The sequence below is a fragment of the Salinibacter sp. 10B genome, assembly GCF_002954405.1.
Lineage (GTDB): Bacteria > Bacteroidota > Rhodothermia > Rhodothermales > Salinibacteraceae > Salinibacter.
The window spans coordinates 1,050,332-1,108,002 of the sequence record NZ_MQWC01000004.1; the positions used below are offsets into that span (position 1 = coordinate 1,050,332).

The 57,671-nt window shown below is 61.0% G+C and carries 54 protein-coding genes and 1 other RNA gene (1 of these 55 cut by a window edge); 22 read left to right on the forward strand and 33 right to left on the reverse strand.

The genetic code is table 11. The features are described 5' to 3' along the window. Positions 1-84: 84 nt before the first annotated feature. A complete protein-coding gene (locus BSZ35_RS04615; protein ID WP_105011350.1) occupies positions 85-729 on the forward strand; it encodes a CoA pyrophosphatase in 645 nt (214 codons plus the stop codon). A 153-nt stretch (positions 730-882) separates the two neighbouring features. Here the strand turns inward: BSZ35_RS04615 and otsB are convergent, their stop codons facing one another. The 5 genes from otsB to BSZ35_RS04640 all read right to left on the reverse strand — a co-directional run bounded on the left by otsB (position 883) and on the right by BSZ35_RS04640 (position 5,699). Beyond that, entirely contained in the window at positions 883-1,581 is a 699-nt protein-coding gene (otsB, locus tag BSZ35_RS04620; RefSeq protein ID WP_105011351.1) for a trehalose-phosphatase, read from the reverse strand. Between the two features lie 37 nt (positions 1,582-1,618). Then, positions 1,619-2,983 carry a trehalose-6-phosphate synthase gene (locus tag BSZ35_RS04625; protein ID WP_105011352.1) on the reverse strand — a complete coding sequence of 455 codons (1,365 nt, stop codon included), beginning with the start codon at positions 2,981-2,983 and terminating at the stop codon, positions 1,619-1,621. 342 nt (positions 2,984-3,325) lie between these two features. Continuing rightward, a complete protein-coding gene (locus BSZ35_RS04630; protein WP_105011353.1) occupies positions 3,326-4,261 on the reverse strand; it encodes a glycerophosphodiester phosphodiesterase family protein in 936 nt (311 codons plus the stop codon). Positions 4,262-4,405: 144 nt separating this feature from the next. Beyond that, entirely contained in the window at positions 4,406-4,825 is a 420-nt protein-coding gene (locus tag BSZ35_RS04635; protein ID WP_105011354.1) for a hypothetical protein, read from the reverse strand. 58 nt (positions 4,826-4,883) lie between these two features. Next, positions 4,884-5,699, reverse strand: coding sequence for a ParA family protein (locus tag BSZ35_RS04640; RefSeq protein ID WP_181149180.1), 816 nt, complete (start codon positions 5,697-5,699; stop codon positions 4,884-4,886). A 522-nt stretch (positions 5,700-6,221) separates the two neighbouring features. On the opposite strand from BSZ35_RS04640, the gene BSZ35_RS04645 reads away from it, so the two are divergent. Next, the gene (locus tag BSZ35_RS04645; protein ID WP_105011356.1) at positions 6,222-6,830 is read left to right on the forward strand and encodes a hypothetical protein; all 609 of its coding nucleotides are present in this window, start codon (positions 6,222-6,224) and stop codon (positions 6,828-6,830) included. 1,022 nt (positions 6,831-7,852) lie between these two features. Here the strand turns inward: BSZ35_RS04645 and BSZ35_RS04655 are convergent. Next, entirely contained in the window at positions 7,853-8,161 is a 309-nt protein-coding gene (locus BSZ35_RS04655) for a hypothetical protein (protein WP_105011358.1), read from the reverse strand. Between the two features lie 596 nt (positions 8,162-8,757). Here BSZ35_RS04655 and BSZ35_RS04660 point away from each other — a divergent pair. Beyond that, the gene (locus BSZ35_RS04660) at positions 8,758-9,279 is read left to right on the forward strand and encodes a hypothetical protein (RefSeq protein ID WP_105013719.1); all 522 of its coding nucleotides are present in this window, start codon (positions 8,758-8,760) and stop codon (positions 9,277-9,279) included. 9 nt (positions 9,280-9,288) lie between these two features. After that, the gene (locus BSZ35_RS04665) at positions 9,289-9,834 is read left to right on the forward strand and encodes an RNA 2'-phosphotransferase (protein WP_105011359.1); all 546 of its coding nucleotides are present in this window, start codon (positions 9,289-9,291) and stop codon (positions 9,832-9,834) included. Between the two features lie 146 nt (positions 9,835-9,980). Here the strand turns inward: BSZ35_RS04665 and BSZ35_RS04670 are convergent, their stop codons facing one another. Then, on the reverse strand, positions 9,981-10,364 hold the full coding sequence (locus BSZ35_RS04670; RefSeq protein WP_105011360.1) for a DUF2237 domain-containing protein: 384 nt from the start codon (positions 10,362-10,364) through the stop codon (positions 9,981-9,983). A gap of 204 nt (positions 10,365-10,568) precedes the next feature. Between BSZ35_RS04670 and BSZ35_RS04675 the strand changes: the two genes are divergently transcribed. From BSZ35_RS04675 to rnpB, 5 genes are all read left to right on the forward strand, one after another. After that, a complete protein-coding gene (locus BSZ35_RS04675) occupies positions 10,569-11,696 on the forward strand; it encodes an ATP-dependent 6-phosphofructokinase (protein WP_105011361.1) in 1,128 nt (375 codons plus the stop codon). Between the two features lie 45 nt (positions 11,697-11,741). Beyond that, entirely contained in the window at positions 11,742-12,659 is a 918-nt protein-coding gene (locus BSZ35_RS04680) for an NAD-dependent epimerase/dehydratase family protein (RefSeq protein WP_105011362.1), read from the forward strand. Between the two features lie 90 nt (positions 12,660-12,749). Then, a complete protein-coding gene (locus BSZ35_RS04685; RefSeq protein WP_105011363.1) occupies positions 12,750-13,883 on the forward strand; it encodes a Nif3-like dinuclear metal center hexameric protein in 1,134 nt (377 codons plus the stop codon). Positions 13,884-14,173: 290 nt separating this feature from the next. After that, positions 14,174-14,950 (forward strand): hypothetical protein, encoded by a 777-nt coding sequence (locus tag BSZ35_RS04690; protein WP_105011364.1) that lies wholly within the window; start codon positions 14,174-14,176, stop codon positions 14,948-14,950. A 107-nt stretch (positions 14,951-15,057) separates the two neighbouring features. Further along, positions 15,058-15,579: RNase P RNA component class A (gene rnpB, locus BSZ35_RS04695), an RNA gene on the forward strand. Between the two features lie 296 nt (positions 15,580-15,875). Here rnpB and secG read toward each other — a convergent pair. From secG to BSZ35_RS04715, 4 genes are all read right to left on the reverse strand, one after another. Beyond that, positions 15,876-16,253, reverse strand: coding sequence for a preprotein translocase subunit SecG (gene secG / locus BSZ35_RS04700; RefSeq protein ID WP_258096074.1), 378 nt, complete (start codon positions 16,251-16,253; stop codon positions 15,876-15,878). Between the two features lie 78 nt (positions 16,254-16,331). Beyond that, positions 16,332-16,889 (reverse strand): NUDIX hydrolase, encoded by a 558-nt coding sequence (locus BSZ35_RS04705; protein WP_105011366.1) that lies wholly within the window; start codon positions 16,887-16,889, stop codon positions 16,332-16,334. Between the two features lie 146 nt (positions 16,890-17,035). Next, positions 17,036-17,752 (reverse strand): RsmE family RNA methyltransferase, encoded by a 717-nt coding sequence (locus BSZ35_RS04710; RefSeq protein ID WP_105011367.1) that lies wholly within the window; start codon positions 17,750-17,752, stop codon positions 17,036-17,038. Between the two features lie 234 nt (positions 17,753-17,986). Continuing rightward, a complete protein-coding gene (locus BSZ35_RS04715; RefSeq protein WP_105011368.1) occupies positions 17,987-19,777 on the reverse strand; it encodes a BamA/TamA family outer membrane protein in 1,791 nt (596 codons plus the stop codon). 21 nt (positions 19,778-19,798) lie between these two features. Between BSZ35_RS04715 and BSZ35_RS04720 the strand changes: the two genes are divergently transcribed. Continuing rightward, positions 19,799-20,161 carry a hypothetical protein gene (locus BSZ35_RS04720; RefSeq protein WP_105011369.1) on the forward strand — a complete coding sequence of 121 codons (363 nt, stop codon included), beginning with the start codon at positions 19,799-19,801 and terminating at the stop codon, positions 20,159-20,161. Between the two features lie 188 nt (positions 20,162-20,349). Then, positions 20,350-21,468, forward strand: a complete 1,119-nt coding sequence (gene mutY, locus BSZ35_RS04725; protein WP_258096075.1) for an A/G-specific adenine glycosylase — start codon at positions 20,350-20,352, stop codon at positions 21,466-21,468. 6 nt (positions 21,469-21,474) lie between these two features. Here the strand turns inward: mutY and BSZ35_RS04730 are convergent, their stop codons facing one another. The 21 genes from BSZ35_RS04730 to BSZ35_RS04830 all read right to left on the reverse strand — a co-directional run bounded on the left by BSZ35_RS04730 (position 21,475) and on the right by BSZ35_RS04830 (position 46,296). Beyond that, positions 21,475-21,984: a hypothetical protein gene (locus BSZ35_RS04730; RefSeq protein ID WP_105011370.1), complete on the reverse strand. Its 510-nt coding sequence runs from the start codon at positions 21,982-21,984 to the stop codon at positions 21,475-21,477. Between the two features lie 161 nt (positions 21,985-22,145). Beyond that, entirely contained in the window at positions 22,146-22,607 is a 462-nt protein-coding gene (locus BSZ35_RS04735) for a DUF2085 domain-containing protein (protein ID WP_258096076.1), read from the reverse strand. Between the two features lie 30 nt (positions 22,608-22,637). Further along, entirely contained in the window at positions 22,638-23,438 is an 801-nt protein-coding gene (locus BSZ35_RS04740; RefSeq protein WP_219846585.1) for a metal ABC transporter permease, read from the reverse strand. 9 nt (positions 23,439-23,447) lie between these two features. Next, positions 23,448-24,194 carry a metal ABC transporter ATP-binding protein gene (locus tag BSZ35_RS04745; protein WP_105013722.1) on the reverse strand — a complete coding sequence of 249 codons (747 nt, stop codon included), beginning with the start codon at positions 24,192-24,194 and terminating at the stop codon, positions 23,448-23,450. 246 nt (positions 24,195-24,440) lie between these two features. Then, on the reverse strand, positions 24,441-25,319 hold the full coding sequence (locus BSZ35_RS04750; protein ID WP_105011372.1) for a metal ABC transporter substrate-binding protein: 879 nt from the start codon (positions 25,317-25,319) through the stop codon (positions 24,441-24,443). A 44-nt stretch (positions 25,320-25,363) separates the two neighbouring features. Beyond that, positions 25,364-26,056: a class I SAM-dependent methyltransferase gene (locus BSZ35_RS04755; protein ID WP_105011373.1), complete on the reverse strand. Its 693-nt coding sequence runs from the start codon at positions 26,054-26,056 to the stop codon at positions 25,364-25,366. A 104-nt stretch (positions 26,057-26,160) separates the two neighbouring features. Next, a complete protein-coding gene (gene def / locus BSZ35_RS04760; RefSeq protein WP_105013723.1) occupies positions 26,161-26,748 on the reverse strand; it encodes a peptide deformylase in 588 nt (195 codons plus the stop codon). A gap of 194 nt (positions 26,749-26,942) precedes the next feature. Continuing rightward, on the reverse strand, positions 26,943-27,287 hold the full coding sequence (locus BSZ35_RS04765; RefSeq protein WP_105011374.1) for a phosphomannose isomerase type II C-terminal cupin domain: 345 nt from the start codon (positions 27,285-27,287) through the stop codon (positions 26,943-26,945). A 102-nt stretch (positions 27,288-27,389) separates the two neighbouring features. Further along, positions 27,390-29,354 carry a Na+/H+ antiporter NhaC family protein gene (locus BSZ35_RS04770; RefSeq protein WP_105011375.1) on the reverse strand — a complete coding sequence of 655 codons (1,965 nt, stop codon included), beginning with the start codon at positions 29,352-29,354 and terminating at the stop codon, positions 27,390-27,392. A 390-nt stretch (positions 29,355-29,744) separates the two neighbouring features. Further along, a complete protein-coding gene (gene upp / locus BSZ35_RS04775) occupies positions 29,745-30,377 on the reverse strand; it encodes a uracil phosphoribosyltransferase (RefSeq protein ID WP_105011376.1) in 633 nt (210 codons plus the stop codon). Between the two features lie 63 nt (positions 30,378-30,440). Beyond that, a complete protein-coding gene (locus BSZ35_RS04780) occupies positions 30,441-32,273 on the reverse strand; it encodes a sodium:alanine symporter family protein (protein ID WP_105011377.1) in 1,833 nt (610 codons plus the stop codon). A gap of 267 nt (positions 32,274-32,540) precedes the next feature. After that, positions 32,541-33,485 (reverse strand): hypothetical protein, encoded by a 945-nt coding sequence (locus tag BSZ35_RS04785; protein ID WP_258096077.1) that lies wholly within the window; start codon positions 33,483-33,485, stop codon positions 32,541-32,543. A gap of 120 nt (positions 33,486-33,605) precedes the next feature. Next, positions 33,606-34,289, reverse strand: coding sequence for an ATP-binding cassette domain-containing protein (locus tag BSZ35_RS04790; RefSeq protein ID WP_105011378.1), 684 nt, complete (start codon positions 34,287-34,289; stop codon positions 33,606-33,608). Positions 34,290-34,479: 190 nt separating this feature from the next. Then, a complete protein-coding gene (locus BSZ35_RS04795; RefSeq protein ID WP_105011379.1) occupies positions 34,480-35,235 on the reverse strand; it encodes a class I SAM-dependent methyltransferase in 756 nt (251 codons plus the stop codon). Between the two features lie 48 nt (positions 35,236-35,283). Further along, entirely contained in the window at positions 35,284-36,354 is a 1,071-nt protein-coding gene (gene pdxA, locus BSZ35_RS04800) for a 4-hydroxythreonine-4-phosphate dehydrogenase PdxA (RefSeq protein WP_105011380.1), read from the reverse strand. Positions 36,355-36,406: 52 nt separating this feature from the next. Next, positions 36,407-37,915 (reverse strand): leucyl aminopeptidase, encoded by a 1,509-nt coding sequence (locus tag BSZ35_RS04805; protein ID WP_105011381.1) that lies wholly within the window; start codon positions 37,913-37,915, stop codon positions 36,407-36,409. Positions 37,916-38,192: 277 nt separating this feature from the next. After that, positions 38,193-39,260, reverse strand: a complete 1,068-nt coding sequence (locus tag BSZ35_RS04810; protein ID WP_105011382.1) for a bifunctional oligoribonuclease/PAP phosphatase NrnA — start codon at positions 39,258-39,260, stop codon at positions 38,193-38,195. Positions 39,261-39,460: 200 nt separating this feature from the next. Next, positions 39,461-41,005 carry an asparagine--tRNA ligase gene (locus BSZ35_RS04815; RefSeq protein ID WP_105011383.1) on the reverse strand — a complete coding sequence of 515 codons (1,545 nt, stop codon included), beginning with the start codon at positions 41,003-41,005 and terminating at the stop codon, positions 39,461-39,463. A 268-nt stretch (positions 41,006-41,273) separates the two neighbouring features. Further along, positions 41,274-42,083: a hypothetical protein gene (locus BSZ35_RS04820; RefSeq protein ID WP_105011384.1), complete on the reverse strand. Its 810-nt coding sequence runs from the start codon at positions 42,081-42,083 to the stop codon at positions 41,274-41,276. Between the two features lie 1,587 nt (positions 42,084-43,670). After that, positions 43,671-45,797 (reverse strand): methionine--tRNA ligase, encoded by a 2,127-nt coding sequence (gene metG / locus BSZ35_RS04825; RefSeq protein WP_105011385.1) that lies wholly within the window; start codon positions 45,795-45,797, stop codon positions 43,671-43,673. Between the two features lie 172 nt (positions 45,798-45,969). After that, the gene (locus BSZ35_RS04830) at positions 45,970-46,296 is read right to left on the reverse strand and encodes a hypothetical protein (RefSeq protein WP_258096078.1); all 327 of its coding nucleotides are present in this window, start codon (positions 46,294-46,296) and stop codon (positions 45,970-45,972) included. 322 nt (positions 46,297-46,618) lie between these two features. Between BSZ35_RS04830 and hisB the strand changes: the two genes are divergently transcribed. From hisB to BSZ35_RS04860, 6 genes are all read left to right on the forward strand, one after another. Next, positions 46,619-47,227 carry an imidazoleglycerol-phosphate dehydratase HisB gene (gene hisB / locus BSZ35_RS04835; RefSeq protein WP_105011387.1) on the forward strand — a complete coding sequence of 203 codons (609 nt, stop codon included), beginning with the start codon at positions 46,619-46,621 and terminating at the stop codon, positions 47,225-47,227. A gap of 90 nt (positions 47,228-47,317) precedes the next feature. Continuing rightward, positions 47,318-48,136 carry a pyrroline-5-carboxylate reductase gene (gene proC / locus BSZ35_RS04840; protein ID WP_105011388.1) on the forward strand — a complete coding sequence of 273 codons (819 nt, stop codon included), beginning with the start codon at positions 47,318-47,320 and terminating at the stop codon, positions 48,134-48,136. Positions 48,137-48,232: 96 nt separating this feature from the next. Continuing rightward, the gene (hisH, locus tag BSZ35_RS04845; RefSeq protein ID WP_105011389.1) at positions 48,233-48,880 is read left to right on the forward strand and encodes an imidazole glycerol phosphate synthase subunit HisH; all 648 of its coding nucleotides are present in this window, start codon (positions 48,233-48,235) and stop codon (positions 48,878-48,880) included. Between the two features lie 43 nt (positions 48,881-48,923). Further along, the gene (hisA, locus tag BSZ35_RS04850; protein ID WP_105011390.1) at positions 48,924-49,709 is read left to right on the forward strand and encodes a 1-(5-phosphoribosyl)-5-[(5-phosphoribosylamino)methylideneamino]imidazole-4-carboxamide isomerase; all 786 of its coding nucleotides are present in this window, start codon (positions 48,924-48,926) and stop codon (positions 49,707-49,709) included. Between the two features lie 73 nt (positions 49,710-49,782). Then, a complete protein-coding gene (hisF, locus tag BSZ35_RS04855; RefSeq protein WP_105011391.1) occupies positions 49,783-50,577 on the forward strand; it encodes an imidazole glycerol phosphate synthase subunit HisF in 795 nt (264 codons plus the stop codon). Continuing rightward, complete coding sequence (locus BSZ35_RS04860; protein WP_105011392.1) at positions 50,570-50,878, forward strand: ABC transporter permease; 309 nt, start codon at positions 50,570-50,572, stop codon at positions 50,876-50,878. The genes hisF and BSZ35_RS04860 overlap by 8 nt, the downstream gene beginning before the upstream one ends. Before the next feature lie 10 nt (positions 50,879-50,888). Here the strand turns inward: BSZ35_RS04860 and BSZ35_RS04865 are convergent, their stop codons facing one another. Beyond that, positions 50,889-51,359, reverse strand: a complete 471-nt coding sequence (locus BSZ35_RS04865) for a putative molybdenum carrier protein (RefSeq protein ID WP_105011393.1) — start codon at positions 51,357-51,359, stop codon at positions 50,889-50,891. A gap of 221 nt (positions 51,360-51,580) precedes the next feature. Here BSZ35_RS04865 and thpR point away from each other — a divergent pair, with 221 nt between their 5' ends. The 5 genes from thpR to BSZ35_RS04890 all read left to right on the forward strand — a co-directional run. After that, positions 51,581-52,129 carry an RNA 2',3'-cyclic phosphodiesterase gene (gene thpR / locus BSZ35_RS04870; RefSeq protein ID WP_105011394.1) on the forward strand — a complete coding sequence of 183 codons (549 nt, stop codon included), beginning with the start codon at positions 51,581-51,583 and terminating at the stop codon, positions 52,127-52,129. A gap of 94 nt (positions 52,130-52,223) precedes the next feature. Next, on the forward strand, positions 52,224-52,883 hold the full coding sequence (locus BSZ35_RS04875; RefSeq protein WP_105011395.1) for an outer membrane lipoprotein carrier protein LolA: 660 nt from the start codon (positions 52,224-52,226) through the stop codon (positions 52,881-52,883). 110 nt (positions 52,884-52,993) lie between these two features. Further along, positions 52,994-54,100: a lysylphosphatidylglycerol synthase transmembrane domain-containing protein gene (locus tag BSZ35_RS04880; protein WP_105011396.1), complete on the forward strand. Its 1,107-nt coding sequence runs from the start codon at positions 52,994-52,996 to the stop codon at positions 54,098-54,100. Between the two features lie 384 nt (positions 54,101-54,484). Further along, positions 54,485-54,907, forward strand: a complete 423-nt coding sequence (locus BSZ35_RS04885) for a hypothetical protein (RefSeq protein WP_219846586.1) — start codon at positions 54,485-54,487, stop codon at positions 54,905-54,907. Between the two features lie 289 nt (positions 54,908-55,196). Continuing rightward, positions 55,197-57,671 carry the 5' portion of a PAS domain S-box protein gene (locus BSZ35_RS04890; RefSeq protein ID WP_105011397.1) on the forward strand. It continues 810 nt past the right edge of the window, so 2,475 of the gene's 3,285 nt are visible here — the first part of the coding sequence; its start codon is at positions 55,197-55,199; its stop codon lies beyond the right edge, outside the window.

Here is a 57,671-nt window from a genome sequence, read left to right on the forward strand (position 1 = left end):
CTCGGCCGGGCCTTCCCGGTCGAGGGCTTTTTTTGATAGGGGAGACGGAACTTCCACTGAGGCCGCTCCTTTTCGCGAAATGCTATGTCCGATGTCCCTACCCGTCTTCGAGAGGCCCTGACTGCCCGTCTGGCCGACCCGCTTCCCGGCCACGCGGCGCACCGGACGATGGCCCCTGATCTTTCCCCGCGTCGGAATGCACTGTCGGTCGACGGGCAAGACTGCCGCACGGCCGGCGTCCTCGTGCTCCTGCACCCGCAGGACGACGAGTGGGTCCTCGTACTCACTGTTCGGCGCGAGGAGCTTCCCGATCACGGGGGGCAAATTTCCTTTCCCGGGGGACAGATGGAGAGCAACGAGACGCTCGACGAAACGGCCCTGCGGGAAGCGCAGGAGGAAGTGGGACTGGATCCGTCATCGGCAACCCTGCTCGGTCCACTCACCCCGCTCTATATTCCGCCGTCCAACTTCTGCGTGCACCCCTTCTTGGGCATGGTGGATCATGCCCCTGTTCTCGCCCCGACCGATCGGGAAGTGGGACAGGTGCTGCGGGCCTCGCTGCCCAGATTACTGAACCCCGCCACGCGTACCGTCGAGCCGTGGACGCTCCATGGGCAGACGGTGGACGTGCCGTACTACGACGTCAACGGACACACCGTGTGGGGGGCGACTGCCATGATGCTGGCGGAGGCACTGGCCGTGATCCGAGACGTGTGGACCTCAGAGTGAGCTCCAGCAGATCGATGACACCGAATCGACCATCGGATTCGGAGAATGGTGGTCCGGAAGTGTGAACGCAATTCCGTGAGAACCACGTCCCTCCTCCGGATCACATCCGGGACAAGCTTTCCACAGCCCCCCAGCGACGCCTGCGTGTGGGGATCACACGTACTGCCGCAAATACTCGACGACCTCATCGGGACCGGCGAGCCGGTAGTCCGCCTGCGTCTCCTCGTCCCCAATCCGCACCGTTACGGCGTCGCGGGTCATCGCCTGAAGAGCCTCGAACGCATCTTCGTCCGTCGTGTCGTCGCCGAGGTACACCGGCGTGTGGTCGGGGTACTGCTCGGCAATCCGACGCACGGCCGTCCCCTTCGTAAGATGTTCCGGTCGCACCTCCACCACCTTCTTTCCCCAAATGGCATCGAGCATCGCCGGCATCGCATCCAGCCAGGTCGAGAGTCGGTCCAGGGCCTCGTCCTCATCGCGAACGGCCCGGTAATGCACCGCGAAGGCTTGGTCTTTTTCCTCGATGTCGAGCCCGTTGATCGATGGGACGGAGCGCCGGAGCTCACGGAGCGCCTGGGCCGCCTCCTCCGACATGAGCTGTTGCACTTCTCCCCCCACCGTCCCCTCCTGTGCCCCATGAAGACCGATCGCATTCAACGGCTGATCGAGAAACGAAGATAACGCCCGAAGATCGCGCCCCGTGACGATCCACACCGGAAAGCGGGCGTCGAGCTGGCGAAGCAGGGCCGGCACGTCCGGGTGTGGCATCGCCGCGTCCGGGTCCTCCACGATCGGTGCAAGGGTGCCGTCGTAGTCGAGGAAAAATAACGGGTGGTCGACAACGGGAGGCATGAAACAACGCTGGTTCGACGAAAGGAGCCAACGGGAGTTATTCCGCGAGTGCGGACAGGAAATTGTCGGCCCAGTTGTGTACGTCGAGCTTGTCGATGGTCTGCTTAAGTCCCTTGAGGCGCTCTTTCTTCTCCTCGGCCGGCATTTCAAGGGCCACCTTGATGGCGTCGGCCAGGCCGCCCTGATCGTACGGATTCACCTGTAGGGCTTCGGGCAGGAGATAGGCCGCCCCCGTAAGCTCTGAGAGGATTAGCACCCCATCCTGCGTAGCCGTCACAAATTCCTGTGTGACGACGTTCATGCCGTCGCGCAGGGGCGTAATGAGCGCCGCGTCCGCCGCCCGATAAAAAGCGCAAAGCTCGTACTGCGTGTACGTGCGGTAGCGATAGTTCACGGGCACCCAGCTTTCCCGGGCAAAGCGTCCATTGATGCGCCCCACGACCTCGTCGACCTCCCGGCGAATCTGCTGGTACGACTCCAGTTCCGTCCGGCTCGGAGTGGCAATCTGAAAGAAGCTCACGTTGCCGTGATACTCCGGATTCTCTTCGAGGAACTGCTCGAAGGCAAGCATCCGGGAGTGAATGCCCTTCGTGTAGTCGAGGCGGTCGATGCCAATGACGACATTGTCGGTGCCCAGACGCTCCCGAAATTTCTGCGCCTCCTGCTCGATGGACGGATCATGGGCCATTTCCTTGAACCGATCCACCTCAATGCCGATCGGATGGGCCTCCACGCGGGTTTCATGTCCGTCGTAGCGGATGACGTTGCCGTCCACCTCTGCCCCCAGGAGCGTCTCCGCACTCTCAATGAAGTTGTCCACGTATTCCTCCACGTGGAAGCCGATGAGGTCGCACCCCAGCATGCCACGCAGCAATTCACGCGCCCACGGCAGAATGCGAAACACCTCCATCGCCGGCCAGGGGATGTGCCAGAAGTGGCCGATGGTGGCATTGGGCCGCTCGTCTCGGATGTGCCCCGGGGAGAGCATCTGGTGGTAGTCCTGAATCCAGATCACCTCCTCCTCTCCTCCCTCCGTTTCTTCGAGCACCGCCTCGGCAAATCGCTCATTGACGTGCCGATAGGTCTCGATAAACTCCGTCTTCAGCTCCAGGTGCTGGATCAGATAGTGCGAGAGCGGCCATAAAATCTGATTGGCCATGCCGTAGTAGTAGCCATCCAGCTCTTCGGTGCTCAACGGCACTCGTCGGACGACGAAGTCCGGATCATCAGCGGGAAACTCCTGGCGCTCCGGCAGATCGGGCTCTTCGCCCATGCCGACCCAAGTCCCACCCTGATTTTCCAGCACGGGAAGAAGAGCCGTGGTCAATCCTCCGACGGAGGTTTCCCATCCATCATCGGTCTGGCGAATGGGGACGCGGTTCGCAACAACGGTTAAGCTCAACGGTCTGTAGGGCGCGTAGTGAAAAGCAGACAGACGAGGCAACGAAGGAGCCTCGAAGATACGGATCGGACCTGACAGTGTCACGCTACGACCGTACCTTCACACAAGCATATAATTGCCGTGGAAGGATGGCAAGGGCTGTCCCCAAGAAGATCGTTCGTACCCGTAACACTCCGGTATTCTCTCTCCTCCAGAGCCGTCCTCCCAGATGAGACCCTCTATGAACCTGGACGGAGCCAGTCGCCCCTCCCCATCGTTCATACGAAGGCAGTGACAGTTTCATCAACTGTCCCTACTCGCCGGCTATCCCCCTCTGCGCTCCCGTTCCTCTCCCGTCCCCTGTTATGAATCCCCTCGCCGCTGGCGCAACACGTCCCGTCCGCGATCCGGATAGTCCGTAATGAGGCCGTCAACCCCAAGCCGCAGCAGTCGCTTCATCGCAGCGGGTTCGTTTACGGTCCACGGAATGAGTTGCACACCCCGATCGTGCGCAGCAGCGACCAGGGCCTCGTCGACGAGGCGAGCATTTGGACTGTAGATGTCGGGCACGAACGAGAGTGTCGCCAAATCCTCCTCCAGGCCGTCACTTTCCGACCACCCGACCAGTAGCGCCGTGCGGACGCTTGCGTTTTGCTCGTGCACCACCTCCAACGTGCGCGGATCGAACGACTGAATTGTAGTGCGAGGGGCCACGCCCTCGTCGTCAACCACGGCTAGCACCCGCTCGGCAAAAACGGTCGGCTTGGGATGAAACGTGCCGTCCCACTCGGACCGGCTCTTCGTCTCGATATTATAGAAGATAGGCGGCCGGTCGTGCTCAGCCACGTACGCCTCCGCCATCTGAATGACATCGCGGAGACGGGGCTTTGGGGCGGCCGTCCCTTTCTGTTCGGGAAACGACGCCAGCGTGAGACTCCCGCAATCGTAATCTGCGATCTGCTCGTAGGTCATCTCAAAGATTCGGTGGCGCCCTTTCCCGTCCTCGATTCGCCCCCCCTCCGGCGTTCGACACTTCTCTTCGCCCATCCAGGGCTCATGCGACACGACCACGACGCCATCCTTGCTGATCACCACATCCATTTCCAACGTCGTCACGCCAATCTCAAGGGCTGTCCGAAACGCTGGGATCGTGTTTTCCGGCGCCAAGCCTCGCGCTCCTCGGTGTCCCTGTAAATCAAAACCCTCGGGCGACTGGGGGGACTGCGCGTTGGTGGGCGAAAACGACATGCCAAGCACGAGCACAATACACAGAACCGCGTAGCAGAACGAGAGCCGCATAGACCTGAAGAAAAGAGACTGAGTGAAAACATCGCATCGCAGTCCCCCCTCAACTGTCCCAGCACCCGGAAACAGCTTCCCTCCTCTAGATTCCATTGACCTCCGCCCCGTTTGCTCCCGACATTGCTCGGGTTCCAAGCACGACTACGGGGCCCCAAAGTCGAAGAGCGACTGCGGGCTGTCCTGCTCCAGTATCGCAACGAACCGCTGCGCATCGGCGCGGGAGGTGGCCCGCTCCCCATTTGGCTGAGCGAGCGAAAGCTGCACGAGACGCCACCCTTCCCCTACGGCTTCGTTGAGTTCATCGAGTCCCTCCTGCGATTCCCCGCGCTGCACCACAACGATCTCTTTCCGTTCTGGTCCCGTGTCCGCGGGGCCGGACGCGTCGGAAGGAGTGTCCGATGACTCATCAGACACCCACGATGGGGCTCCGTTTTCAATCGGATCGGTGTTGTTGCCCTCATCCGAAGGTGTGTCTTCCGATTCCGAGTCGTCGCCCCCCAATAAGGGATCATCTTCCGGATCATCGAAGACACTTCCGAAAAAGTCATTGTCGTCGGCCATGGTAGGATAAATCTAAAATCGAGTGCGGAACAAGCGAGAATTGATGGATGCCTGCCGGTTACGTCCGGCGGGCCTGCTTCTTCCGAACTGTGTCGTACACCGACCCGTAGCGATCGAGTCGATCGAGCACCTCTTCAACAAGCATCTGGTACTCTTCCGCTCCCTGCGAACCGGGCGCATAGTCAAACACGGACTGGCCGTGGGTCGGTGCTTCTTCGATCGCAGCATCCTGCTGAATCTCAATATCGAACACCTTCCCACCATAATGACCGCGAACCTCGTCGATGATCGCACGCGTCTGCTCGTCATCGCGTTGCACCATGGTAATGAGGACCCCAAGCACCGGAGCGGCCTCTCCCAAGCTCATCCGTACGTTCTTTACCACTTCTCCGAGACTTACGACGCCCTCCAGCGAGAGGTATGACGGCGACACCGGAATGATGAAAGCATCGGCGGCCACGAGCGCGTTGACCGTAAGCAGAGACGTGGACGGCGCACAGTCGATCAGGATGGTATCGTAGTCCTCCTCAATGCCCGCAAGGGACTGGGTGAGCCGATTTTCGCGCCCGTCGACCGAGGAGAGTTTCGTATCGGCATCGGCGAGACGGAGCGACCCCGAGAGGACATCGACATTCCTCGTAGCGGTCCCTTGAATCACGTCCGACGGCGCCTTTTCCCCAAACAGTACGGACGCGGTTGAGGGCTCAAGGTCTTCCCGATCAACCCCGAGCGCAAGCGACGCGGATCCTTGACTGTCAAGATCGACAACGAGTACGCGGCGACCCTCACGGCCAAGACCGGCCGCCAAATTGACGGTGGTCGTGGTCTTCCCAACGCCCCCCTTGTTATTGATGATTGGAATGGTTTTGAGCATGTCGGAGAACAACAGTGGTGCGGAGAGCGAGCAGTGCAACTTCGATATGCCGGACATCAGTCCGAACTGTCCACTCTCCTCCTTCCGCAAGAACCGGACCGAACCGGTTCTCAGCTCGGACGACTGCCCGGACCTCGCCTCCTTCCTTTTCTGGCCTCCTGGGACCAGTCTTTTCCATGCCTGAATGCCCCACATGTGCATCCAAGTGTCCCCCACACTGCCACAAAATGTAACCCTTCAGGGAATTTGTATTACCGAACGCCGCCCCAGGTATTCGGTTGTCCATCTGATGAGGTGAAACAAATTAACCTACCCGCAAGATTCTAGGAGAGAATTCTCACACTACCGGTGGTATAATCTCTCTTCCGACTCACTACGTACAGAATGGTTAGCTTTTATTTCACCTGATGCCGTCCCATCCACAAACCTTGCATCGATTTTGTGGGTGCGGTAGAATCACCGGTGTAAACGCCCGATTCTTCGTGGCGGCTCACAGTTACTCCCACACGTCCCGTGCAAAACATGGCCTCCACGCATACTGTCCAGGCAAACGCCATCTCTGATAACTCTTCTGCAACCGAACTCGACATCTATGCAGGCGAGTTTGCGAAACTCGTCAACCGATACGCCCCGTCTCGAACCGACGCCCCTTCAGACTGGCTCGGGCGTCTTCCCGACGAGGCTTTTCATTACTACGACCGCGGGATATCAACTTTCGGTGGTGAAGCCCAATCCCCCATCGATCGTCGGGGGCGGCTTTACCTCGTGCATACGGCTCTCCTGTTCATGTGGATGAGCTGGGGAAAAACGACGGCACGGGAACGATTTCAGTCCGATGCCCACAAGGGCACCTGCCGAACCGCCTCTCTCATCACGCTTGAACATTACAAGCGCGGAGGCGTGCTCGCCGGGTATAAGACATACGACTGGTTTTTTCAGCCGGTCGAGGAATGGACGATCTCGCTGAACTCGTCTTCGGTGACCCTCGACGCTCTTCCTCCAGACGCCGACATACGGTCCCCTCTACAGGAAAAGAGTACCATTCGAGGGACTGTCAAGCTGCTGTCGAGGCTTCGATCGATCAAGGCGGTTCCCACCCGAAGTGCCCTCCCGATTACCGGTAAAACATGACATAGGTTGATTGTCCCCACACATCGGTCCGACCTTACGTGCAGTGAGCACAATACCGGCGAATGAGACGTGATTTGCTGGGAGAAATTGACCAGTAACCGGGAGAAATTGACCAGTAACCGGGAGAAATTGACCAGTAAATGGCGCACGCATCATCTTTCTGCCTTGTGGGCGCCCCAAAGCCTCCGCCCCAAATACGAATCAAACCTGCGTGAACTCACCTCCCTGGCGTGCTTGTTGTCCGATTGGACGCTAGTGGTGCGTCACGTTTTCCATGTCGGTAGAACGATGGGCCAGTGGACTGTATTCAGGCCGCAGAATGCCGTATTCAACACAGCGTGTTCAATTCGAAACCCGACAGCTTCAGTTTGACTGGCCACTATACGCCAATTCCTTCATCTGTCCCCCGCCTCAAACGTGCTTCGTCTCGCTTCTTGCTCCCGCCGCGTACTCTGTGCCCTTGCGGTCGGCATGAGTCTCGCAATTCTGGCTTCTCTCAGTTCCTGGATTGTCCAGATCGGATCAGCGAGCCTCCCAGTGTACCTCCTCCACCTCCCCTTCTCTCTCGGCATTCCGTATCTCTTGTTGTGGGCCCCCATGGCACTGGTCTCTGCTCCATCTCAGTATAGACGCACGTACAGTTGGGGCGCCATCATCCTCGCCCTCGGACTTTCCGCCACATGGTGCGCGTTTGCGTGGATCGATCCTCTGGCAAGCCAATCTGTTACCCAGACCGTACTCTTATTCGGATGGATGGCTGGGGGCACTGTCTACGAGGTGCTCTTGATTCTGCTCGTGGCGAGCTCGTAAGCTACGCCACGGATGAGCCCCACCAGAGCTTCTTCCGTCGCTCCCGCCCCCCCACGCCGCCCCTTCTGTCCCACGTAAAGGGTAACAGCCGCGCGTCGCTGGCAATCGGTGTGCGGTCCTGTCCCAATTCGCCTCGGCCCCTGCAATATGTCCATTGCCGATGGCTCTGGTCCCATGAGCACGCCGAGTGTTTTCGCTTTCAGCGATCGAATTTACCGCTGGACGGAGGAGTCTTCTTCCGGCATCGGCCATAGTGCACCTTCCTCGTGCTCATCCTCGACGAACGGAGGCCGCTCGACGTCTCTAGAGACCTTTCGCTCTCTCTGATTCCGGGCCAGACTTGCATGGTAGACTAAAACGAGCCCCGGCATTACGAGGAGACTCGCCAGAAGCGACCACATGAGGCTTGTGGTCCACAGTCCAGCATTGCTCGGGTTAAACATCACCCCGACAAAACTCGCTATTACCCAGGACCCGATGAAGTAAAAGGAACCGACAATAATTTTGCGTACAGTGTTCATGGCAGTAGGAGCAGTCGACAATTGAGGACTGGGGCCCGGTCGGGATAGGGTGTGCATCGGAAGAACTTTTTTTAGTCTGCTAACTCCTTCCTCTTCGCAGTCACGAGTTTCAAGCTGGAGGCCGAATCGGAAGCAAAGGGGTAAGAAAGCGGATGTTTGGAATTCGTCTCCGGTCGGCCTGCCCCAACAGACGGATAGCGCCTAGCATTACAGCCGATTACAGCGCGGGCCACGAAGGGGGACCGAAGATTTATGCGCAGATCGAAGATATCGGCCCGCTTCTCCCACCCCATGCGCCAAGTTCGCCATCGCCTGTAGGCCTCTGGCGCATTTCCCCCTGTTCCCCTCATCCATAAGTGGCCCGAGCCTCCTCCCGTCTTCCGTGAATGCCGCGATACTGTTACTCTCTGACCACGAACTGAACTCAACGCCCGCATCCCTCTACGCAGAAACCCGTCTCCGTCCTTCTGGTCCCCATCTTCCCTACTGATATGCGTCTCGGAGCCTCGATTCTGCTTTTCCTGTTTCTCTTTCCGTGCGCCCTTTCCGCCCAATCGACTGTCCTTTCTGAACCCACTCAATCGACGGAGAAGACGATGAGCCCCCTTCGCACCGCACAGCACACCCACCTCTGGCGGGTGGCAGCATGGGGAAGTGCCAACGTGCTCGGCGGCCTCGCCCTAATGTGGGGCAGCGGACGAACCACCCGGTCTGCCCGGTGGCACTTCGGTGCAATGTCGGCCGGCTGGGGTGCCGTCAACGTAGGAATTGCAGCCGCAGGCCTGCTCGGCACACCGAGCACCCCACTTCCCAATCCGGCCGCCCGGCTGGCCGCCGAGCGCCAATTCCACGACATTCTGCTCTTCAATCTGGGGTTGAACGTGGCCTATTCAGCTGTGGGGGGCACGATGCTTGGGGCTGGCTACCGGGACGTGCAAAACGCAGCACGCTGGCGCGGATTTGGGACATCGCTTATTCTGCAAGGAGTTGGTCTGATGGTACTCGATGGCATTGCATTTGTCGCCTCACGCACTCGACTGGACGCCCTCCTAGACGCCCACGTAACGGCCTCCGTCTATCCGCTTCCCTCCGGTGTTGCCCTCACACTTCAGCTCTAGCCATTTCGCATGGACGACCGACTGACCCAGAGCAGCAAATTCCTGAGCTACGTCCTCCGGCACAACCCCGACGCCCTCAACCTGGACCTCGACCCGGGCGGATGGGCCGACGTAGAGACCCTCATTGAACAGGCTCGGGCAGAAGGACGCTCCCTGAGCCGGTCCCGCATCAAACACCTGATTGCGGCGGGCGAGAAAACCCGGTTCACTCTCAGTGACGACGAATCGAAGATCCGCGCCAACTACGGACATTCGATTGCGGTGGACCTCGACCTGACGCCCACTGCTCCGCCTCCTGAACTGTATCACGGCACTGCCGAGGCCGCCCTCCCCTCCATTCGCTCAGAGGGCCTGCACCCCCAGTCCCGGCAGTACGTACACCTATCTCCAACCCCAGAGGAAGCCGAATCGGTGGGCCGGCGGCATGGCACGCCCGTGGTCCTCAGGATCAAAGCCCCTGCCCTTTCTGAGGCCGGCTTCACACTCTACCGCTCGACCGAGACGGTGTGGCTCACGCGACACGTGCCGGCTCGATTCCTTCAGGTCCCGGGATAAAATCGTCTCTGGCTCTACTCAGAATGAGCCGTGACTCGCAGTCGGAAACGCCCAACAGGGGCCCTCCTCCCTGAAATCGTACGCGCCAGCGGAGCAGGAGTCCTCCGATGCTCAACCACAAGCGACAGCATCGACCCGGGGGCCCCTTATGAGGAGGAAGCATCGACGGCGTGTGCCTCCAAATCCTCCCGCGCGAGCACCTGGAGCGCGCTCTCGTGCGTTGCCGAAAGAAGAACGGGAGGAGCCACGCCCGCCTCCAACGCCTCTTGCCAGCGAGCCGCGCAGAGGCACCACCGGTCGCCCGGCTCCAGTCCGGGAAAATTCCACTCCGGTCGGGGCGTGCTCAAATCGTTCCCCTGCGCTTTCGTAAAGCGAAGGAAGGCCTCCGTCATCTCCGCACAGACCACGTGCTGCCCGGTGTCCTCCGGTCCCGTCTCACAACGTCCCGTCCGGTAAAACCCGGTCGTAGGTTCTTGTGAGCACGGTTCGAGGGGATCTCCCAGAACGTTCTTCGGCTCCTGTACTTGCATGGTAAGTTTCGTTGAGTACGAATAACCAACACGTCGTACGAGCCAACGCTCCCCCCTTGCCCGCCGTTTCTCCTGCCCCTCGTGAGGACTGTGGCTGCCCGGAACGAATCGGGAACTGCCCTGGCCCTTGCACGAGGATGCTCCAATTCCCATCTTTCGGGAGCCCCCTTGCGTGCTCTCCTTCACTCTGACGCTACCAAACGCATGGCCAAAGATCCGTTACGCGTCGGCGTTCTCACCGGAGGAGGAGACTGCCCCGGTCTCAATGCAGCTCTCCGAGCCGTCACGAAAACCCTCATTCTTCAACACGACGCCGAAGTGGTAGGCATCCGAGACGGCTACCGAGGTCTGGTGGAGCGCAGCGTGCAGCCCCTGAGCTACCAGGACGTGGGCGGCATCCTCACCCGGGGCGGTACCATCCTTGGGGCCAGCAACAAGGCCGACCCCTTCAACTACCAACCGCGCGGCGGCGCGGACGTATCAGCTCAAGCCGTCAGCACCTGCCGTAGCCTCGACCTCAATGCCCTCGTCGCCATCGGAGGCGACGGCACCATGTCGATTGCCCACGGCCTCTCGGATCTGGGCATCAACATCGTGGGGGTTCCAAAAACCATCGACAACGACTTGGCCGGCACCGACCGCACCTTTGGCTTCGATACAGCTGTCTCGATTGCGAGTGAAGCCATCGATCGCATCCACACCACGGCCCAGAGCCACCACCGGGTCATGATTATCGAAACGATGGGCCGCTACTCGGGGTGGATTGCGCTCCATGCCGGGGTGGCCAGCGGGGCCGACGTCATCCTGATCCCTGAGATCGAATACGACGTAGAGGAGGTGGCGCAGGTCTGCTTTACCCGACAGCAAGGCGGACAGCGCTTCACGATTATAGCAATCGCGGAGGGGGCCAAACCCCAAGAGGGGGAACGGGTGGTGCGGGAGCAGGTGGATAAAACCTCGGACTCTGTCCGGCTCGGCGGAATCGGTCGCGTCCTGGCCGATGACTTAGAGGATCGGCTGGATAGTGAGGTGCGCACCACCATTCTTGGCCACATGCAACGTGGCGGAACGCCAACCGCCTATGACCGCAACCTGTCTACGGCCTTTGGGGCCCGGGCCGCCTCATTGGTCGCCCAGGAACGATACGGCCGGATGGTTGCCCTCCAAAACGGAGACTTCACGACTGTTGCCCTCGCTGACGTGGCGAACAAAACCCGCACCGTGCCTCTCGACTCCCCCCTCATCGCCTCGGCACTGGACGTAGGCACCTCGTTCGGCGTCCAGAATCTGGACGACGAGCTCCCGGATTCGGACGCGCCTGCCTCCACTTAGCGACGCTCCTCTCGGTTTGCTCTCTGCCCAATCCTGCTTCTGTTGATGCACGTTCTTCTGACCGGGGCCACCGGCTACGTCGGCTCTTACATCCTCCGTGAGCTGCTCCGACAAGGCCATACGCCGCACTGTCTGGTCCGCGGCTCGGCGGCGGACCTCGCCGTACAGGACGACGCCATCCAGGTTGTCTCGGGGGACGTGACGGACCCGGCCTCACTGGAGGGCGCCTTCGTCGACTGTGACGCCGTCATCCATCTCGTGGGCATCATCGAGGAGTCCCCTTCCCGTGGCGTCACCTTCGAACGTCTACACGTGGACGCAACTCGAAACGTCGTGGAAGCGGCCCAGGAAGCCGACATCGAGCGCTTCATCCACATGAGTGCCAATGGGGCCCGTCCCGATGCTTCGACGGGGTACCAACGCACGAAATGGGAGGCGGAGGAGATCGTCAAAACCGCCAACTTTGCCCACTGGACGATTTTCCGCCCGGCCCTTCTCTTCGGAAAACCGGACCCCGGCCGGCCCGAGTTTTCCTCCCGCCTGCTTTCCGACCTGATCCGTCCCTTCCCCATCCTTCCGGTGTTCGGTGATGGCTCCTACGAATTGCAACCCGTGCACGCCACCGAAGTCGCGGAAGCCTTTGTACAGGCTCTGCAGGTGAAGGCCGCTCACCACCAAACCTACATTGCTGCCGGGCGGGACCGCTTTTCGTACGTGGAGGTGCTCGACCGCATCGCCCAGGGCGCAGGTCTTGACCCAAAACCAAAGGCCTACGTACCGCTCGTTTTGGCCCGCTTGGGCGTCTACACCGCCGGTCGGGTCGGTCTCCTTCCCATCTCTCCCTCGCAGTTCGAGATGCTCATTGAGGGGAATACCGGGGACGAGACGGCGTTCTACAGCGACTTCGATCTTTCCGCCACGCCGTACACGCCCGAAAATCTGGCGTACCTCGAAACGATGTGAGGAGTCGCATCGCTACAATTGTCCGCCGTTAACGACCAACGGCTCATCGTCGCCTGCGTCCCTTTCTAACAGACCTCTCTACAGCTCGCCATGGCCACGTCCCCAACCATCGACGGCATCACCGAAGCCCTCGAAGCGTGGGCCCCCCCGGGGTCGGCACAGGACTACGACAACGTGGGCCTTCAGGTGGGGGATGCGAACCGGTCCGTGGATACCGGTCTTCTGGCGCTCGATGCCACCCCACAGGTGCTGGACGAGGCCAAACAGCTCGATGCCGATCTTATCGTCACCCACCATCCGTTGCTCTTCCGCCCGCTCGATGGCGTGACGGCAGATGGCTACGTCTCGAATCTTGCGCTCCGACTCGCCGAAGCTGGGGTCGGGCTCTACAGCATTCACACCAATCTCGACGCGGCCCCGGGCGGCGTTTCCTTTGCGCTGGCCGACCGTCTGGGCCTCACGGACGTCGGCTTCCTCGACGGCTACGAAGATACGCTCTACAAGCTTGCCGTCTTCGTGCCGGAAGAGGCATTCGAGAAGGTTCGGCAGACTCTGGCCAACGCTGGCGCCGGCCGCATTGGCGACTATGAGGCCTGTGCGTTCGCTGTCGAGGGAACGGGCTTCTTCAAGCCGGGGGAGGACACAACTCCCCACATTGGTGAGGCCGGAGGCGACGTGGAAGCGGCCCAGGAACGAAAGCTGGAGGTAGAGGTCGCCCGCTGGCAACTCGGCGATGTCCTGGCCGCCCTTCAGGACGCCCATCCCTATGAGGAGGTGGCCTACGACCTGTATCCGGTGCATCAGAAAAACTCGCGAGCTGGACTCGGCACGCTCGGCATGCTCGACACGCCGATGCCCCTCTCGGCCTTCCTCGACCGCGTCGCCACTCAACTAGATGCTGATAGCCTCCGCTATGCGGGCACCGACGACGCAACAATTGAGCGCGTGGCGGTGTGCGGCGGGGCGGGCAGCGACTTCATCGGAACGGCACGAGGGGCCGGTGCCGATGCGTACGTGACCGCGGACGTGAAATACCACGAGTTCTTCAACGTCCTCGATACGAACGGCGACCCCGATATGGCCCTCATTGACCCGGGCCACTACGAAACGGAGGCCCTGACCGAAGCACTGCTTCGCGACTGGCTCGCCGATCGCTTTCCAACCGTGACCTGGCACCGCACCGACACGCGGACGAGTCCCATGCAGACGTACGTTCCCTCATAAGCCTCCTCCCTGCCTCCCGTTTTGCTGCGGGGCGAGGCGGCCGGAAGCTGACGTGTGACTCCACGAGTGGCACCACCTGAGGGCCTTCTCGCGCCCCCAGCCCCGTTGTCCGTATTCCGGCAGTCCTCCTCCCACAGAAAGCTGTACGAGTGCAGACTCATCTCCCCTCCGTTGTATCTTTGCACGAAATGGAAGAATCCCCAAACGGAGGCACGAACTTTTGATCGCCCCCAAGGTAAACACTGAATGGCGTTCACCCGCGTTCGAACGACATCAATAAACAGTTATATATGCCGACGGCCCAAAAGAAACGACCCTCAGTGGAGGACCAGCTTCGTGCCCTGGTCCGGCTTCAACACATTGACAATCGAATCGACCAGATTCACAAACTCCGCGGCGACCTGCCGGAAGAAATCCAGGACCTTGAAGACGAGAAGGCCGGCCTCGAAACGCGCCTCGAGAATTACAAGGAGGAGATGCAGGAGCAGGAAGTTGCTCAGCGACAGGCCGAGCTCGACATCAAGGAGGCGGAAGGCCTGATTGAGAAGTACGAGGAGCAGCAACTCGAAGTCCGCAACAATCGGGAATTCGACGCGCTCACGAAGGAGATCGAAGGCCAGAAGGAACGCATCTCCGAGGCCGAGGAAACGATCGAAGAAGCCGAGGAAACGATCGAATCCCACGAGTCGGCCATCGAGGATACCGAGCAGCGCCTCGAAGAGCTCGAAGAAGTGCTCGATGAGAAGCGCGACAAGCTTGAAGAGGTCCGCGAAGACACCGAGGAGGAAGAGTCGAAGCTCGAGGAAATCCGCGAAGAGGCGGAAGAGCAAGTCGGCTCCCGCTACCTCAAGGCCTACTCGAAGCTCCGGGATCGCCTTCGCGATGGACGCGCCGTTGTCCCGCTCAAACGTGGCGCTGCTGCTGGCTTCGCCGTCCCGCCTCAGCGACAGGTCGAAATCCGGCAGCGAAAAAATATTGTCGCCTGCGAGCACACCGGTCGCATCATCGTCGACGAGGATCTCTACAATGAAACCGTCGACGAGATGAAAGAGAAGGTCGACCTCTAGATGTCAGCGCAGATGGCTTTCACGAGCCACTGCGCTTTTTTCAATGGAGGCATTCCTCTATAGATTGGCCCCGAACCTCGGTGCCCACTCCTGCGTTTATATAATCACGTGCAGGCCAGGTCATCGCTCCGTTGGTGCCGATGTCGGGGATTCGCCCCGACTACGTCGGCATCCGCGGTGAGGAAAGTCCGAACACCACAGGGCCCCGTGCTTCCTAACCGGAAGGCTGCATCGCCTCCGATCGTTGTCGAGGCGGTGCGGAAGGCACGTGCAACAGAGAGCAGACCCGCCCCGATCTCGGGACCTTGTCCCGACAACGGTCGGGGAAAGGGGTGAAAGGGTGTGGTAAGAGCGCACCGGCGGCTCCGGTGACGGAGCCGGCCAGGCAAACCCTACGGGGTGAAAGGCCAAGTCGCACCGTGTGCTCCTCGCTGGCTTGCCAGCGTTCAGCAGCACGAAGGTCGCCCGCCGATGATCCGGACGTCCATCCGTGACCCCGGATAACGGTGCAGGTAGGCCGCTTGAGGCGGTTGGCGACAACCGTCCCAGATAGATGATGACCTCCCCGGCGCCGACACGGCGATGCCGGCCCGGGTAGACCAAATTCGGCTTATAGGCCCGTACGTTTCGCACTAAAACGACCGACGGCCTCCTGATGGAGGCGGTCGGTCGTCTTTTTTTGTACATAGAAAAGGCGAAGCGTCAATTGGCGCTTCGCCTGACGTCTCCAATAATGGGGGATCCGGTCTTTCCCAAAAGACCGACCTCCCAGAACCCGATCTATACCGCCGGAATACTGGGGACAACAATCAACATCGAACGGCGCAAAACACCGATTTCGGACACGTAGAAGCCGCTCGCGCCAATCGAATGTTGCCCGACCTCGGCTTGACCCGGAACTCCCCCTCCCCGTGCTCAAACGCTATCAGTTTCCTCCCCCTTGCGATGCTCCTCCTCCCTGCTGCCCCCCGCCCTGGTTCGGAAGCGGTGCAGCATCTCCTCCCGGACTGGGCGGAGCCTGTTGCTGCTGTTGCTGGGCCGGGCCTTCCTGCGCCCGTTGCTGAATGACACTCTGCTGCTCATCGCTCCCGATGAAGAAGTTGGTGATCACACAGAGGGCGATAAAGAGGGCGCCCAGGGTCCACGTTGCTTTTTCAAGAACATCCGGGGCCTGTCGGGTCCCAAGCACCTGACGGGTGGCCCCGCCCTGCGCAATACCGGAGAGCCCTCCGCCCTGTCCACTCTGGAGCAGAATCACCAGAATGAGTACGGCAGCAATGAGGGCGATGAAGACGACCATCATCGAAAACATAGCGTCAGCGTCCGCTTGTAAAATTCAGTGCTCGGGAAGCAAGTACGTTCTCCTGTTATCCGCAATACACTACGAGGCATCGCCTCGTTCGTTCACGTGCGCGGCGGCATACACGAGAGCAGTAACAGTTTTCATATCTTTGATCTCGCCGTTCCGTGCCTTTGCAACGGCTTCCGCAAGCCCCATCGATACAACCTTCACGAACTCTCCCTCCGTGAGGTCCTGTTCGCCCCGCTCCAGTCCGTAAGCGGCGTACACATGAATGAGCTCATTGCTATATCCGATGCACGGATACGCCGCCCCAATTTTTTCGAACCGATCGGCCCGCCACCCGGTCTCCTCCTCCAACTCTCGCGCCGCCACATCTACCGGATCTTCGTTGGGCTCGTCGAGCTTGCCGGCCGGCACCTCCAAAAATGTGCGTCGAGGAGGAAACCGGAATTGCCGCACGAGAAGCGTCTGCCCATCGTCAAAGATCGGCACGATGGCGGACGCTCCCGGATGATCGATCCACTCACGAACTGAGGTTCTCCCGTCGGGCAGGCGCACCTCATCCCGGAACGCCTTCAGTAACACCCCATCAATCAGCTCCTCGGAAGACAACGATGTTTCAGTGAGATCGCTCATAGGCGTGGGATTCATCAACGGGAACCGGGGCTCCGAACGGGGGGCTTATCCGCGTGCTCCTCCTCTGCCCGTTTTTCACACATCGCTGACCTCATCCCTCCTCCACTTGTTTCACGAAGGTTGTCCTCCCAAATCCGGGCGCATTGCTAACACGTCTGTGCCTGCAACATTACCGCGTTCAGAGCCACAACTCCTGCCGTTTCGGCCCGCAGTCGCCGTCGCCCCAGGGTCACGTGTGTGCACCCAGCCCCAACGGCCGTATTCACCTCCTCCGGTGCGAAGCCCCCCTCCGGTCCTACGAGGGCAAGAACACTCTCCGGGGCGTCTCCCAATGCAGACAGCAACGGGGTGCCGTCGCCCCCTCCGTGACAAAGCAATCGCCCCCCAGTCCTCCTGTCCTCCAAAAGCATTTTCGGTGTCTGCGGCTCGTCAAGCTCTGGCAGCCGACTCCGACGACACTGCTTGAGCGCCGCAATCATGACCTTCCGGAGCCGATCCCTCCGGATGGACTCGCGTTCCGTGCGACGGGTGCGCAGCGGCACAATCCGCCGAACGCCCAGCTCCACGGCCTTTTCGACAAATGTCTCGAACCGACTGCGCTTTTTGAGAATTCCGAGCCCGACCGTCACGTCGACCTCGGGCTCCCCCACCTCTTGTCGCGTCTCCAAAATTCCTCCCACGACCTGCTCTGCCCCTAGATGGTCAATTCGGACGCGGTACCACCCGCCCTGCCCATCCACCACTACGATCTCATCGCCCCGCTCTGCTCGAAGGACCGATCGCACGTGCCGTGCCTCCTCCTTCGGCAACACCACGCGCGATCCCCGAATGGCCGACGGCGGTGCATAAAAATTCGTCGTCATTGCTCTACTCGTCTAAAAACGGATCTATCGACTCACCTCGTCTCCATACGTCTCTTTTTTTCCGTCTGCTAGCACTATACCAGACGTCGAGGATCAGTGTGTGCCCGATTGATTCGGACCGAGACGGACAGACCGTCGCAAAATGCCACACGGGATGCCCGTAGGTCCCATTTCGAGACAGTTTTGTTCTGAGTGCTTCAGGGCAAGTTGCATCGTCGCCTGTGGCAAGGGGAGCTACAATCCAACCGAAAGCCCAAAGTGAATGCGTCCATCGGCCGGTGTTGCCACGTCTGGATTCAGGGCATAGGTCGTTGTAATGAGTCCAATGCCCGTATCGATCTGGAGCCCGAGTCCGTAGCCCGGATACCACGCTTGGGTGGCGGATGATTCGCCCATCGCAGGCCGCTCTACATACCCCAGATCGCCGAAGGCATAAAGGTACGACCGTCGATCGAGCTGCAGCCGATACTCGAGGAGTGCACGTGCAGTCACGTTGCCGAGGAACCGATCCTCGTCGTAGCCCCGAAGCGACGTGGCCCCGCCAAACCGAAACAGATCGCTTCGATCGTACGCCCGACTGCGGAGGACGGCCCCATCGCCTCCAAGTACCAGCACTTGTCGCTCGAACAGCGGAAGAAACGCCCGAACCGTGCCTTCCAGTCGCTCCTGCCGTAGAGACGTACGCTCACGGGTCGTATCGCCCGCAGCCGTGATGCGACGGAGCATTCGCTGCTTCTGCCCCTGATCTACGTACACGTCCACCTGAAGCCCGCGGCGCGGGTTCACGTGCCGGTCGAGGGATTCGTACCGCACGCCGAGACCGTAAAACAGCGTCTGCGATCGCGGAATGTGCTGCCGACGCCCCCGGAGTTGTGCCCCGGCCGGCCCCGGCTTCACAACCTCCCGGCTGAGACGCCCCGTAAGCTCGAAATTCCGGTACAACTCATAGCCCGTGCGTAGGCCGTAGGTCCGTTCACTGTACGTCGAATCGCGCTGCTCGCCCCGAAACTGCCCCGTCACGCGAAGGGGAAGACCGAAGAGATACGGATCCGACACCGAGAGGTCGAAAATGCTCGTCTGGCCCGGCCGCCGGTCGAGGGTCAGGTCGAATCGGCGGCCGCCGCCAAACAGGTGCTCCAGCAGCAAGTGGCCACTCCCAATCAGCTGTCCTCCCTCGCGCCCCTCCGAGGGCGGCAGGTAGCCCAGCACCAGGTCAAACGCTCCCGGCGGCGCCTCGTCGACGGGGACATGAAGAATCGCCCCCCCATCGGACGTCACGGTGAGCTCCGGCGCTCCAACGGACTCGAAAAAGGGATTTTCTTGCAGCGTCGAGCGGAGGGTCTCAGGATCATAGTCGGTGAGAAGCGCCCCAATGCGAAGATCCGTGAGACGCGCTAGCAGGGCGGGTGACGTGCGGGCGTCATCAGGCACTGTGATGCGCTGAAGCCAGAGCTTCGGTCCCTCCTCAATGGCAAGCGTGACCATCAGCTCAGGCGCGTTCGTGGTGTCGAGCGCAGTTTCTGTCACGCGAACCTGAGCTAGCGGGTGCCCCATCTCTTCGTAGCGGTCCAAAAGCGCCTGAATGTCGGCCTGAAGACGATTGGGATTGAGTGGCTCTCCTTCTTCCGTATCGACCAGCCGACGCACCGTTGGGGCAGGAAGCACACTCGCTCCCTGGATGCGCAGACGCCCCACGTCTACCCGCGGCCCCCGCTGTACGTAGAGGCGCACGTTGGGGCGCGCGGCACTCGTGTCAATGTGCGCTGAGTCGAGACGGGCGTAGTAATACCCGTTGTGCCGATACCGGTCGACAACCCGGGTGCCAACGGCACGGACACTGTCGGTAGATGCCGCAGGCGAAGTCTCCGGCCACGACGTCACCGTGCCGTCCACCACAAGCGTCCACTCTGGCCCTGGCGCCTCCCCAGAGGACACCGACTGTCCGTAGAGCGGGCCTGTTGCTGTCGTACCAACAGCGAGCAACACCGCCCACGCCGCTAGGTATAGCACGTTGTCGCCATTCATATCGGATCACGCTCCTGCTGCATGCTGCGTCCTTCGGCCCTCGGACTTGTTGCCAGTCTCGGCCTGTTTCTGCTCGGCACTACAGGCCCCTCCTCCGTCGAACCTGCCGGAGAGGCTCGGGTTGCAACGACCCGCCCCCCCGACACGATCGCGTCCACCGCGTCGACCGATACGCCCGTCCTCGTCTCGCTCCCCGCCCGCGTGCAGGACGCCCCGGTCACGCAGTACACCATACTCAACGGCCCGGCTCTCAGCGGCGTTGCCGGACGCTCGCTCACGTGGATTACTCAAGGGGTCGACCCGGGCACCTACGACATCGTCCTTCGCGCTACCCATCCAGAGCTCTCGCCCGACACCCTGGTCGTCCGGGTCACGCTCCAGTAGATATAGGCAGCCAGCCCCCCCCCCAGCGGCCCGGCCCCAAAACTTTGAAGAGCCCGTCACGTGCTGCGGAAGACGTTGCACTTCGGGTGTGCTCCCTGCGTCTTTGGGAGTGATTTGTTTCCGAGCCTCCGTCTTCAGCCGGTTCTCGCTTCCCTCCACAGAAACGACTTTTCCAACCCCCTCTTCCCGTGTCGAACGATTATCTGACTCCGACCGACCGCCAGCGCCAGACTTTTCGTGAGGATCTGCTCGACTGGTACGACGAGCACAAGCGGTCGATGCCCTGGCGCGAAACCAACGACCCCTACCGCATCTGGGTGTCGGAGATTATGCTGCAACAAACCCGGGTCGATACAGTCCGCGATTACTACCCCCGCTTCCTGGAGGCCTTTCCAACCGTGGAGGCACTTGCGGAGGCCGAGCGCGACGACGTGCTCACCTACTGGGAAGGCCTCGGCTTTTATGCCCGGGCGCGCCACCTGCACGAGGCAGCGCAGACGGTCGTGGCGGAGCATAATGGGACAGTTCCTGATTCAATGGACCCCATCCGCGACCTGAAGGGGGTTGGTCCCTATACCGCCGCCGCGGTCCTCTCTATTGCCTACCAGAAGCCCCACGCGGTGCTGGACGGCAACGTGACGCGCGTGCTGAGCCGCGTCTTCGCTTTGGAGGAGGATGCCACCACCACATCGGCCCAAAACGCCCTCCGCGCCCTTGCCAATGACCTGTTGGAGACTGCCCGACCGGGCGACTTCAACCAGGCACTGATGGAACTCGGAGCGCTCGTCTGCACTCCCAGCACGCCGCTCTGTGACCGCTGCCCGCTTCAGAACACATGCCGCGCCCACGAGGCCGGAACGGAAGAGGACTACCCCATCACGCCGGAGTCGGAGCCGGTGCCGCATCACGACATTGCTGTGGGACTCGTATTTGATGGCGACCAGATCCTCATCCAGCGTCGTCCGGACGAGGGCCTGCTCGGCGGCCTCTGGGAGTTTCCCGGTGGCAAACAGGAAGACGACGAAACGATCGAGGAGGCGTGCCGGCGCGAGGTGCGGGAAGAGCTCGGCATTGACGTGGCGATCGACGACCACTTTTACACCCTCTCTCATGCTTATTCCCACTTCAAAATCACTCTTCATGCCTTCCGGTGCCACATTGATCAGGGCACGCCAGAAGCCCGAGAAGAGCAACCGTTTCAGTGGGTCCACGTGAGCGAACTCGACGAGTACGCCTTTCCCCGCGCGAACCGCCGCCTCATCGAAGAACTAGAACGACGCCAGACCGAACCGTCCCTTTTTGACTGACGCCGTCTACTCGATCACCTCGGCCTCTGCGGCCCGAACGCCCTCGCCCCCACCCTCGTCCTCGCCAAACACCGCTGCGCCGATGGCTCCCCCCACGGCGCCAAAAATCGCATAGACGACTATTCCGAACAGAAGGCCTAGAACAAAGGCCATCATCCCTCCGCTTCCGCCCCCCTGGAGCTGCTCCATCATGTCCGGCGACATGCCCTGCTGGCCCTGCATCATCTGCTCTATCATGTCCTGCGAAATGGTCGTCGAATCAAGCCCCAAGGGCCGAAGCAGACGGTCGAAGATCGACCCAAAAATGGCCCCTGCAACGCCCGAAAGGGCGCCCAAAACGGCCCCATCGCCTACCTCGATCGACGTGCCACTCCGGCTCGTAAACTGCTGCACGGCCACCATGCTGCCGAGAACAACTCCCAGACAGCACACCACATTGATGAAGCTAAGGTAGGAGGAACTCAGCACGCCCGTGACGACGGCCCCGATAAGAATGGACTGTTGTCGCGTAGTCATAGAAGGGCTTCGTCCGTTGAACAAGAGAATCGGTATGAATAGAATTGGAGAGCCTCATTCGTCCGGCCCCGATCGCAAAAGTAGAGAAGAGGACTCCCAACTGAAAGGGGCTCCATCCGGCGCAGTGCTCTGCCGGCACGGGATCTCGCCTCCCTTCACAATCATGCCGAATCGGCACGCTCGTCCATTCGTCGAAGCACCTGTGCCGTCGCAAAGCTGGCAGCCACAAGACCAAACACCATCCCGGTTGCGGCCCGGCTGACGGGAGTGTTGCTCCAGAGCCCCACAACCGGTCCCACCCAATCCATCCCAAGAGGCAAGAGACTCCCCAGCAGCACGTACCGCCCATGGGTCCCGACCCGTTGCCAGAAGAGACGCCCCCACCCTACGGACGCGACGCCGATGACCAATCCCAGGTAGATCCCTATACACCGATCGCAAATGGCCAACTGGACGCCCCCGAGGTGCGGCGATCGGACGGCAACTTGGTGACACACTGGGGAAAAGGCATGCATTACGACCGCCCGCCAGAATGGCGAAAACAGCGGCGGAGAAAGGGCAAGCGCGACAACAGCAATTGTCGTCGCCAAAAAAAGCATCCAGGTCCGACGACGCGACGACATTCTCATCGTGCTACAACCGTCTGTTTCGAATCAGAGGCGGCCCCCAACCACGACTGCGATCCCGAATGCGGCGGCCTGCACAAGGATAATGGCCGCCCCGCTCGGAAGGTCGAACGCGTAGCTGCCAAGCAGCCCTCCCACAGCTGTCATCCCTCCCAGCAACACGGACACCACCGTCATGCGCGGAAACGTGTGGGCGAGCAGGCGAGCCGCCGCAGCTGGAATGACAAAAAAGGACGCGGCAAGCACAATGCCTACCACCTTCACCGCCGCCACGATGGTCACGGCCAAAAAGACCGACAGCACGTAATCGTCGCGGTCGACGGGCACGCCGTCCGCCCGCGCAAGATCTCGGTCGAATGTCGCGTAGGCCCAGCGTCCCCAGAGCGGCACCGTCCCGCCTGACAGCAGGGCAATGCCCCCGAGGACCCAGAGATCGGCCGGCCTCACTGCAAGGATCGACCCGAAGAGATACGCAAACGCGTCGGCGGTGTACGACTGCTTGAATGTTAGAAGGACGACCCCGACTGCAATGGACGCGGCGAAGAACACGCCGATGGCCGTATCCCCGCTCACGGTACTACGGTGCGTAATCGCGGTGATGCCGAGCGCCACCACAACCGTAAACGGAAGGGCGGTCCAGAGCGGATTCAGTCCGAGGAGTAAGCCGAGGGCCACCCCACCAAACGCGGCATGTGAAAGCCCGACCCCGAGGAAGCTCAAGCGCCGTTGTACGACGAAGACGCCGTAGTAACTCGCCAGCACCCCAACCACGACCCCCGCGGCGAGGGCTCGCTGCATGAATGGAAGCGAAAGGGCATTCGGAAGCATGAGTGGCTGTTACCCCATGAGCATGGCATGTGCGTGACCCGTGTGCCCAAAGGCCTCTCGCAGGCCGGCATCGGTGAGCACCTCCTCCGGCGGCCCAAACCCCACCTGTCGTCCGTCCAGCAAAAGAACCTGATCGGCGTGATGGTACGCCGCGTTCCAGTCGTGGGTCACCATGACGATGGTGGTCCCCCGCTCTTCTTGATCCGTCTCCAGCACGTCGTACAGATCCGCGGCCCCGGCCACATCAATGCCGGTGGCCGGCTCGTCCAACAGAATGAGGCGCGGGCGCCGAGCCAAGCTGCGCGCCAAATACACGCGCTGCAGTTCGCCTCCCGATAATCCGTCCAGAGGCCGATCGGCCAGCGCCTCCGCCCCCACCCGCCGCAGCGCATTCAGGGCCTGCTTTCGATCGCCAAACGAAACCCGAAAGGACCACCGTTGATGAAGGGCCGTGAGCACCAGATCGAGGGCCCGAGCCGGAAACGTGCGATCGAGTCGTTTCACCTGCGGGACGTATCCCACAAGGCCCGGCTCAATGCTCGACGGGCGACGACCGAGCACGTGCGCGTTCCCTGTATCCGGCGGCCGTAAGCCAAGCAACACGCGAAGCAGCGTCGTCTTGCCGCCTCCATTGGGCCCCACCACGGCCACAAAGCGGCCCGCGTCGACCTCAAACGAGACATCGTCGAGTACAGAATGATCACCGAACCGGACGCTGAGACTGGAAACAGCAACCGCGGGAGGAGCATGCGTCACGGGAAAGAAAAACGCGGAACGCGAAGAAAAACGAACATCAGTCGAGGCAACGCCCACCACCACGGGCTGATCCCTTGAGATGTCGCTCAGAAGATTGATGTGAGCACCGAGACACAGTGCCCGACGGTGCAAAATGGTGCTCAATGAGTCCTGCTATTGCACGACCGGGCTCACGCAAAACTCATGTTGCACGAGATTCACAAAATCGGAGGCTACGGCACATCCGTAAAACAGCTTCCGAATCGATCACGGAGCGAATTGGAAGAGCGAATCGCGCAACACCCGAGCGTTGTAGAGCATCAACTCCGCATAGGTCTCTCGCCCTTCTGTGCCGCCCAGGGGGTCAAGCGGAACCAACGGCAGCGTTGCCGACTCCGCAACCGCCTGCGCCGCACGCGCCGAAAGATGCTGCTGCGTCAGTATGCCCCGTGCCCCTGACGTCTCCGCCACCTGCACCATCGCTTGCAGTTGTCGAGGGGTCGGCTCCGCCCCCGGACGCGGCTCTACGACGCCGACCAGAGGAGGACCGTACTGGTGAAGAAAGTACCGGAAAAACGGCTGTGCGAGAAGAACCGGCGTGTCGCGAATCGGCTGTAGGATGGTCCGCAGTCGTGCATCAAGGGTGGTGAGGGCTGTGGCAAACGAGTCGGCGTTTGCCTGATAGGTCGAGCAGCCCTCCGCATCGATCGCGCAGAGCGTGTCGGCCAGTACCGGGAGCAACGATATCACAACCTGCGGATCCGTCCAAAAGTGGGGATCGACGGTCTCTGTGTCTTCGAACGCCCGCTGCGCAGTGGGGGGCACGAGATCGAGCAGGGCCAGACGACGTGTCGATAAATCAGCGGCCCAGCCGTCAAGCTGCTCGGCCCCATAGACGAGTGCTCTCCCGTTTGCAACCGCCCGTACGTTGGACGGCGTCGGATCGTAGGTATGAGGAGAAGATCCAGGCGCCAGTAGCACGTCAACCGTCCCTCGCCCTTCCACGATCGGCGCGAGAATCATCTCGAATGGGGGAATGGTCGTCACGTACCGGGGCGGGCCTTCTGAGGGGGCCTCCGTTCCTCCACAGGCGGCAAGGAGCAGGAGACTCCCTCCGACCAGAACGCACGTCCGCAACGCACTCATTTCGAAAAATTAGATCTCATGGAAAAGATGGTTGTGCGTTCTCTTCAGGAGAATCGAGAAGAATGTTCAGATCCGTTCCGCCGCTCGGCAACGACCACTTCCGACGGTACACCCCACGCCCGCACCGTGCGGTGATGCTTCACTCCCCACCAGCGTTCATCAAGACATGCCCGCAGTGACAATGGACGGCAGCCGCCCACCCATTCGGGCCGAACCGCATGAACAGAGTCCCAGAGCGAAGAGACACACCGACCAATGAGAGTGTCCCCCGCCGTTAGCCCCGTAAGACAGAGACACCCCGTTGGCGCAATCAGACGATACGCTTCGGCTAGCACTGCCCGGATGTCGTCTCTCGACAACAGATCGAGCACGTACGTCGCTACCACCCGATCCTTCGCTCCTTCTACTCGCGGGACGTCGGGGCCGCCCTCCGTCAGAAAAACCGTGACGCGGTCTCCAAATGGCGCAAGCCGATCCTGAGCAATCTCGACCATCGTCGGACTCAGGTCGCTGGCCGTGTAGCGTGCCCCGGGCGAACAATGACTCCGGAGAAGCCGCTCGGCAAGCCGCCCGGTCCCACATCCGATCTCGAAGATTGACCGCGCATGCTCAAAATCGCCGCACGCGATCAACGCATCAAGGGCCGGATCCTCGTAGAACGCCTGAGTGTCTTGCCAGCGCCCAATCCGGTCGTACACTCTGCGTGCCTCGCCGGGGGAAAGAGTGTGCCGAGCCATTCCAGCGCAACGTTCAATTTCAGGGCAACCACGTACGCATGTGACCCGTGCTGCGTGAGCGAAATCGAGTCCACCGGATCACGATTGACCTCCGCAACTGGCCCTCATCGTGCTTGCACCGGCTCATCGCCCTGCGCCACAAGAGGATAATCGGCCTCTACGTCGCCCTCCGTCATCTTACGGAGACTCCGGCGCAACAGGCGCTTGCGAAAACTGCTCAGATAGTCGGTGAAAAGCACCCCCTCAAGATGATCGTACTCGTGCTGCACGACGCGAGCGAGAACACTCCCGGCGTCAATCTCCTGCTCGTTGAAGTCTCGATCGCGGTAGCGGACTCGCACGCGCTGGGGCCGGGTTACCGTCTCTCGCACCTCTGGAATGGACAAGCACCCCTCTTCCATGTCTACCTCTTGTTCTCCTTCCTCCACAATCTCCGGATTGATAAAAACCATTGGCTGAGGAGGCACCGGCTCATCGTCCTCCTCCATCTCCGCCGCCATCGGCGTGACGTCAATCACGAAGAGGCGCTCGTCCCGGCCCACCTGCGGAGCCGCCAGCCCGATCCCGGCGGCATTGTGCATGGTCTCAATCATGTTGTCGATGAGCTCTTGAAGCGCCTCCGTGTTCTCCTTCACCGGATCCGTCTCCTGACGAAGCGCATCGTGCCCGTAAAGGTGTATCGGCAGTACCATAGAGTCAGAGTGCAGTCCGAACGATCGAAGCAGTGCACGCACGACCCCCGCAAAAACACCGTTCATACTGAAGATCGTGCTATCAAGGTGCTAACGCACGGAACGAGGGGAGGTGCCAAAGTGGAAATGGCACGTCCTCAAACTTCCTGAATCTTCCCCGCTCCTGGTCTTTTCGGGCTCCGCGCCCCCTGATGCTACTTCCGTCCATAGTCGTCTTCCAGACGGATGATGTCGTCCTCAATGCAAAGACCGATCTGCGTCTCGATGAAAACGAGCGGCTCTTCTCCGTCATTCTCAATGCGGTGCACGTCCCCCACGTCGATGAAGCAGGTATCCCCCTTTGAAACTTCAATCTCCTCGTCATTTCGGGTAAAGATTCCCGCGCCCTGCACGACAACCCAGTGCTCCTTCCGGTGCTCGTGCTTTTGAAGAGAAAGGCGCTGCCCCGGATGGACAACAATACGCTTTACGCGATACCCAGGCTCATTCAGGTACTCTTCCCATCGCCCCCAGGGACGATTGTCGGCGTCAAGAAGCATGGTGTTCGGTCGGATGGTCAATCGGTAGTGAAAAGGGATTACAGCAAGGATAGCCCCCTGGGAGACAAGGCTCAACCCCCACCGGACTCGTTCTCGGTGAAATCATCCTGCCGCTGAGGCCTCCACCGGATCGGACGTTTCGAACGGGGGCTTAGCCGTTTCGATGGGGGTGCCCACAACCCGGTGGAGGGTGACGAGCACGCCAACCCCCACACTCAGAGACACCCACCACGGCAGCCCAAAACCGGTGGGCAACGTTCCGAGGAGAAGGGCCACGAGGCCCACACTCATCGCGTACGGCAACTGCGTCCGTACGTGATCGATGTGGTCACAGCCGCTGGCCATTGAGGATAGAATCGTGGTGTCCGATATGGGAGAGCAGTGATCGCCCCACACGGCCCCAGCCAGTACGCAGGAGACCGACGAGTACAGAATATGGTAGTGATCCGGCGAGGCCATGCCATTTTTTGCGAGAACCGCCCAGGCCAGCGGCACCACGAGCGGCATCAGGATGCCCATAGTGCCCCAGCTCGATCCCGTAGCGAATGCTGTCGCCGCGGCAATCACGAAGATGATGGCCGGCACCACTCCTGCCGGCAACCACTCACCCAAAATCGAGACGAGATAATCCGCCGTGTGCAGCACCTCCGTGATATTGGAAAGGGCCCACGCGAGGACCAGAATGATCATAGCAAAGAGCATCGACTTGAGGCCTTCGTACCACGCCTCGACCGTCTGCTCCAGATCCAGGATGCCCTGTCCCAGTGACAATGCCGCAGCTGTGAGCACTCCTATCAGAGACCCCCACATGAGGGCCGCGTACGAGTCGGCGCCCCCAATAATCTCGCGTAGCGAGGCATCGGCTCCAGCCGCCTGTGCACCGGTCGCGTAGAGTCCGGCGAGGACGGTCCCGATGAGGACAACCACGGGAATTACAGCATTCACGGCCCGATTCGGCGCATCCGCCGGCGGAGACAACTCGTCCCCCTCTGCTGCCGCTTCGTCCACATTCGCATCCGGACCAAGCACCTGCCCCGTCTCCCGCGCCCGCTTCTCAGCGTGGTACATTGGCCCGAAGTCTCGTCGCGAATAGGCGATGAGGAAGACGAAGAAAAGAGCAAGCAGTGGATAGAAGCTGTACGGAATCGAGTTGAGAAAAACCGAGTACGCCCCCTGGTTAAATCCTTCTATTCCCTCGATGGCCGTCCCCACGAGGCCCACTTCGTACCCAATCCAGGTGGTTACAAATGCGAGACAGGAAATGGGCGCCGCGGTGGAGTCGACGATGTAAGCGAGCTTTTCGCGCGAGATGCGCAGACGGTCCGTCACGGGCCGCATTGTGTTGCCCACGATGAGCGTATTGGCGTAATCGTCGAAGAAGATGCCGAGACCAAGGGCCCAGGTGGCCACCTGCCCGCGCCGCGAGTCGCTGGCCCACCCGGTCAGGCGCTCGACAATCCCGAGCGTACCGCCATTTTTCGAAATGATGCCCACCATTCCGCCAATCATGAGCGAAAACAGAATGATGGCGGCGTGGCTCTCATTTGCCAGAGCCCCGAGCACGTAGACTTGCATCGTGTCGAGCAACCCCTTGAACGCAGCCCACGGCGTGTATCCTATTGCGAGAACAGCCCCAATCCACACCCCAAAGAACAACGCCGGCACCACCCGGCGGTACAGCAAGGCCATTCCAATCGCAAGCAGCGGCGGCACGATGGACAGCCAGCCCGGAATCGCACGCGTATCGGCCGACCGCAGCGTCTGGCCCCCTGCCACCACCTCTACGGTTGTCCCTCCGTTCGATGCCACCGTCACCCCCTCTACCGTCCATTGCTCCTGCGACGCGTCGTACGACAGAGCCTGCGTCTCCCCGCCCACCTGAACCATTGGCGCCCCCTTCTCCGCCAGCGCGGAGTCGCCCGGCACCGTTACTGTGAATTCGATTCCCGTGAGCACCGGACTCGGCACGTCCATCGTTCCGCTCCCTTGCCCCACCGCAGGGGAGGCGACCAAAAACAACGCGCCAAGCACCACGAAAACCGCACGAGTCAACGAGCTAGGAGTCATGTTTAAATCACGAGCTGGGAGGCAAAAATCGAGAAGTGGACGTTTTCTGTACGACCATAGACACCTTAGAATGCGTCTATGAAGTTGCCCTGAACCAAATTTTGGCTACATGGTCGCTCTGAGCTTGTCTCAGAGCCTATACAATGGACGGTGAGGCCTCACAAGTCTCTTCGATAGGCTCTGGCAATCTAGACTTGCCTAGATCAAGTTTGGACATCTGAGATGTCCAGGAGCGACGAAAGTGCTGGTGAATGAGACTTCATAGACAGACACTCAGAACAGCAATCCTCACCTCCCTCCGGCACACGTAGATCCCTCCGCGAGATACGAATCTGGTCGTGGATCTCGAACGAAGTCCGCGGCGCGCGCCCTCGCCCGGAACGTGTCCACTCAGGACTCACGGGTTCCAAAGATCCGATCCCCCGCATCCCCCAGCCCCGGCCGGATAAACGCATCCTCGTCAAGCTCCCGGTCCAGTCCGGCCGTCACGACCGGCACGTCTGGGTGCTCTGCCCGGAGGGTCTTCACCCCTTCCGGCGCCGCCACCAAGCAGGCAAAGGTAAAGTTCTCGCCCCCTTCCTCCTTCAAGTGATCGATCGCAAAGGACGCGCTCCCCCCCGTCGCCAGCATCGGATCGACGACAAAGACGTGTGCCTCCTCAATGCCCTTCGGGATATTGCTGTAGTAATCCACCGGGGTATACGTCTCCTCGTCCCGCTGCATACCCAGGTGGCCGACGCGCGCTTCCGGAAGATATCGCACGAAGCCGTCAACCATTCCCAGTCCGGCCCGCATGATCGGCACCACCATAACGTCCTCCGCAATCTCGTAGCCGGTAGTCGTCTCGAGGGGCGTCTCAATCTCAGTCTCCCTCAACGGAATGTCGCGCAGGGCCTCATAGGCCAGAATGGCCGCCGCATCGGACACCGTTTTCCGAAACGCCCCGTGCGAGGTATCGTCCCGGCGAAGCACCGTGAGATCTCGTTTTAGCAGCGGATGATCAACAACCGTCAAATTTTCCATACAGCCCTCGACCATTGGTAAAGAACATCAGCAGACCGATTGCCTCCCCCTCACGTCCGTCCCTCATTCATTTTCCTGCTTTTGGCGTTCCTTCTCCGCTTTGCGCTTTTCCCTCGCCTTGCGGGCCGGCTCCACATTGTCGAGCCACGCCTTTCGTTCGAAGTAGCTGTCGGTGATTTCCTTCAGCTTGCCAGAGAGCAGAACGATGGCCACGAGGTTCGGGATAATGACGAGCCCAAGGGCAATATCCCCGACGGCCCAGACCGTCGCCAGCGGCGCAATTCCCCCGAGGAAGTTCACGGTCACGAAGGCCACCTTGTACGGCAGAACCGCCTGTTCACCGAAGAGATAAATGGCACAACGGTCCCCGTAGTAACTCCAAGAGATCGAGGTCGAGATGGCGAAGAGGAGCACGCTGAAGACGACGATGAGACCGCCCCAGTCGCCCAGTGGCGAGAGTCCCCGGGCGAAGGCCAGCTGAGTGAGGGGCGCTCCACTTTCCACCGCTGGTCCGTAGAGAGAAGTGTACTCCGTGCCGTCCTCGCCAATGGCGACGCTCCGTTCGGTGTTGAGCGTCCCCGTAAACGGCTGTCGGAGATCACCGTAGTCCTCGCAATCGCCGGTGCAGTCGACAAAGAAACTGTCGACGACCGCCTGATTCCAGGCAAACTCGGGCGCGCCCTCCTGCACCTGCGGCTCCCCATTCACGATCTTGATCTCCGTCGGCGGGTTTTCATCCGCAATGATGCCCCCTTCATTCTCAACGCGGTAGCTATGTGCTCCCCCATCGAGGTCGAGTTCCGTCGGCACCGGATCGTTCCAAACGCCCGTCACGACAATCACGAGGCCGGTAATCGAGCAGATGATGATGGTGTCGATAAACGGTTCGAGAAGGGCAACGACTCCCTCGGACACCGGCTCATCGGTCTGTGCGGCCGAGTGGGCAATCGGGGCCGAGCCCATGCCGGCCTCGTTGGAGAAAAGCCCCCGTTGAACGCCGTAGATCATGGTAAGCATGAAGATGCCGGCCCCCGTTCCGGCCACGCCGGAGGAGGGATTGAAGGCATCGGAGATGATACTACCAAAGGCGGCGGGCACTTCTCCGATATTCAGGGCGAGGATGGTCAGCCCTCCGAGCACGTAAATGGCAGCCATGACCGGAGCGATGATACTCGTCACCCGTCCGATGCGGGTCACGCCGCCGATAATCACGAGCGCAACGAGCCCGGCGACGAGGGCGGCGACGATCACGCTCATAACGAAGGGGTCGAGCCCAACCAGCCCACTATATCCCTCGAGGGTATCGGTCACCGAGTTTGCCTGGTTGGCGTTCCCAGTGAGGAACGACGTGATGCCGAGCAGTCCTGCCGAGAGGACCGCCATCCAGGTCCAGTTGGACCCCAGCCCCTTCTCGATGTAATACATCGGCCCGCCGGAGACCGTCCCCAGCCAGCCAGGCTCATCCCCATCCCCCGCGATGTCGACATCCCGGTAGTACTGAGCGAGCGTCACCTCGCTGAACTTGGTCGCCATTCCCAAGACGGCCGTCACCCACATCCACAGCAGGGCTCCGGGGCCGCCGTAGTGGATGGCGAGCGCCACCCCGACGATATTGCCGGTGCCCACCGTTGCCGACAGGGCCGTGGTAAGCGCCTGAAAGTGAGGAATGTCTCCCGGCTCGTCGGGATCGTCGTACTTCCCTGTCGTCACTGCGAACCCGTGAAACAGCCGGCGAAACTGGACGAAGCCCAGCCGAAGCGTCAGGAATAATCCCGCCCCAAGCAGCAGGAGTACGACGATCGGGATGTCGTTCCCGGTGCCGGTCGGAATGCCAAATCCCCAGACAAACTCGACAAGGAAGTCAATACCATCGGCAAGGGTTTCCAAAAAGGACATAGAAGGCAAAACCTGTCAGAGAGAACGCTTGCAGGACTACAGCAATGAATGACGGACCTCGGGAAAGAAGTCCATTCGGCGGGCCTTCCGATACACTCGAACGACTCGTGTTCGGCGGTCGGAAGGCCTGAATATAGAAGGCGAAACTGACCTGCGCAACCACGACCTCCAGTCTTCCCCACCTCGTCCGGCCCTCCCCTGCCCGATAGCGGCCCCGTTGAGGGAGGCTTACATGTTTTTCATTCGGGACCGCCCCTCGTCCGTCCGCTACGAAGGCAATTCTCCCGGCTCCTCGGGGGGCATCTCGCCGCTCGACTGCTCAAACGCCTTCCGCTCCTGGCTCCGCTGCGCCGACGCTTGAGCCGCAGGGGCAACGTATCGGTAGGCGGCCGCAACGCCAACGTTGAAGAGCGACGCGACCACGCCGAGGGCAGTGCCCAAATACTCAGGCCCCGCCAGCGCGAGCCGAATCATGACGGTGGCGGCCGCATAGCCGGAGTTGCGAAAGACCATGTGATAGGTCGAGCTGTAACGAAGGGAGATGAGCACGATCAGGATGTCGCTGAAGATGAGGACGGTGTAGAACGCATTGAAGAACGGCACCTCCTCGCCCGTCAAAAGAGCACTCAGACAGGTGTAGACGCCAAGCCCCCCAAGGACGAAAAGGAGGACGTTCGACACCAGCTTCTTCTGCGCCACGAAGTACCAGCGCTCCACCTCGTCCTGGGTAAGAGGCTCATGCTGCTGAAGGGTATAGAACAGCCCCAGCGTAAGAAAAATGAGGAGGGCCCCGACCGCATCGACGACCACGAGTTGCACGGCCTCTCGTCCCGCCTCAAAGCTCCATTCGATGGGCTCCTCGTTGAACTTGACGAGCTCTTTGAACGAGCGCCGGAGGAGGATCAGCGAAAAAACCTCAAATTGCTTTCCGGCCGTGTCGGCCACACTGGTGGCGAGCCCGACGACGAGGCCGATAATTTCAACCACAAGGAACAGCGTAAAGGCCACGTCGATGGCCACGAAGTGATTGCTCGACACGGAGGCCGCAATGGAGGCCGGAAGCACGTCGAGTCGCTTGGCCTCAATCACGAGAAGGGCAATAAAAAAGCCCCCCACGAGCGCGTATCCTACGATGCGACGGGCCTCCTTTCCTTCCCACCACGATTCGAAGGCGTCGAAGATCTGGTTGCTATGCCGAAAGAACGTGACCATTGCCCAACGGGTCTTCTGATCCCTGACATGCGCGTACAGGCTCAATGCGACACGTCCTTGTGCGTTTTGGCGTTCGCGGAGGCATACCGTCAGGATTACATCCCACCGCCTCAGACAGCCCTATAGCGTTTCAGGGTCAATCTCGACGACCTGCCCGTTCATGAGCGCGTAGGTCTGAGCCGGATACGACTTGACGAGGCGGTAGTCGTGCGTGGCTGTGAGAAGCGTCATCCCCTGTTTGTGAAGGCTCACCAGCAATTCCTGGATCTCGTCGGCAACCACAGGATCGAGGTTGCCTGTGGGCTCATCGGCCAGAAGCACCCACGGATCATTTGCAATGGCGCGTGCGATGACGACGCGCTGTTGCTCGCCCCCAGACAGTTCATGCGGATAATTGTTACGCTTGTGACTCAGTCCTACCCGGGCCAGCGACTTGAGTACCTTACTTTTTACTTGAGACTGTTTCTTGCCGGTGGCGTACAAGGCAAACGCCACGTTCTCATAGGCGCTACGGTCGGGTAGCAACTGAAAGTCCTGGAAAACGACCCCGATCGAACGCCGGAGATACGGGATCTCTTCTTCATCGATCAGGTCGGAGCGGTGGCTGCCGATTTGAGCGACCCCCGAATCAGGAAACAGGTCCATGTAGAGCAGGCGCAGGATCGTACTCTTCCCACTGCCCGTGGGGCCGACGAGGTACGCCATCTCCGACCGGCCGAGGTGCAGGTTCACCTCCTCCAGCACGGTGCGGTGCCGGCCATTCGGAAGCTGGAAGGAAACAGAAACGTCCTTAAGGTCGATCATCTGATTGACGTTCTATCCGGTGCAAACTGCCGGGCGTCATCGGTCGACTGCGTTCCTGCCCGGATGTGACAGGCTCGGTCGAAAGTAAAGAGCCGGTGGCGGAGGGGTGCCCTGTGCCGATTCTTCCCTCCGCTTCCCCGAATATCTTGAATCGCGGCCTCTGGCGCAACCTCGTGCTTTCGCCCGGACCTCAAAGCGGACGGCGTAACACCCAGTGCACCCGATAGCTGTCGTCGTGAGGAGAATTGGTCGTGAACGCGTCGTAGGACGCTTCGATCGTAAGAGGAGAGGTCTCTAGGAGCGCCCGGACCTCGTGCCGTGAATAGGCCCGCTGGACGTGCCGCTCCGTGCGATGCTGTCCATCCACAACGAGCTCAAAAACGGTCTCGTGTCGCCGCGTGTCCGGGTCATAGTGATTTTCCCGCACGAACGAAAAGTCGTCGGTGGCCCCTTCATCCACGAACCGGTCGTGATTGGTTTCGGAGTTGGCCGGGGTGCTCTGATCGATGATCGCTACCCCACCGGGTCGCAGGAGCGTATGCACCTGTTCAAAAAGCCGGGCCACCTCCGCCTCTTCAAGCAAATAATTCAAGCCGTCGTACACGAGGATAACGGCATCGACCGGGGCTTCCACTCCCAACTCCTCCAACGTGACCGTTGTAAAATCTGCCTGCACGCAGCGGATGGACGTATCGTCGGGCAGTTTCTCTCGAGCCTGGGCCAGCATGGCATCGGAGCCGTCCGTAAGCACGTAGCAGTACTCCCCGAGGGGGTGCAACCGCCGGGCAAGCGACCCGGTACCGCCTCCCAGTTCGACCACCGTTTCGATCGTGTCTCCGTGCTCGCGGAGCAGATTGTACAAGTAGGCCGCCCACGCGTCGTAGTCCACGTGCTCCATCACGAAGTCGTATCCGGCGGCGAGGGCGCTGTAGGGCTCCGCAGGCATGAGTTGGAAACGCGTCGGAGCAGCGATGAATCGAGAGCGATTGCCAGCTTATGCCGGCGTTTCCGTCCGCTGCTGGCGATGTCGGGCCACCGCCACGGCCAACTCCAGCGCACTGCGCATGCTGCCCGGCAGGGCCATGCCCTTGCCGGCGATGCCGTGCGCGGTGCCGTGATCGGGCGAGGTGCGGACAATGGGGAGGCCGGCCGTATAGTTGACCCCATGATCGAACGCAAGCGCCTTGAACGGCACGAGGCCCTGATCGTGGTACATCGCCAGTACCGCATCGAAGTCCGAGTCGAGCTGGGTGGCGAAAAAGCCGTCGGCGGCCAGTGGCCCCTCCACCTGAAAGCCTTCCTGCCGAGCCGCCTCAACGGCTGGAGCAATAATCTCTTCTTCCTCTTTCCCAAACGCACCGGCTTCTCCTGCATGCGGATTCAAGCCAAGCACGGCAATCGTCGGATCGTCGATCGCAAAGTCCTGCCGGAGCGATGCATCAATGACCCGCACCTTTTCGAGAATTGCTTCCTCGGTGACCATCGTGGGCACCTCCGAAAGGGCCACGTGGCTCGTAACAAGCCCGACGCGGAGCCCGCCGGCCACCATCATCATCGTTGGTTTGGCACTGCCGGTTCGCTCGGCAATAAATTCGGTGTGTCCCGGTACGTTATAGCCGGCCTTATTGATGGCCGCTTTCGAAATGGGGGCAGTGGCCATCGCGTCCACCGACCCGTTCACACAGGCATCCACGGCCCGTTCCACGGCCCGCATCGCCAGGCGTCCTCCCTCAACCGTAATCGCCCCAAACGACACCGGCGGCTCGTCCGCCTCGGCCACGTCCAGCAGGGCCACGTCGCCGTGCGGCACTTCTTCGGGCACCTCATCCACCACGTGAATATCGAGATCCGAAAAGCCGAGCACATCCGCATGGACCCGTAGAACGTGCGCGGAGCCGATGAGCACCGGCGTCATGGACGGCATCAAACTCGGGTCGTGCAGGCTTTTCAGGACAACCTCCGGCCCGATGCCGTTCGGATCTCCCAGGGTAATGGCCACGCGAGTGGGGGCGCCGTTCGGAGCGGGCGGTTCAGGACGTTGGAAGGTGGGTCGCTGTATTCGCATGGTGGATGCCGTCAGATTCGAGCAGGAAAAGCAACGAACATAGGTGCAAGGCTCATGCCGGTGTGCGGGCGACAACGTAGTTCTCAAGGTAGTCGGCAAGGAGACGGACCCCGAACCCAGTCCCGCCCGCGGGGGCGTATCCGTCCGGTTTGTCGAGGAAGGCCGGCCCCGCAATATCCAGGTGTAGCCAAGGAGCGTCCACAAAATGCTCCAGGAATTTGCCGGCAGTCACCGCTCCGGCCGCAGACCCTCCCACATTCGTAAGATCGGCGATGTCGCTGTCGAGATGCTCCTTGTACTCCTCGTACATCGGAAGAGGATGAACACGCTCTCCGGTCCGTTCGCCGGCCCGCTGGATCGCGTAGAGCCGCTCGGCCGCCGCCTCCGTTTCACTGGCCATCACCCCGGCAGCCTTAGACCCCAACGCCACGATGCAGGATCCCGTAAGGGTGGCCAGGTCCACTACGAGGGCCGGATCATACGTTGACGAGGCGTACGAAAGGGCATCCGCCAGCAGGAGCCGCCCCTCAGCGTCGGTGTTCATTACCTCCACCGTTCCGCCCGAGTGCATCTCAATGACATCGCCGGGAACGTACGCCTTACGTCCCGGCCGGTTGTCGGTCGCGGGCAGGAGCCCGATCACGTTCAGGGGAACGTCCAATGCAGCAAGGGCCTCAAACAGCCCGACGACGGCGGCCGCCCCTCCCATGTCGGACTTCATCTTGTCCATCGAGCCCTTCGTGTCCTTTAACGACAGGCCGCCGGTATCAAACATAACGCCCTTCCCTACGACCACAACGGGCGCATCATTGACGGCCTCCTCGGGGTGCCAACGAAGAATGGAGAACGTGGGCGGATCGAAACTGCCCTTGTTCACGGCCAGAAGCCCGCCCATTTCTTCTGCCTGGATGCGATCCGCCCCCCAGGTCTCCACCTCATATCCGTAGTGGGCCCCCGATGCGGCAACCATCTCGGCGAAGGCCTGCGCGGTCTTGTCGTGGGGCGAACGGTTTACGAGGTCTCGGGCCGTGCAGGTCGCCTCCGCAAGCCGCCGGCCGCGCTCCGTGCCGGCCCGCACGCCCTCCTCGTCGGCCTCGGGTCCGGCGTGAACAATGAACGACGACGGCCCGACGGCGCCTTCGTCCGTCTTGTAGCGGCGGTACTGATAGGCCCCTAACACAAACCCTTCGACGAGGGCCTGGGCCGCAGTATCATCGTCGAGATCGCCCTCCTGGGGCAAGAGACACGCCACGGTCTCGGCCGCATGGTCGCGAGCGGCGGTACTCGCGGCCGCAATGCCCCGGCGCACCGCCTCCGCATCAAGATCGTGTGCCGTCCCCACGCCAACGAGCGCCACACGAGGAGCCGCGGTCGCCTCTGGATACGCCACTCGAACGCTTCCTTCCTCTCCCTCATAGTCCTCCGCTGCCCGGACAAGGCTCTGGCCGAACCGGCCCGCAAGAGCCTCGATACGTCCCTCGGACGGATCCTGAGTCAGAGGGACGAGCAGAAGATCCGCGTCGAGAGTGGCCGGGGCGTTGGATGTGGTGGAAACGATCATCAATAGAGGCGATCGGGGAAACGAAGATGAACGGGCTTCACGACAGACCGCGTGTACGCCGGTGCTGTCCCGAGTTCCGATGTCAGCCCGCGGAACCAGTGTCAAAAACGATCCGCGCCGCATGAGGGCCGCACGGATCGTCATTCATTTCTTCACGGACCGGTACTCACGTTAATTGCCGACTGCGACCCCGTCAACCCTCTTTTCTCAGAGTTGCCCCCGCTTCACACGCAATGAACAGCCCCGCTGCTCCTACGTCTCTCCAAGAATCGTGGGCCTACTCGGACTGGCTTCCGAGCAGGGTCTCCAAGTAGGCCTCGTCCTCTGCCGAAAGCTCCTCCTCGGGAGCATACGGATCATCGAAGTCAATGAAGCGAGGAGCGGCATCGATCACATCCTCAATAACGTCTTCGAAGGTAGGCCGCCGCACGTACGCCCCGGCGGCATTGCGATGCCCCCCACCCCCAAAGTTGCGCGCCCACTCGTCGACCCGCACGTCGGCCTCGGATCGGAAGCTGATCTTGGATCCATCATCCACCTCGGAAAACAGAAGCGCCGCCTTCACCCCTTCGATGGACAGAACGTAATTGACAAAGCCCTGCTTGTCGTCCCAGCTTGCCCCGGTATCTTCCACCATGCGTTGGGTCACGACGGAGTATCCGAGCTGGCCGTCGTACCGAAGCCGAATGCGGTTCAGCATACGCCCAAGCAGACGCAACCCCGGCATCGACTTCCGGTCGTAGATCGTCTCGTGGATGGGAGCCGGCTCGATGCTCCCCCGCTCCAGAATATCGGCTACGATGCGATGAAGACGGGGCGTAACGCTGCTGTAGCGGAATGACCCGGTATCGGTCATGATGGCTGTGTACAGCGCCGTCGCAATCTCCGCATCGATGAGGGACGGGTCTGTTGCATCGATCATCTCATAGACGAGCTCCCCGGTCGCAGCCGCCGTGTCGCGAATGAATTCGACGTCGAACCACCCTTCGGGCTGGAGATGATGATCGATGAGCACCGTAGTGGCGGTCGCCTCTCGCACCAGACCGCCAAGCTTGCCGAGACGCTCCTCGTCGTTGGTGTCCAGGACAAACACGACGTCGGCCTCCGCCAATGCCTCCTGCTGGTCGAGGGAACTGTCATACACCTCCACGTCCCCACTGCCCGGCATCCAGTCGAGGTTGAAGCCGACCTCATCACTGTTCACCATGGCGGCCTGCTTGCCCAGCTTTTGAAGAAAGCGCGCCAGGGCAATCTGGGAGCCGAGGGCGTCCCCGTCAGGACCGAGGTGAGTCGTAACAAAAAATCGCTCGTTCTCTCGAACCAGCGTCAATACATCGTCGAGCATGCGTCACCAGCGCTCAGTGGTCAGGGTGACTAGAATAGCCTTCCCTTTACGCGACGACATTGCAATGAGTTCACGACGGCCGAACGGCCTACTGTACATTGGCCCTGTTCCCCCCTGTGGAAAGGGGGGTATCCCACGGGATGAACTGCCGCTGTAGCACCGGTCCCCATTGCCGGAAAGGCAGGTCGTCGCTCTCCCTTCTATGGATGCAATCGTCCGATCGTCCGCGGAAAGGGAATCGTCTCCCGCACGTGCTCGCGACCGGTCAACCACGAGATGGTGCGCTCCAACCCGAGGCCAAAGCCGCTGTGAGGGACCGAGCCGAATTTCCGGAGATCGAGATACCAGTCGAAGACCTCTTCCGGAAGTCCATGTTCTTCTATCTGCTCTTCCAGAAACTCGAGGTCGGTCGCCCGCTCCCCCCCACCAATGATCTCTCCGTATCCCTCAGGCGCCAACACATCCACACCCATCGCCAGCCGGTCATCGTCCGGATCGCGCTTCATGTAAAACGCTTTAATCTCCGCTGGGAACCGGTGCACAATGAGCGGACGGTCGAAGTGCCAGGTAAGCACCGTCTCGTCGCTCCCGCCAAAGTCACTGCCCCACTCAAAGGTCTGGGCCGACTCTTTCCAGTCCGGCAGGTTGCGCAGGGACTCTTCGATCTCATCAATCCGCTTGTTGATCTCAATCTCCCGGGCGTCAATTTCACGTTTGACGTGCTTTTTGGCCTGCCCGCGCCGCTTCTGGTTCTCTTCCTTCTCTTCCTGGAGCTCCGCCTTCTCGGCACGCAGGGCCTCCATCCGCTCGTCGATCAGCTCGGCTGTTTCGTCGCTCCGCAGAATCTCGACGGCCTCGTCGTAACTGATGCGCGGGAACGGCGTCTCCACCTTCTCCAGCACCGACGTGTCGCGGTCCAGAGCCTCCAACTCACGCTCACAGTTGTCCAGCACCGACTGCACAATGTGGGCCACAAAATCCTCCGCCAGCTGCATGTTCATCTCCAGATCGTAAAATGCCATCTCCGGCTCCACCATCCAGAACTCGGTGAGGTGCCGCCGGGTGTCGGATTTCTCGGCGCGGAAGGTGGGGCCAAACGTGTAGACCTTTCCGTAGGCCATCGCCATCGCCTCCGCGTGCAGCTGCCCGCTTTGAGTGAGATAGGCCTTCCGATCGTCGAAGTAGTCGAGCTCAAAGAGGGTAGAGGTCCCCTCCACCGCATTGCCTGTGAGAACGGGCGCGTCGGTTTGGAGAAACCCGCGATCCTGAAAGAACTCATGGATCGCCGTCTGGATGCGATTGCGAATGCGCATGACCGCCCATTGGCTCTCACTGCGCAACCAGAGGTGCCGGTGATTCATTAGGAAGTCGATGCCGTGCTCCTTCGGCGTGACGGGATAGTCGCCCGAATCACCGATGAGCGAAAGCGACTCGACCTGAAGCTCATAGCCCCCGGGTGCCCGATCGTCGGCACTCACGGTACCGGTCACCTCCAGCGCTGCCTCCTGACGAGCGTCGTCGGCCGCCTCCCAGCTGTCTGCGTCCACCGCATCCTCTGCGGCAACGCACTGCACGAACCCGGAGCCGTCACGCAGGATGAGAAATTTGATGCCACCGCTGCCTCGCTTGTTATGGAGCCAGCCCTTGAGGGTAACGGTTTCGTCCACGTGGTCGGCAAGGGCCTCGATGCGAGTAAAGTCTTCGATCGGACGAGCGGCTTCCGAGTCCGGGGCGGGCTCTGACATAATCAGGCGGCGTGTGGAGAGGTTGGGAGTAAGAACAGATCGGTGAATGCAGTCGGTAGAAGCCCCCCTCCCGGATCGTGTTCCAGTTTGATGGGGCTCGCCGGGAAGCCTTTTCCGGTTTTCGATTCGCGGCCCCGGTGATGTGTATAATGGGTCCGGGAACTTGGTCGAACTACGTTACGAGGACAACCCGCCCCTCCTGCTCGGCCCCAAGACGACTGACCGCTTTTTCAACGAGGGACCGCGCCGCGATTCCCGCCGGACCGCATTAGAGCACTCCCCACTGATGTACAAGCCACGGAACCAGGGGCCAAGCAACAATGAGATCGAGCATGAAGGCCTGAGCGGGAGAGTGCCATGGTCGTAGCCTCCATGTGGCCCCAAGCATTGCGATGACCCCTAGAACATCCACGAGGAGCAAAGTAGGGGCCCCATAGCTGTGGACCGCCACGACCGCCCCCACAATGCCCCCTGTGAGAAGAACCGTCGACGTGAGTCGGAGGGCGTAGAGCGACTCCCCCGGCGTCCAGACCGCAAGCCCCACGGCCGCATCGCCTTCTCGGTCTGCCCAATCCGCCAGCAGCACGTTCGGCAGAATAAAAAGCATGCGGTACCCCCCAAGGGCAAAGACGCCGAAACGCATCGTCCCTCCTCCGTCCACCAGTGGCACAAGCGTACTCCCCGCCGCCCACGCCCCCGCAACAGCCACCGGCTTCAGCAGCGGGATCTTCTGAAGAGGGCGCCCCCACCGGTCGCCCGGCAACAGGTGGAGTCCCACAACGAGGCCCAGGGCCGCCGAAACAAGCAGTGCGCCCGGTCGGAGCAACGGAAGACTCACGCCCACGACGCCCAGAAGAAGCCCCATTTCGATCCAGAGCCTGTTCCGGTGTGTCCGCACCCACCAACGTCGATCGGGCCGGTTAATGGCATCCTCCGGCGAGGTCGTAAGCACTCGATCCACGCCATAGACAAGAGCGGTCCCGCTAAATCCAGCGGCGAGTACTGCCCACGACACTGGCACTTCCAGAAGAGCCGAGGTGCCCAATAACAACGCAACGGCAATCCCGCCGACGGGCATCGGATCGTGGTAGAGTGCCCGTACCGCAGCCTGCAATCTTGCTCTAAAATAAGAAAGTGCTCGCGGTATCACGACAGTCGAACTCGTGCCAGCGAGAGGACGGAAGCGAATGCAGAATGCGACACCGGGTGTGAGCAACCGGAATTGGCGGATCGACTCACAAACCGGCTCTCGCCTCCTATTCTAATACGCATGGGGGTAGTAAACCGAATCCTGGTACAGAATTCAGGTAGGAGATACGGCGGTGCAATACGCAAAAGCCTCTCGTATCGTCGGTGCCGTCAAGGAGGGCACCAGAAGCGCCGTTGGACTGTGCCGTTACGAGATTAATCACAGGACCGACATGCCGTGACACTGGATCGGTCGTTTTCGACAAAGGTCAATATCCTCTGTGTAGCGTCGTTGGAGTCCAACGACGCTACACAAGGGCATCCATCACGTCCGGCGGACAATCTCACCAATCCTACACTCCAACGGCGCTACGGAAACCTGCTTCCCACCGGAATAGAGCTCCCGGAGTCGGTTAACGGGTAGTGCGAATAAAAAAGGCTCCAGGGACCGAAAAAGTCCCTTCGTCACCGTCTCTTCCCGTCGGTTCGCTTTGTACAACGTCGCTTCCTTCTCCGCCGGTCCGGTCCTCGCCTAATCTCGGAAGAAATCCATACTGTTGGCCTCTCCCCTCCTGACATCAGCGCCTCTTGATCCACAAACGGCCCTCTCCCCAAACGACAGGGACGAGATTGCCCTTGAATGCAGCTCGGGGGGACGGTCGACTGCGGTCCGTGAGAAGATCTCGACTGAAGGTGCCGGCAGCCTCACGTATCTCCGGCCATAGAACTGATCACTCAGGGAGTGCCCCCGGCCGGAAACCGGGACACCCCCCCAGCTTCCGGCATGTGTACAGGCATTACTCCCGCCACGCCGCCTCTACGTACGGATATTGCAGCGTACGTGGGGCATTTGAGTCGGCTCCTGGACTTGTGCGAAGACGGTGGGATCTTCGATAATGCATCCAGGGTGATCGACGCAACCCGAGGCGACGGGCGGTATTGGCATTTCATCGTGTGCTCACCCAACCCTTATACCGATGGGCAAAAAACGAACTGCCCGTAGGGAGTGACGGATCATCAGAACGTGACCTGTGAGCACTAGAGTCGTGTGTAGAATGTCCTCTCCCGTAGACCCAGGAGCACCATATCATGCAGGAGGTTCGCAACGCTATGACTTAACCGGTTAAGTAACCAAAGAGACTCACAACGTCAAGTTCCCCCCCTCAGACCATTGCAACACACGGAGGCTAAATTTCAGAAGTGTCGTCCTCTACCTTTGTCCATACGCATTGGTGAGCGACCGACCTCAGGCGCGTGAGTCGGAGCTGGTCTCTCAGCATTCTGTCGTGGGTGAGGCGCCTTGTTCTTCCTCACCAGTGCTTGTCGCTAAAATCGCCTCCACTAGCCTTCGCCCTCGCCCGCACGGACCCCAACCAAAACATACGCGGGCCCGCTCAGATGTGCCATTCGGAGATGACCATCTGAGCGGGCCCACGCGAGCGTCCCAAGCAAGTCTCAACAATCAGTCCCCGCTTGCTTACCGCACGACGGATCCATTCTCCGCGTCCGCCGTCACCGGGACGAAGGTCCCGTCCGGCTCCTCGGCCATGAGAACCATGCCTTCACTCTGAAGACCGAACATCTCCTTCGGCGCCATATTGGCCACAACCACCACCTGCGTCCCAACCACTGCGTCGGGCGACATCTGCTCCGCGATCCCCGCCAGGATCTGACGCTCCTCGAAGCCCAGATCAATCTCCAAACGGAGGAGCTTGTCGGCGTCGGGCACCGGCTCGGCGGTGGTTACCGTCCCCACGCGGAGATCGAGCTCCATGAAGTCATCGAACGATATGTTGTCTTTAAGATCGGCGTAGTCCATGTCGGTGTCGGTTGAATCAGAGTCCTGTTCAGCGGCCCGTTCGCGGAGCTTCTCAATCTGGGCCTCAATGACGTCATCCTCGATCTTCTCGAAAAGAATTTCCGGCTCGCCCAACGCGTGCCCCACCTCCAGCAGCGGCTGCCCCGCGTCGTCCCACCCAATCGCATCGTCCGGATCATTAGCAGGCGTGCTGGAGCGGACATTCGTAAGGCGCAGCATGTCCTGAAGACGCCGGGCTGCATCGGGAATCACCGGCTCAATCAGAATGGCAAGCGCGGCACACACCTGGAGACTGACGTGGATCGTATTTGCGCAGGCCTGCGGGTCGGCGTCGCGGGTGTGCCAGGGCTCGGTGTCGTTGAAGTACTTGTTGCCTTCCCGGGCGAGATCGATCGTTTCGTACACGGCCTCCCGCATACGGTACTGCTCATAGGCGTCGCCCACAGCCTCCGGCCCATCGCTTAGGGCATCGAGCATGGCCTCGTCGGCGTCGGACGGATCCTCCAGCGGGGGCACCTCGCCATCGAAGTACCGATGGGCAAAGGTGAGCGTGCGGTTGACGTAGTTGCCAAGGACATCCGCCAACTCCCCGTTTGCACGTCGCTGGAAGTCCTCCCAGCTAAAGTCGGCGTCCTTCGTTTCCGGCAGCGTGGTGGCCAGCGCGTAGCGAAGCAGGTCCGGCCCTCGCTCGCCTCCAAAGTCGTCAAGATACTCGTGGAGCCACACCGCCCAGCCGCGGCTCGTGGAGAGCTTCTGCCCTTCCAGGTTCAGAAACTCGTTGGCCGGAACGTTGTCCGGCAGCACGAAGTCCCCGTGCTCCATGAGCATGCTGGGGAAGGTGAGACAATGGAAGACGATGTTGTCCTTCCCGATGAAGTGGACGAGCTCCGTATCGTCATCCTTCCAGTAGTCCGCCCAGCGATCCTCTTCCCCCTGCTCGGCGGCCCACTCCTTGGTGAACGAAATGTAGCCGATGGGCGCGTCGAACCAGACGTAGATCACCTTTCCCTCGGCGTCGAGCCCATGTTTCTCGGCCACGTCGGCAGGCACCGGCACGCCCCACGGCACGTCCCGTGTGATGGCGCGGTCTTTCAGCCCGTCGTCGAACCAGCTCTGCACCTGACCGAGAACGTTGTTTTTCCACTCCGGATGGGACTCGATCCACTCTTCCAGTTTCGGCTGCATCTCCTCCAGGGGGAGGTACCAGTGGGTCGTCTCCTTCAGCTCGGGCGTGGCGTCGGTGAGCGTGCTGCGCGGATTCTCCAGCTCCGTCGGGCTGAGGGTGGAGCCGCACTGCTCGCACTGGTCGCCGTACGCCTCCTCGTAGCCGCAGACCGGGCACGTGCCCACGACGAACCGGTCGGCCAAAAACATCTCCGCCTCCGGGTCATAGAGCTGCTCTTCGGTGCGCAGATTGAACCAATCCTTCTCGTCGAGCACCCGGAAGAAGTCCTGCGCCGTGTCTCGGTGCTCGTCGCTGGTGGTGCGCCCGTAATAGTCGAAGCTCATCCCAAACCGCTCGAAGTTCTCCTCAATCTGGGCATGGTAGGTGTCCACAATCTCCTCCGGTGACCGATCTTCGCGGATGGCACGCATGAGGATGGCCACCCCCATTTCGTCGGAGCCGCAGATGAAGGCCACATCCTCCCCCTTCAGCCGCTGGTAGCGGACAAACAGGTCAGCCGGCAGGTATGCCCCCGCCAGGTGGCCGATGTGGATGGGGCCGTTGGCGTAGGGAAGCGCGGCGGTAACGAGAAGACGCTCCGAAGTAGATGAATCTGCCATTTCAACAGGAGGGGCTTAGCGCAATCGATTGTCTCGAATTCAAGATCGTATGTCACGTATTTCGTATTGCGTATCACAGGAGTCGGCAGTGCGAAAATACGCAATACGAATTTCGCAATACGTAGCAAAGCGTTTTGAGGAAGGCGGATCGACCCGAGGATACGACTTCTCCTCAGTTAAAGCTCACCCCGTCCAACGGATCTCCCTCCTTCTTCCGGAGCGCCTCTTCTGCAAACCAGGCCTCCTCAACCTCCGTCGTGGTATCCGGCAGGTCCTCGTGCGGCTTCTCGTATCCCTCAATTTCCTTAAGCCACACGAGCGTCTTGGTGCGCATCGTGCCGTCACGGGCTTCAAACTCCACATTTTCCTCGCGGGCGGCACAGGTTCCTTCCGCTTCATCGTACACGCCTCCCAGTTTGGGGTGGCGCAGCAGGATGCGAACACGTTCGCCGTAGTCGAAGCGGCTGTCCTCAAAATCAGCGTCGCTGTACGTGGGCACGGGCACTCGGGAGCATTGGTAAAACAGACCTCACACACGAACAGAATACAAACCAGCGGAGGTTTCTGCGTGTTCGATCCGCGTGAGCCACTCGTGAAAACGCCGCTCCACAGGAGAAAGGGGCCTCCAATGAGCCTGTCCCGGGACGTGCGCAAAATCCAGTTGCCTGCCCCCGGAGAACCGTGCACGTATGTCTCGAGAGCCACACCGCCCCCATATCACACATTCTTCATTGAGGGTAGACGGAGATCCTACACGACTCAGGCGAGTAGTATGTTAGTTGTCCTTTCATACGCTCCCTTCCCGACCGTTGTCTGTTGTCATGAGCGCTTCTGAGTTTTCCCCCCGCACGGCTACCGTCGAGCGCACCACCGCCGAAACGGAGGTCACGGTCGAGCTCACTCTGGACGGGAACGGTACGTACGACGTGGACACGGGCGTCGGCTTCTTTGACCACATGCTTGACCTCTTCGCCAAGCACGGCGGGCTCGACCTTGCAGTGCGATGCGACGGGGACCTGCATGTGGACGACCACCACACGGTGGAGGACGTGGCCATCACACTGGGACAGGCGCTCCGGCACGCCCTGGGAGATAAAGCACACATCGCCCGCTACGGCCATGCCTACGTGCCGATGGACGACGTGCTGGCTCGGGCCGTGATCGACCTTTCGGGCCGTACGTACCATCGACTCGACGCGTCTTTCGATCGCGACACGGTCGGGGATCTTTCGACAGAGATGGTATCCCACGTGTGGATGTCTCTTGCCCAGCACACCGCCTGCAACCTACACCAGACGGTGCTCCACGGCCACAATGCCCACCACAAGATCGAAGCCCTTTTCAAAGCCACGGCCCAGGCCCTGCAGGTCGCGGCCCGCCGGAGTGCCGAGCACGCCGAAGTAGCCTCCACCAAAGGAACGCTCTCCTGATTGTGGATTTTGGAATTTGGATTGTGGATTGCTGAGCAGATCCCTCTCCCCCCTCCTTCACCCTTCCAACCTTCAACCTTCTACCCTTTCATGCTGTCCGACGAAACGGTTGCTGTCATTGGCGCCGGCAACATTGGCCACGCCCTTATCGGCGGAATGATCGAAAGCAATCTCATCGCCGCCGACCACGTGATCGCTACACGCCGCACCGAATCGGCCCTTGATGAGATGGCCGAAGAGTTTCCCGGGCTGCGTACCACAACGGACAATGTGGCGGCCGTGAAGGAGGCGACCGTTGTGATTCTTACCATCAAGCCCCAAAGCCGCGCCGAGGTCGTCACCAACATCCGCGAGCACATCGAGCGCGACGTGCTGGTCATGAGTGTCCTCGCCGGCATTACGACCGAACGTCTGCAACTGGGCTTTGGGCAGGATCAGCCCGTCATCCGGGCAATGCCCAACACCCCGGCGCTCGTGGATGCGGGGGCCACTGCCATCACGCCCGGGACCTATGCCACCGACGAACACGTGAGAATGGCCCGTGAGATTTTTGAGGCTGTCGGTGAAGTCGTCGAGGTGCCGGAGGAGCACATGGACGCCGTCACGGGCCTTTCCGGAAGCGGGCCCGCGTACGTCTACATGTTTATCGAGGCACTCACGGATGCGGGGGTAAAACAGGGCCTGTCCCGACAAGAAGCCGCCAAGCTGTCCGCCCAAACGGTGTACGGCGCCGCAAAGCTTGCCCTCGACACTGGCAAGCACCCGGCCATCCTGCGGGACGAAGTGACGACGCCCGGCGGAACTGCAATCGCGGCCGTCTCGTCGCTGGAGGAGCACGGCCTGCGCACGATGCTCATCAACGCCGTGGGCACGGCCACCCAGCGGTCGAAAGAGTTGAACGACGAATGAGGCCATTGACGAATTGCGAGTGTCGAGTTTCGAATTGAGAATTCGACCTCTAATCGTTGCCCACTCGACATTCGAAACTCGAAATTCGACACCGGTATGCTGACGATTATCGACTACGGCATCGGGAACCTCCGCTCCATCGAGAAGGCCTGTCAGCGGGTCGGCGCAGACGTGCTCCGAACGGACGACCCGGAGACGATTCGGGAGGCGGAGCGGCTGGTGCTGCCGGGCGTTGGCGCCTTCGGGGCGTGCATCGACGAGATCCGCACCCGGGAATTGGAAGTCCCCATCCTGGAGGCCATTGATTCGGGCACCCCATTTCTCGGCGTCTGCGTGGGCCTGCAGATGCTCTTTGAGGCTGGACACGAGAAGGGGGTGCACGAAGGGCTTGGGGTATTGCCCGGAAAGGTCGTCCACTTTCACGACGCCGAGATGGGAACTGCCGACGATCTGGTGGTGCCCCACATGGGCTGGAATGCCATCGAGCCCACCCGGTCCCATCCGCTCCTCAATGGTCTTGCGGATCCGGCCTACGTCTACTTTGTCCACTCCTACCACGCTGTGGCGGAGAACGAGAATGATATACTCGCAACGGCCCACTACGGCCACGACTTCCCCGCCGTCGTCCAGCGCGAAAACGTGCACGGCGTCCAGTTCCACCCCGAGAAATCACAGGCCGTGGGGCTCCGTCTCCTGGAAAACTTTGCCACCCTCCCCCGCCCGAAAATAGCGGCCGCCCGCTAACCTTTCTCTTCGCCTACACGCACAACCGCCCCTCCCTGAAAACATGGCCCTCGTCATCCCCGCCATCGACCTGCGCGACGGCCGCTGCGTGCAACTCCACCAAGGCGACTACGAGGAAGAGACCGTCTACTTCGAGAATCCGGTCAAGATGGCCAAGCTGTGGCGCGTACAGAACGCCCGCACGCTGCACATCGTGGACCTGGACGCCGCGCGTGGCGACGAGAATAACAATCGGCCCGTCATCCGCAAAATCTGCGATGCCCTCGACATTCCCATCCAGCTGGGCGGAGGCATTCGCTCGCTGGAGCAGATCGAAGAAGCACTGGAGATGGGCGTGTACCGCGTGATTCTGGGAACCGCGGCCGTGCGCAACCCCGATCTTGTGGAAGAGGCGATCGACCGGTTCTCTTCCAACCGCATTGTTGTGGGCATCGATGCACGAGACGGCGAGGTGCGCGTGCAAGGGTGGACGGAAGGCTCAGGGCTCGACGCCGTCGAGTTTGCGAAGGACATGGAGGAGCGAGGAGTCCGTCGAATCGTGTACACCGACATTAGCCGCGACGGCACGATGAGCGGCCCGAATGTGGACGCCTACCGCACGATGGGCACCCACCTGTCGAAAGCGAAGATTACGGCCTCTGGTGGCGTCGGCGGGTACGACGACCTCCTCTCCATCCAGACCCTTCAACCGTATGGCGTCGACTCGGTAATCGTGGGCACGGCCCTCTACGAGAATCGCTTCCCCTGCCAGCAATTTTGGGCCTGGCACGAAAAAGACGAGGTGGATCTCGACACCTTCTCCACCGCCGCCCTTCGCGAGCAGTCGTGATCTGGACGGCACGCCCCTGGGCAGTCGGCAGCGACACGCTTCCACTCTCTGCATTCCGCACTCCTCACTCGCTATGCTCGCCAACCGCATCATCCCTTGCCTGGATGTCGACGAGGGTCGCGTCGTAAAGGGCATCAACTTCGTGGACATTCGCGACGCCGGCGACCCGGTCGAACAGGCCCGCACGTACGACGCCGCCGGGGCCGATGAGCTCGTCTTTCTCGACATCACGGCCACGCACGAGGGACGCGGCATCATGCACGACGTGGTGCGCCAGACCGCCGACGAGGTGTTCATCCCTCTCACCGTCGGCGGGGGCCTGCGCTCGGTTGAGGACATGCGCGCCATGCTCCACGCCGGTGCCGACAAGGTGGCCATCAACTCCGCGGCCGTCAAAGACCCCGATCTGATCACCCGCGGCGCCGATGCGTTTGGCAACCAGTGCATCGTCGTGGCCATCGACGCAAAGCGGGTGAACGAGGATCCGCTGGAGTGGGAGGTGTTCGTCCACGGCGGACGGAAGGGCACGGGGAAAGACGCCGTAGAGTGGGCGGTGGAAGCCGCCGAGCGAGGCGCGGGCGAGTTGCTCGTAACCTCGATGGACCGAGACGGAACGAAGGATGGGTACGACGTAGAGCTTCTTCAGGCCATCACAGAGCGGGTCCGCATCCCCGTCATTGCCTCTGGGGGAGCCGGGACACTCGACCATCTGTCCGAGGGGCTGGAAACCGGCGGGGCAAACGCCGTGCTGGCCGCCTCCATCTTTCATTTCGGCGAGTACACCGTGGGCGAAGCGAAACAGTATCTCCGCGACGAAGGCCTGCCAGTACGTCCGCCGTCAAACGACTGGAAAGAACGCTATGCCTGATTTGGACCTTTCGCCCGATCGCCTTCTCAAAGGCGCAGCCGTCCTCTTTACCCTACTGGGCGCATCGTTTCTGGTCTGGGTCGTCGATACCTGGATGGAGCACCCGGAAACGCGGGCCACGCAGTTCGGCTTCGAGGCGCCACTCTGGCCCGCCCTCGGTGGATTCGTGCTCGTCGCGATCGTGGCGATCGGCACCCTCTTCTGGCGGGCCGCCGAACGGGTGGAGACAGGTGAAGACCTGTTCGGACAGCGCCATCGACGCCGGGCCTCCGACTGGAAGGAAAACGGAGAAGCGTCGTGACCAACGTCCCCTAGGTCCTGGCCCCCAGCCGTGCAAAGAGCGCCCCTAAGAGCACCTTCGCTTCGTCGTAGATCTCCTTCACCTCACTTTCCCGCGGGCCGGCAACGTTGAGCACACGGAGATCGTGATCTTCCCCCCACGCCTGAATCATTTCGACAGGGACCGGGTCGGTCGTGCGCACGTGAAGAACGGGGCGTCCCTGCCGCCGGGCCTCGTCCATGGTGAGCGCAGTGCCGCCCTCCAGAACGCCCGTCGTAATGATGAGGGTGCCGTCGCTGTCACGCACGTTCCAGGCGGTCCGCTGCTCGTAGGCCTCCGACGGCGTCTCCGTGAGTGGATACGTCTCCGGAATGGGCCCATCTTCAGCACGCCGGCCTCGGGGACACCATCCCCCAACCGGAATGTCATAGTCGAGTGCCGCGTCCAGCGCCGCCCGGTCCACCCCGGTCTGTCCCCCCGAAACAATCTTCCGCAGTCGCATGCTCTAGGCTCATTACGGATAGTATGTCGGCGAATTTCAGAGCGCGATCCGTTCGGCCGGAGAAAAGAATCTCCCGCCGGCCGGCTCCCGCATCGGAGGCGCATCGGGACCGGCCCCAGTCCCTCCCCCATCGCATATTCATGCCTTCCCCGCGGGCCGAACCTTCGTCCTCCGTCCCAGTTTCGTCTCCGCTGGATATTTCACGAACCCCGATCCGTTCCGTGCGACTGTTTACCGCCCTCGACCTTCCCGACGACGTCCGCGCCCAATACGCTGCTCTGCAGGATCCAGACGCCCTGGACGCCCGGTGGACCTCGCCCAGCCAGTTCCACGTGACCCTCCGGTTCATTGGAGAAACGGAATCCGATCAGGCTGCAGAATACGAGAATGCGATCGCAACCATCGACGCTCCCGCGGCCAAGTGTGTGCCGTACGGGCTCGATGTGCTCCCCTCTCGCCGCAGCCCTAGCGTCTTAATCGTCGGACTCGAACGTCGCGCCTCCCTTCTGTCCGTCTATCGGTCGATCAGCAATGCACTGGAAGCAAAAGGACTGGAGCCCGAATCGCGAAAATATCGCCCCCATGTAACCCTTGCCCGACTCGGCGATCTCTCCCCAGAAACGGTCCATCACTTTCTCGACACGCACGACGCGAACGATCTTCCGTCCTTTACGGCCACCCGCGTCCACCTCTTTGAGAGTACCCTTCGGCCCGATGGAGCGGTCCATGAACGACGCGTCTCCGGTTCCCTGCCCCCTCCGCAGGACTGACGTGGAAATTGTTCGGAGCTTCGTCTTCTCCAAAGCATAATTGGCGACCGCGTTCGTTCATTATACTGCTCTTTCCCACCGCTGCTTCCCCCCGATGGCTCGACTCGCCTGCTTCATTCTCTGTGCACTCTCCCTCCTCGCAACGCCCGTTCGGGCCCAGCCCACCCTTGCGGAGGTCCAGGACGCGTACAATGCCCTTGACGGCCTGCAGGCGTCGTTCACACAGGTCATCAGTTCCGACTTTGCCGGCGACACGACCCAAGTCAAAGGATCGGTGTTGCTCTCGGGCAACAAGTACCGCGTGGAAACGCCTGACCAGATCGTCACAACGAACGGCACGACGACCTGGATCTACACCCCGACCGACAGCCAGGTGGTCCTGAACGACGCCGACCGGGGCGAATCGACGGTTACGCCTGAAACCTTTCTCACAGCATCGGCCGACCAGTACGCAGTACAGTCCTCGTCGACTACCTCTCGACTTGGAACCTCCCACTGGACCCTTCACCTGGAGGCAACCCGCTCCTCCTCCCGCTTTCGGGAAGCAACGCTTTGGGTGCGGCAGTCCGACCGGCTCGTTACGCGAATGCGTGCAACGGATCGGAACGGCTCAACGCTCGACCTGCGCCTGACGGATATTTCTCTGAACCCCGATGTTCTCCGGGAAAACAATCCGTTCTCCTTCTCTCCTCCCCCAAACGTGGAGGTAATCGATCTCCGCCGCGGACAGCAGCCTGCCGGGCCCGATGCATGAATTTGCTCCATAAAGCCGGTCGCTCGCCGTCCCGACGCGCACGGATCGTGCGTTGACGCGTTTTGCGAACCAGAACGTTCATTTTAAGCTGCTGACTGACGCCCCTCGCCGTGACGTCTTCTCTCCGTCGCCGCCTCCTCCAACTCGGTAGTTTTGTTCTCGCCGGCGGACTCTTGGCGCTCGCCCTCTACGGCATGGATGTCGAGGAGATGTGGACCGCCTTCCGGCAAGCCGACTGGCGATGGCTCGTCCCTCTCGTCCTTCTTGTGTTGGGCAGCAACCTCTTTCGGGCCTGGCGATGGCAAGTTCTGATTGATGCCCTCCCCACTACCCCCGACCTGACCGCACTCGACGGAGGCGACCCCACCACGTCGAACACGCTGGAGGCCTCCTTCTCCTCCATCATGATCGGATACATGGTGAATTACGTGGCCCCCCGCATGGGAGAGGTGGCTCGCACCGCCAATATGGCAGCCCGGTCCGACTATCGATTTAGCAGCCTCTTTGGCACGGTGGTGTCGGAGCGCATTTTCGACACGGCGGTGCTGGGCGCCGCTCTCCTGAGTGCCATTGCTCTCCTCTTCGACCGCCTGTCGGTGCTGCGGGAACAGTTTCTGGGACCGGCCTGGACGACGCTTTCGTCTCTGCCCCTCGGATGGATTGTCGGGGGGGCGGCCGGTAGCCTCCTCCTTGTCGGCGGCCTTGCTGTCCTCCTGCAATACAGCCTCTCCGACGAACACTCGGCCCTTGCCCAGTTCTGGGCAAATCGCGTAAAACCGGCCCTCCTTTCGTTCAAAGGAGGCATGTGGACCCTGATCACCTCCTCCCGACGCGGCGCCATTCTCGTATCCACCGTCGGCATGTGGACAGGATATCTGCTGATGGCCTACATTCCCTTCCGCATGCTTGACCTTGCGGCCCCGTACGGCATTGGGCTCGTGGACGCGTGGTGTCTCATGGCGATCGGCGCACTCGGGCTGCTCGTGCCAACCCCCGGCGGCATCGGCTCCTACCACTACATCACGACAGTGGCCCTCGTCCATCTCTACGGCGTGCCGGAAGCCTCGGCGTTCACCTACGCGGTGCTTGCCCACGCCGCCCAGTTCGTCTTCTACATCATGACCGGCGGCCTCGCCCTCCTCTATCAGGGCATGGGTCTAGCGGTCCTTTCTCCTGACCACCCCGACTCGTCGGCCGTGGAACCCTCACAGGCCTGAACCGACTGGAAGTGTCTTTCCTTCTACGGAGGCTTCGGACGTGTCCTTTCCCTCCGTCAGCCCCTGGTGACTTTGTCCCGGGTACTGTCCTTCGTCTTCCGTCCCTCCGCTCTCCTTCACAGGGGAGACCGATACATATTGCCCCCGCCATTACGTTTTGCCGCTCCTTGTTCGCCCCCTCCTCCCCGATGTGGCCGCCCTATCGACTGAGGTGCCGCCCCTCTCTTCCGGTGCATTTTTTGTGACCCGAGGGCCTGTCTAGAACGCGTGGAGACGGTCCACCTGGACGAGCGGTCCTCCGCACAACTTGTGAGGCCGATCTTAGCGGAAACGGACGGCAATCCCACAACTCGGTTCCCTACGTGCAATCCTTACCGACTCGCCATGGCTCAACCTCGTCAATCCAGATCCCAATCTTCTAGCACCGGCTCGAACGCCGATATACTCAGTATTAATGACGCAATCGATCGACTCCTGGACATCGATGGAGCCATCGGCGCCGCCATCGTGGACTACGAATCCGGCATGACCCTCGGCACAGGCGGAGGGCGAGACCTGGATATGGAGCTGGCCGGTGCGGGCAACACAGAAGTCGTTCGGTCAAAGAAGAACATTCTTGAAGACCTCGGGGTCAACGATCGCATCCAGGACCTCTTGATTTCGCTGGAGGCCCAGTATCATCTGATCCGGATGTGCGAACGACACGACGACATCTTTATCTACGTCGTGATTGACCGAAACCGAGGCAACTTGGGCCTCGCTCGCCGCATGATCGACCAGATCGACAAGAAGCTCGAACTAGAGTAGAGAGGGTCCGGCACGCGCTGCTCGAACCTCGCTTCTCCGGGTGGATCTGCTCTTTTTTCGTTTCGCATCCACGCTCTCGCCTGTCTGCCTCCGCGGCGGACGGGCGTTTTTTTGGCTATATCAACTCTTCGGTAACGCGGGAACGGTAGGGGGAACAGATCCCAACCTATGCATCTTTCACCTCACATGAAGAGGGCATTAACCCCTAGGCGTCTCTGGGGATTTGTTGACACCGATCGCCCTCCACCGCCCCTCCCGCCAGGCCTTTTCTGTCTGCACTGCCCTTCGCATGCCCCCGTCCAACTCCATTCTGTCGGTCGTTCAAGAGGAGGAGCGTCTACATGCCCTGCGCCGGTACGACATTCTCGATACGGATCCGGAGCCGGCTTTCGACCGAATTGCGACGCTTGCCGCCCACATCTTCGATGCTCCTATTGCCCTGATCAACTTCATCGACCGTGACCGGCAATGGTTCAAGGCCACGGTGGGCTTGGACAAAGAGGGATCGGGCCTGGGCGTGTCCATCTGCGCCCATACGATTGAAGCCCAATCGCGGATGGTTGTTGAAGACCTGACGGCCGACCCGCGGTTTGCGGATAACCCGTACGTGACCGATATCGGCCTGGAATTTTACGCCGGGGCCCCCCTCATCACGCCGGACGGGCATCCCCTCGGAACGCTTTGTGTCCTCGACTTCCACCCCCGCACCCCGTCGGACGCAGTGGTGGAGCGCCTGTCGGACCTGGCCTCCATGGTGATTGATGAGTTGGAGCTTCGCCGGGAAAATGTCCAGCGCAAGGAGACGGAGGCCGCCCTCCGTCGGAGCCAGCAAAAGTACAAAAGCTTGTTTGAAGGGGCCGGCGATGCCATCCTTGTCTATGCCCTCGACGGCCAAATTACGGACGCGAACCCCCAGGCCGCCGCCCTATTCGGATGGGACCCAAGCGCCCCGGACGACCTGCACCTCTCTGACCTGTACCCGTCCGATCGCCAGGACGTGTACCGTCAGATGATGTCCCGTCTGCAAACGGGCGCCGATTACGAAGTCATCACAGAGCTTACCAACGCAGACGGCGAACGGTTTTGGGGCCAACTCTCGGCAACCCCTGTGAGGGTGGACCAGGAGACCATTGTGCGCTGCCGCATTTGGGACGTGACGGCCCAACGGCGCGCGGAACGGCTTCAGAAAACCCAGTCCGCCCTCTTTCAACGCATGGCAGAAGGCGAATCGCTGCACGCAGTCCTCGACCACGTGGCCCGCTTTGCCGAGCAGGAGCTTCCGGACATGTTCGTATCAATTTTGGGGCTCGACGGCAATCGGCTTCAACATCAGGTCGCTCCCAGTTTGCCAGAGGCCTTTGTGCAGGAGATCGACGGTACCGAAATTGGGACGCACGTGGGCAGTTGTGGCACAGCCGCGCTCAAAAACCGCGTAATCGTCACCGAAGACATTCAGACGGATGAGCGCTGGAGGGATTTTCGCCCTTCAGCCGAGCGTGCCGGCCTCCGCTCCTGCTGGTCTCATCCCATTCGGGATACTGAGGGGCACGTGCTTGGCACCTTTGCTCTCTATGCTCACGAGCCCCATCGTCCCTCGTCCGAAGAGCGGACACTCGTCGAACGGTTGGCCTTCATCGCGAGCGTGGCCCTTGAACGCGAGCAGGCCCAGGCCGAGCTTCGCCGCAGCCGAACGCTCCTCGAACAGACGGAACGAACAGCCCAGGTGGGCGGCTGGGAATACGATGTTGAGGAAGACACGCTGCTCTGGACGACGGAGACCTACCGTATCCACGGGCTGTCCCCGAACGAAGAGGTCGACGTGTCCGAGGCATTTTCGTTTTATCATCCGGAAGACCGTTCGGTTATTCAATCGCACGTGGAGCACCTCCTCGAGGAGGGGGGGAAATACGACCTGGAGCTGCGGATTCAGACTGCCGACGGAGAGATGCGATGGGTACGCACACTCGGAAAGGCCCTCTCGGAAGCGGGCACAACGACCCGCCTTATCGGGGCGATTCAGGATATTACCGACCGAAAAGAAAAAGAACAGGCCCTACGGGAGGAGCGAGACCGATTCGCGACCCTCTTCCAAAATCTTCCGACCCCGGTAGTTCATGGGATTTCACGAGACGACGAATTTATCGTATGGGCCGTAAACGAAGCGTTCGAGTCCGTCTTCGGCTACGATGCCGAGGCGGTCACGGGCAACGACCTGCACGCCCTGATCGTGCCCGACGATCAGAAGGCACAGGCCGCTGATCTAGGAAAACAGGCCCTCGACCAACGATCGGTACAGGCGGAGGTGCAACGACGGACGACAAGCGGCCTGCGCGATTTCGAGGTCCGCCTGACCTCCCGCGAGCAGGGAAACGGGGGATCCGAGACCTACGCCATCTATACAGACATCACCCGTCGGAAGGAACGACAGCGGCAGCTCCGTCTTCTGGAAGCAGCGATCGAACACAGCCGTCTGCCGGTTCTGATCACCGAAGCAGAGCCGCTGGATGAACCCGGGCCGCAGTTGGTGTACGTCAACCCAGCATTCACGGAGATTACCGGCTACGATACCGAGGAGGTGATGGGCCAGAGCCCACGGCTGCTCCAGGGCCCGGAGACGAGCCGAGAGGTCTTGGACCGAATCCGTGCCGCCCTGGAAGCGGACGAGCCAATTCGAGAGGTCGTTCGAAACTACCGAAAAGATGGAGAGCCGTTCTGGAATGATCTCTTCATTGCCCCCGTCCGCGACGACAGCGGCACAGTCACC

Coding starts and splice junctions, on each gene's coding strand:
- BSZ35_RS04810 (WP_105011382.1), bottom strand. CDS start 39,260: ATGCTCGACGATGTATTGACGCTGGTTCGAGAGAACGAGCGATTTTTT.
- BSZ35_RS04770 (WP_105011375.1), bottom strand. CDS start 29,354: ATGACTCCTAGCTCGTTGACTCGTGCGGTTTTCGTGGTGCTTGGCGCG.
- hisF (WP_105011391.1), top strand. CDS start 49,783: ATGCTCGCCAACCGCATCATCCCTTGCCTGGATGTCGACGAGGGTCGC.
- BSZ35_RS04685 (WP_105011363.1), top strand. CDS start 12,750: ATGGCCACGTCCCCAACCATCGACGGCATCACCGAAGCCCTCGAAGCG.
- BSZ35_RS04670 (WP_105011360.1), bottom strand. CDS start 10,364: ATGCAAGTACAGGAGCCGAAGAACGTTCTGGGAGATCCCCTCGAACCG.
- def (WP_105013723.1), bottom strand. CDS start 26,748: ATGGTACTGCCGATACACCTTTACGGGCACGATGCGCTTCGTCAGGAG.
- BSZ35_RS04705 (WP_105011366.1), bottom strand. CDS start 16,889: ATGAGCGATCTCACTGAAACATCGTTGTCTTCCGAGGAGCTGATTGAT.
- proC (WP_105011388.1), top strand. CDS start 47,318: ATGCTGTCCGACGAAACGGTTGCTGTCATTGGCGCCGGCAACATTGGC.
- metG (WP_105011385.1), bottom strand. CDS start 45,797: ATGGCAGATTCATCTACTTCGGAGCGTCTTCTCGTTACCGCCGCGCTT.
- BSZ35_RS04690 (WP_105011364.1), top strand. CDS start 14,174: ATGCCGACGGCCCAAAAGAAACGACCCTCAGTGGAGGACCAGCTTCGT.
- BSZ35_RS04805 (WP_105011381.1), bottom strand. CDS start 37,915: ATGATCGTTTCCACCACATCCAACGCCCCGGCCACTCTCGACGCGGAT.
- upp (WP_105011376.1), bottom strand. CDS start 30,377: ATGGAAAATTTGACGGTTGTTGATCATCCGCTGCTAAAACGAGATCTC.
- pdxA (WP_105011380.1), bottom strand. CDS start 36,354: ATGCGAATACAGCGACCCACCTTCCAACGTCCTGAACCGCCCGCTCCG.
- BSZ35_RS04795 (WP_105011379.1), bottom strand. CDS start 35,235: ATGCCTGCGGAGCCCTACAGCGCCCTCGCCGCCGGATACGACTTCGTG.
- BSZ35_RS04875 (WP_105011395.1), top strand. CDS start 52,224: ATGGCTCGACTCGCCTGCTTCATTCTCTGTGCACTCTCCCTCCTCGCA.
- BSZ35_RS04865 (WP_105011393.1), bottom strand. CDS start 51,359: ATGCGACTGCGGAAGATTGTTTCGGGGGGACAGACCGGGGTGGACCGG.
- BSZ35_RS04675 (WP_105011361.1), top strand. CDS start 10,569: ATGGCCAAAGATCCGTTACGCGTCGGCGTTCTCACCGGAGGAGGAGAC.
- BSZ35_RS04765 (WP_105011374.1), bottom strand. CDS start 27,287: ATGCTTCTTGACGCCGACAATCGTCCCTGGGGGCGATGGGAAGAGTAC.
- BSZ35_RS04640 (WP_181149180.1), bottom strand. CDS start 5,699: ATGCTCAAAACCATTCCAATCATCAATAACAAGGGGGGCGTTGGGAAG.
- BSZ35_RS04750 (WP_105011372.1), bottom strand. CDS start 25,319: ATGAGTGCGTTGCGGACGTGCGTTCTGGTCGGAGGGAGTCTCCTGCTC.
- BSZ35_RS04790 (WP_105011378.1), bottom strand. CDS start 34,289: ATGATCGACCTTAAGGACGTTTCTGTTTCCTTCCAGCTTCCGAATGGC.
- hisA (WP_105011390.1), top strand. CDS start 48,924: ATGGCCCTCGTCATCCCCGCCATCGACCTGCGCGACGGCCGCTGCGTG.
- BSZ35_RS04630 (WP_105011353.1), bottom strand. CDS start 4,261: ATGCGGCTCTCGTTCTGCTACGCGGTTCTGTGTATTGTGCTCGTGCTT.
- BSZ35_RS04815 (WP_105011383.1), bottom strand. CDS start 41,005: ATGTCAGAGCCCGCCCCGGACTCGGAAGCCGCTCGTCCGATCGAAGAC.
- BSZ35_RS04785 (WP_258096077.1), bottom strand. CDS start 33,485: ATGGTCACGTTCTTTCGGCATAGCAACCAGATCTTCGACGCCTTCGAA.
- BSZ35_RS04665 (WP_105011359.1), top strand. CDS start 9,289: ATGGACGACCGACTGACCCAGAGCAGCAAATTCCTGAGCTACGTCCTC.
- BSZ35_RS04715 (WP_105011368.1), bottom strand. CDS start 19,777: ATGAATGGCGACAACGTGCTATACCTAGCGGCGTGGGCGGTGTTGCTC.
- otsB (WP_105011351.1), bottom strand. CDS start 1,581: ATGCCTCCCGTTGTCGACCACCCGTTATTTTTCCTCGACTACGACGGC.
- BSZ35_RS04730 (WP_105011370.1), bottom strand. CDS start 21,984: ATGACTACGCGACAACAGTCCATTCTTATCGGGGCCGTCGTCACGGGC.
- BSZ35_RS04755 (WP_105011373.1), bottom strand. CDS start 26,056: ATGGCTCGGCACACTCTTTCCCCCGGCGAGGCACGCAGAGTGTACGAC.
- hisB (WP_105011387.1), top strand. CDS start 46,619: ATGAGCGCTTCTGAGTTTTCCCCCCGCACGGCTACCGTCGAGCGCACC.
- BSZ35_RS04660 (WP_105013719.1), top strand. CDS start 8,758: ATGAGCCCCCTTCGCACCGCACAGCACACCCACCTCTGGCGGGTGGCA.
- BSZ35_RS04710 (WP_105011367.1), bottom strand. CDS start 17,752: ATGACGACGAATTTTTATGCACCGCCGTCGGCCATTCGGGGATCGCGC.
- BSZ35_RS04885 (WP_219846586.1), top strand. CDS start 54,485: ATGGCTCAACCTCGTCAATCCAGATCCCAATCTTCTAGCACCGGCTCG.
- BSZ35_RS04655 (WP_105011358.1), bottom strand. CDS start 8,161: ATGAACACTGTACGCAAAATTATTGTCGGTTCCTTTTACTTCATCGGG.
- BSZ35_RS04615 (WP_105011350.1), top strand. CDS start 85: ATGTCCGATGTCCCTACCCGTCTTCGAGAGGCCCTGACTGCCCGTCTG.
- BSZ35_RS04735 (WP_258096076.1), bottom strand. CDS start 22,607: ATGTCGTCGCGTCGTCGGACCTGGATGCTTTTTTTGGCGACGACAATT.
- BSZ35_RS04635 (WP_105011354.1), bottom strand. CDS start 4,825: ATGGCCGACGACAATGACTTTTTCGGAAGTGTCTTCGATGATCCGGAA.
- BSZ35_RS04680 (WP_105011362.1), top strand. CDS start 11,742: ATGCACGTTCTTCTGACCGGGGCCACCGGCTACGTCGGCTCTTACATC.
- BSZ35_RS04645 (WP_105011356.1), top strand. CDS start 6,222: ATGGCCTCCACGCATACTGTCCAGGCAAACGCCATCTCTGATAACTCT.
- BSZ35_RS04860 (WP_105011392.1), top strand. CDS start 50,570: ATGCCTGATTTGGACCTTTCGCCCGATCGCCTTCTCAAAGGCGCAGCC.
- BSZ35_RS04820 (WP_105011384.1), bottom strand. CDS start 42,083: ATGCCCGTCGGCGGGATTGCCGTTGCGTTGTTATTGGGCACCTCGGCT.
- BSZ35_RS04780 (WP_105011377.1), bottom strand. CDS start 32,273: ATGTCCTTTTTGGAAACCCTTGCCGATGGTATTGACTTCCTTGTCGAG.
- hisH (WP_105011389.1), top strand. CDS start 48,233: ATGCTGACGATTATCGACTACGGCATCGGGAACCTCCGCTCCATCGAG.
- secG (WP_258096074.1), bottom strand. CDS start 16,253: ATGATGGTCGTCTTCATCGCCCTCATTGCTGCCGTACTCATTCTGGTG.
- BSZ35_RS04720 (WP_105011369.1), top strand. CDS start 19,799: ATGCTGCGTCCTTCGGCCCTCGGACTTGTTGCCAGTCTCGGCCTGTTT.
- BSZ35_RS04740 (WP_219846585.1), bottom strand. CDS start 23,438: ATGCTTCCGAATGCCCTTTCGCTTCCATTCATGCAGCGAGCCCTCGCC.